Origin of the sequence: Streptomyces sp. NPDC059443 (assembly GCF_042750105.1) — a bacterium.
In the GTDB taxonomy this organism is placed as follows: Bacteria; Actinomycetota; Actinomycetes; order Streptomycetales; family Streptomycetaceae; genus Streptomyces.
In genome coordinates, this window is record NZ_JBHYVM010000001.1 from 259,842 (window position 1) to 316,163 (window position 56,322).

The 56,322-nt window shown below is 69.9% G+C and carries 51 protein-coding genes, 5 tRNA genes, 1 rRNA gene and 1 other RNA gene (1 of these 58 cut by a window edge); 24 read left to right on the forward strand and 34 right to left on the reverse strand.

Features of this window, described 5'->3' with window-relative positions; translation table 11 throughout:
- Positions 1-143: 143 nt before the first annotated feature.
- From ACFXDJ_RS01210 to ACFXDJ_RS01220, 3 genes are all read right to left on the reverse strand, one after another.
- Positions 144-794 carry a disulfide bond formation protein B gene (locus ACFXDJ_RS01210; protein WP_384650146.1) on the reverse strand — a complete coding sequence of 217 codons (651 nt, stop codon included), beginning with the start codon at positions 792-794 and terminating at the stop codon, positions 144-146.
- Positions 795-825: 31 nt separating this feature from the next.
- Positions 826-987, reverse strand: coding sequence for a hypothetical protein (locus ACFXDJ_RS01215; protein WP_384650148.1), 162 nt, complete (start codon positions 985-987; stop codon positions 826-828).
- Positions 988-1,112: 125 nt separating this feature from the next.
- Positions 1,113-2,030 (reverse strand): LysR family transcriptional regulator, encoded by a 918-nt coding sequence (locus ACFXDJ_RS01220; protein ID WP_384650150.1) that lies wholly within the window; start codon positions 2,028-2,030, stop codon positions 1,113-1,115.
- A 71-nt stretch (positions 2,031-2,101) separates the two neighbouring features.
- Here ACFXDJ_RS01220 and ACFXDJ_RS01225 point away from each other — a divergent pair, with 71 nt between their 5' ends.
- Together ACFXDJ_RS01225 and cydB are read left to right on the forward strand one after the other, a co-directional pair.
- Positions 2,102-3,619 (forward strand): cytochrome ubiquinol oxidase subunit I, encoded by a 1,518-nt coding sequence (locus ACFXDJ_RS01225; protein WP_384650152.1) that lies wholly within the window; start codon positions 2,102-2,104, stop codon positions 3,617-3,619.
- Positions 3,620-3,658: 39 nt separating this feature from the next.
- A complete protein-coding gene (gene cydB, locus ACFXDJ_RS01230; protein WP_384650154.1) occupies positions 3,659-4,690 on the forward strand; it encodes a cytochrome d ubiquinol oxidase subunit II in 1,032 nt (343 codons plus the stop codon).
- Here cydB and ACFXDJ_RS01235 read toward each other — a convergent pair.
- The 4 genes from ACFXDJ_RS01235 to ACFXDJ_RS01250 form a co-directional block, all read right to left on the reverse strand.
- On the reverse strand, positions 4,635-5,768 hold the full coding sequence (locus tag ACFXDJ_RS01235; RefSeq protein ID WP_384650156.1) for a TDT family transporter: 1,134 nt from the start codon (positions 5,766-5,768) through the stop codon (positions 4,635-4,637). The genes cydB and ACFXDJ_RS01235 overlap by 56 nt on opposite strands.
- 91 nt (positions 5,769-5,859) lie before the next feature.
- Positions 5,860-6,282: a PIN domain nuclease gene (locus ACFXDJ_RS01240; RefSeq protein ID WP_384650158.1), complete on the reverse strand. Its 423-nt coding sequence runs from the start codon at positions 6,280-6,282 to the stop codon at positions 5,860-5,862.
- Complete coding sequence (locus ACFXDJ_RS01245) at positions 6,279-6,494, reverse strand: type II toxin-antitoxin system VapB family antitoxin (protein ID WP_384650160.1); 216 nt, start codon at positions 6,492-6,494, stop codon at positions 6,279-6,281. Before ACFXDJ_RS01245 ends, ACFXDJ_RS01240 begins: the two co-directional genes overlap by 4 nt.
- 655 nt (positions 6,495-7,149) lie before the next feature.
- Positions 7,150-7,614 carry a hypothetical protein gene (locus ACFXDJ_RS01250; protein WP_384650162.1) on the reverse strand — a complete coding sequence of 155 codons (465 nt, stop codon included), beginning with the start codon at positions 7,612-7,614 and terminating at the stop codon, positions 7,150-7,152.
- A gap of 236 nt (positions 7,615-7,850) precedes the next feature.
- On the opposite strand from ACFXDJ_RS01250, the gene rrf reads away from it, so the two are divergent.
- Positions 7,851-7,967, forward strand: a 5S ribosomal RNA gene (gene rrf, locus ACFXDJ_RS01255).
- A 44-nt stretch (positions 7,968-8,011) separates the two neighbouring features.
- Here rrf and ACFXDJ_RS01260 read toward each other — a convergent pair.
- The 10 genes from ACFXDJ_RS01260 to ACFXDJ_RS01305 form a co-directional block, all read right to left on the reverse strand.
- Positions 8,012-9,010, reverse strand: coding sequence for a BsuBI/PstI family type II restriction endonuclease (locus ACFXDJ_RS01260; RefSeq protein WP_384650163.1), 999 nt, complete (start codon positions 9,008-9,010; stop codon positions 8,012-8,014).
- A gap of 164 nt (positions 9,011-9,174) precedes the next feature.
- Entirely contained in the window at positions 9,175-10,734 is a 1,560-nt protein-coding gene (locus ACFXDJ_RS01265; RefSeq protein WP_384650165.1) for an Eco57I restriction-modification methylase domain-containing protein, read from the reverse strand.
- A gap of 75 nt (positions 10,735-10,809) precedes the next feature.
- A complete protein-coding gene (locus ACFXDJ_RS01270; protein ID WP_384650167.1) occupies positions 10,810-11,538 on the reverse strand; it encodes a creatininase family protein in 729 nt (242 codons plus the stop codon).
- Between the two features lie 27 nt (positions 11,539-11,565).
- Positions 11,566-12,747, reverse strand: a complete 1,182-nt coding sequence (locus ACFXDJ_RS01275) for a serine hydrolase domain-containing protein (protein ID WP_384650169.1) — start codon at positions 12,745-12,747, stop codon at positions 11,566-11,568.
- A 54-nt stretch (positions 12,748-12,801) separates the two neighbouring features.
- Complete coding sequence (locus ACFXDJ_RS01280; protein ID WP_384650171.1) at positions 12,802-13,371, reverse strand: 2OG-Fe(II) oxygenase; 570 nt, start codon at positions 13,369-13,371, stop codon at positions 12,802-12,804.
- Positions 13,368-14,747, reverse strand: coding sequence for a cysteine--tRNA ligase (gene cysS / locus ACFXDJ_RS01285; protein ID WP_384650173.1), 1,380 nt, complete (start codon positions 14,745-14,747; stop codon positions 13,368-13,370). The genes ACFXDJ_RS01280 and cysS overlap by 4 nt, the downstream gene beginning before the upstream one ends.
- 51 nt (positions 14,748-14,798) lie before the next feature.
- Entirely contained in the window at positions 14,799-15,728 is a 930-nt protein-coding gene (locus tag ACFXDJ_RS01290; RefSeq protein ID WP_384650175.1) for a hypothetical protein, read from the reverse strand.
- Positions 15,729-15,740: 12 nt separating this feature from the next.
- A complete protein-coding gene (locus ACFXDJ_RS01295; RefSeq protein ID WP_384650177.1) occupies positions 15,741-16,862 on the reverse strand; it encodes a sugar-transfer associated ATP-grasp domain-containing protein in 1,122 nt (373 codons plus the stop codon).
- Between the two features lie 103 nt (positions 16,863-16,965).
- Positions 16,966-17,169, reverse strand: a complete 204-nt coding sequence (locus ACFXDJ_RS01300) for a hypothetical protein (protein WP_384650179.1) — start codon at positions 17,167-17,169, stop codon at positions 16,966-16,968.
- On the reverse strand, positions 17,166-17,330 hold the full coding sequence (locus ACFXDJ_RS01305; RefSeq protein WP_384650181.1) for a hypothetical protein: 165 nt from the start codon (positions 17,328-17,330) through the stop codon (positions 17,166-17,168). The genes ACFXDJ_RS01300 and ACFXDJ_RS01305 overlap by 4 nt, the downstream gene beginning before the upstream one ends.
- Positions 17,331-17,584: 254 nt before the next feature.
- Between ACFXDJ_RS01305 and ACFXDJ_RS01310 the strand changes: the two genes are divergently transcribed.
- Positions 17,585-18,925: a transcriptional regulator gene (locus ACFXDJ_RS01310; protein ID WP_384650183.1), complete on the forward strand. Its 1,341-nt coding sequence runs from the start codon at positions 17,585-17,587 to the stop codon at positions 18,923-18,925.
- A gap of 77 nt (positions 18,926-19,002) precedes the next feature.
- On the opposite strand, the gene ACFXDJ_RS01315 is transcribed toward ACFXDJ_RS01310, so the two are convergent.
- From ACFXDJ_RS01315 to ACFXDJ_RS01330, 4 genes are all read right to left on the reverse strand, one after another.
- On the reverse strand, positions 19,003-20,733 hold the full coding sequence (locus ACFXDJ_RS01315) for a relaxase/mobilization nuclease domain-containing protein (RefSeq protein WP_384650185.1): 1,731 nt from the start codon (positions 20,731-20,733) through the stop codon (positions 19,003-19,005).
- Positions 20,730-21,125 carry a plasmid mobilization protein gene (locus ACFXDJ_RS01320; protein WP_384650187.1) on the reverse strand — a complete coding sequence of 132 codons (396 nt, stop codon included), beginning with the start codon at positions 21,123-21,125 and terminating at the stop codon, positions 20,730-20,732. The genes ACFXDJ_RS01315 and ACFXDJ_RS01320 overlap by 4 nt, the downstream gene beginning before the upstream one ends.
- 372 nt (positions 21,126-21,497) lie before the next feature.
- Positions 21,498-22,463, reverse strand: a complete 966-nt coding sequence (locus ACFXDJ_RS01325) for a DUF2637 domain-containing protein (RefSeq protein WP_384847452.1) — start codon at positions 22,461-22,463, stop codon at positions 21,498-21,500.
- A 418-nt stretch (positions 22,464-22,881) separates the two neighbouring features.
- Complete coding sequence (locus tag ACFXDJ_RS01330; protein ID WP_384650191.1) at positions 22,882-24,402, reverse strand: DnaB-like helicase N-terminal domain-containing protein; 1,521 nt, start codon at positions 24,400-24,402, stop codon at positions 22,882-22,884.
- A gap of 279 nt (positions 24,403-24,681) precedes the next feature.
- Between ACFXDJ_RS01330 and ACFXDJ_RS01335 the strand changes: the two genes are divergently transcribed.
- From ACFXDJ_RS01335 to ACFXDJ_RS01360, 6 genes are all read left to right on the forward strand, one after another.
- A complete protein-coding gene (locus ACFXDJ_RS01335; RefSeq protein ID WP_384650193.1) occupies positions 24,682-25,176 on the forward strand; it encodes a helix-turn-helix transcriptional regulator in 495 nt (164 codons plus the stop codon).
- A 206-nt stretch (positions 25,177-25,382) separates the two neighbouring features.
- Positions 25,383-25,682, forward strand: a complete 300-nt coding sequence (locus ACFXDJ_RS01340; RefSeq protein ID WP_384650195.1) for a helix-turn-helix domain-containing protein — start codon at positions 25,383-25,385, stop codon at positions 25,680-25,682.
- A complete protein-coding gene (locus ACFXDJ_RS01345) occupies positions 25,679-27,445 on the forward strand; it encodes a tyrosine-type recombinase/integrase (protein ID WP_384650197.1) in 1,767 nt (588 codons plus the stop codon). Before ACFXDJ_RS01340 ends, ACFXDJ_RS01345 begins: the two co-directional genes overlap by 4 nt.
- Before the next feature lie 148 nt (positions 27,446-27,593).
- Complete coding sequence (locus ACFXDJ_RS01350; protein WP_384650199.1) at positions 27,594-28,214, forward strand: hypothetical protein; 621 nt, start codon at positions 27,594-27,596, stop codon at positions 28,212-28,214.
- Between the two features lie 89 nt (positions 28,215-28,303).
- Complete coding sequence (locus tag ACFXDJ_RS01355; RefSeq protein ID WP_384650201.1) at positions 28,304-28,489, forward strand: hypothetical protein; 186 nt, start codon at positions 28,304-28,306, stop codon at positions 28,487-28,489.
- 131 nt (positions 28,490-28,620) lie between these two features.
- Positions 28,621-29,715 carry a hypothetical protein gene (locus tag ACFXDJ_RS01360; RefSeq protein WP_384650203.1) on the forward strand — a complete coding sequence of 365 codons (1,095 nt, stop codon included), beginning with the start codon at positions 28,621-28,623 and terminating at the stop codon, positions 29,713-29,715.
- 272 nt (positions 29,716-29,987) lie between these two features.
- Here ACFXDJ_RS01360 and ACFXDJ_RS01365 read toward each other — a convergent pair.
- Positions 29,988-30,072, reverse strand: a tRNA-Ser gene (locus ACFXDJ_RS01365).
- A 140-nt stretch (positions 30,073-30,212) separates the two neighbouring features.
- Between ACFXDJ_RS01365 and ffs the strand changes: the two genes are divergently transcribed.
- From ffs to ACFXDJ_RS01395, 6 genes are all read left to right on the forward strand, one after another.
- Positions 30,213-30,311: signal recognition particle sRNA small type (ffs, locus tag ACFXDJ_RS01370), an RNA gene on the forward strand.
- Between the two features lie 122 nt (positions 30,312-30,433).
- Positions 30,434-32,647 carry a DNA polymerase III subunit gamma and tau gene (locus ACFXDJ_RS01375; RefSeq protein WP_384847455.1) on the forward strand — a complete coding sequence of 738 codons (2,214 nt, stop codon included), beginning with the start codon at positions 30,434-30,436 and terminating at the stop codon, positions 32,645-32,647.
- Between the two features lie 58 nt (positions 32,648-32,705).
- Positions 32,706-33,959 (forward strand): phosphoribosylamine--glycine ligase, encoded by a 1,254-nt coding sequence (gene purD, locus ACFXDJ_RS01380; RefSeq protein ID WP_384663005.1) that lies wholly within the window; start codon positions 32,706-32,708, stop codon positions 33,957-33,959.
- Positions 33,960-34,280: 321 nt separating this feature from the next.
- The gene (locus ACFXDJ_RS01385) at positions 34,281-35,897 is read left to right on the forward strand and encodes a hypothetical protein (RefSeq protein ID WP_384663003.1); all 1,617 of its coding nucleotides are present in this window, start codon (positions 34,281-34,283) and stop codon (positions 35,895-35,897) included.
- 158 nt (positions 35,898-36,055) lie between these two features.
- Positions 36,056-37,534 (forward strand): N,N-dimethylformamidase beta subunit family domain-containing protein, encoded by a 1,479-nt coding sequence (locus ACFXDJ_RS01390; protein ID WP_384663001.1) that lies wholly within the window; start codon positions 36,056-36,058, stop codon positions 37,532-37,534.
- Positions 37,535-37,611: 77 nt separating this feature from the next.
- Positions 37,612-38,514: a phosphoribosylaminoimidazolesuccinocarboxamide synthase gene (locus tag ACFXDJ_RS01395; RefSeq protein ID WP_384663000.1), complete on the forward strand. Its 903-nt coding sequence runs from the start codon at positions 37,612-37,614 to the stop codon at positions 38,512-38,514.
- A gap of 113 nt (positions 38,515-38,627) precedes the next feature.
- Here ACFXDJ_RS01395 and ACFXDJ_RS01400 read toward each other — a convergent pair.
- The 6 genes from ACFXDJ_RS01400 to ACFXDJ_RS01425 all read right to left on the reverse strand — a co-directional run bounded on the left by ACFXDJ_RS01400 (position 38,628) and on the right by ACFXDJ_RS01425 (position 41,339).
- Positions 38,628-38,700, reverse strand: a tRNA-Gly gene (locus tag ACFXDJ_RS01400).
- Between the two features lie 24 nt (positions 38,701-38,724).
- Positions 38,725-39,336: a response regulator gene (locus tag ACFXDJ_RS01405; RefSeq protein ID WP_384655659.1), complete on the reverse strand. Its 612-nt coding sequence runs from the start codon at positions 39,334-39,336 to the stop codon at positions 38,725-38,727.
- Entirely contained in the window at positions 39,333-40,577 is a 1,245-nt protein-coding gene (locus ACFXDJ_RS01410; protein WP_384655661.1) for a sensor histidine kinase, read from the reverse strand. The genes ACFXDJ_RS01405 and ACFXDJ_RS01410 overlap by 4 nt, the downstream gene beginning before the upstream one ends.
- A 134-nt stretch (positions 40,578-40,711) precedes the next feature.
- A tRNA-Gly gene (locus ACFXDJ_RS01415) sits at positions 40,712-40,784 on the reverse strand.
- Between the two features lie 79 nt (positions 40,785-40,863).
- Positions 40,864-40,935, reverse strand: a tRNA-Gly gene (locus tag ACFXDJ_RS01420).
- Positions 40,936-41,021: 86 nt separating this feature from the next.
- Positions 41,022-41,339 carry an Lsr2 family protein gene (locus ACFXDJ_RS01425; RefSeq protein WP_215025948.1) on the reverse strand — a complete coding sequence of 106 codons (318 nt, stop codon included), beginning with the start codon at positions 41,337-41,339 and terminating at the stop codon, positions 41,022-41,024.
- A 356-nt stretch (positions 41,340-41,695) separates the two neighbouring features.
- Between ACFXDJ_RS01425 and purS the strand changes: the two genes are divergently transcribed.
- The 4 genes from purS to ACFXDJ_RS01445 all read left to right on the forward strand — a co-directional run bounded on the left by purS (position 41,696) and on the right by ACFXDJ_RS01445 (position 45,778).
- Positions 41,696-41,947, forward strand: a complete 252-nt coding sequence (gene purS, locus ACFXDJ_RS01430) for a phosphoribosylformylglycinamidine synthase subunit PurS (RefSeq protein WP_008740952.1) — start codon at positions 41,696-41,698, stop codon at positions 41,945-41,947.
- A gap of 2 nt (positions 41,948-41,949) precedes the next feature.
- Positions 41,950-42,630, forward strand: coding sequence for a phosphoribosylformylglycinamidine synthase subunit PurQ (gene purQ, locus ACFXDJ_RS01435; RefSeq protein ID WP_384655664.1), 681 nt, complete (start codon positions 41,950-41,952; stop codon positions 42,628-42,630).
- On the forward strand, positions 42,627-44,876 hold the full coding sequence (gene purL / locus ACFXDJ_RS01440) for a phosphoribosylformylglycinamidine synthase subunit PurL (RefSeq protein ID WP_384655667.1): 2,250 nt from the start codon (positions 42,627-42,629) through the stop codon (positions 44,874-44,876). The genes purQ and purL overlap by 4 nt, the downstream gene beginning before the upstream one ends.
- Positions 44,877-44,986: 110 nt before the next feature.
- Entirely contained in the window at positions 44,987-45,778 is a 792-nt protein-coding gene (locus ACFXDJ_RS01445) for a sterol carrier family protein (protein ID WP_384655670.1), read from the forward strand.
- Between the two features lie 111 nt (positions 45,779-45,889).
- Here the strand turns inward: ACFXDJ_RS01445 and ACFXDJ_RS01450 are convergent, their stop codons facing one another.
- Both ACFXDJ_RS01450 and ACFXDJ_RS01455 read right to left on the reverse strand, forming a co-directional pair.
- The gene (locus ACFXDJ_RS01450) at positions 45,890-47,341 is read right to left on the reverse strand and encodes a sulfatase-like hydrolase/transferase (RefSeq protein WP_384655673.1); all 1,452 of its coding nucleotides are present in this window, start codon (positions 47,339-47,341) and stop codon (positions 45,890-45,892) included.
- A gap of 88 nt (positions 47,342-47,429) precedes the next feature.
- On the reverse strand, positions 47,430-47,525 hold the full coding sequence (locus ACFXDJ_RS01455; RefSeq protein ID WP_361590194.1) for a putative leader peptide: 96 nt from the start codon (positions 47,523-47,525) through the stop codon (positions 47,430-47,432).
- 147 nt (positions 47,526-47,672) lie between these two features.
- On the opposite strand from ACFXDJ_RS01455, the gene purF reads away from it, so the two are divergent.
- A complete protein-coding gene (purF, locus tag ACFXDJ_RS01460; protein ID WP_384655676.1) occupies positions 47,673-49,190 on the forward strand; it encodes an amidophosphoribosyltransferase in 1,518 nt (505 codons plus the stop codon).
- A 144-nt stretch (positions 49,191-49,334) separates the two neighbouring features.
- Positions 49,335-50,405 (forward strand): phosphoribosylformylglycinamidine cyclo-ligase, encoded by a 1,071-nt coding sequence (gene purM / locus ACFXDJ_RS01465; RefSeq protein WP_384655679.1) that lies wholly within the window; start codon positions 49,335-49,337, stop codon positions 50,403-50,405.
- A 122-nt stretch (positions 50,406-50,527) separates the two neighbouring features.
- Here the strand turns inward: purM and ACFXDJ_RS01470 are convergent, their stop codons facing one another.
- Both ACFXDJ_RS01470 and ACFXDJ_RS01475 read right to left on the reverse strand, forming a co-directional pair.
- Positions 50,528-50,800 carry a DUF3073 domain-containing protein gene (locus ACFXDJ_RS01470; protein ID WP_112449218.1) on the reverse strand — a complete coding sequence of 91 codons (273 nt, stop codon included), beginning with the start codon at positions 50,798-50,800 and terminating at the stop codon, positions 50,528-50,530.
- Positions 50,801-51,099: 299 nt separating this feature from the next.
- Complete coding sequence (locus ACFXDJ_RS01475) at positions 51,100-52,209, reverse strand: Leu/Phe/Val dehydrogenase (RefSeq protein WP_384655681.1); 1,110 nt, start codon at positions 52,207-52,209, stop codon at positions 51,100-51,102.
- A gap of 173 nt (positions 52,210-52,382) precedes the next feature.
- On the opposite strand from ACFXDJ_RS01475, the gene ACFXDJ_RS01480 reads away from it, so the two are divergent.
- Together ACFXDJ_RS01480 and bldC are read left to right on the forward strand one after the other, a co-directional pair.
- The gene (locus ACFXDJ_RS01480; RefSeq protein ID WP_384655684.1) at positions 52,383-53,237 is read left to right on the forward strand and encodes a hypothetical protein; all 855 of its coding nucleotides are present in this window, start codon (positions 52,383-52,385) and stop codon (positions 53,235-53,237) included.
- A 619-nt stretch (positions 53,238-53,856) separates the two neighbouring features.
- Positions 53,857-54,063 carry a developmental transcriptional regulator BldC gene (gene bldC, locus ACFXDJ_RS01485; protein WP_003949541.1) on the forward strand — a complete coding sequence of 69 codons (207 nt, stop codon included), beginning with the start codon at positions 53,857-53,859 and terminating at the stop codon, positions 54,061-54,063.
- A 657-nt stretch (positions 54,064-54,720) separates the two neighbouring features.
- Here the strand turns inward: bldC and ACFXDJ_RS01490 are convergent.
- Positions 54,721-54,794, reverse strand: a tRNA-Asp gene (locus ACFXDJ_RS01490).
- A 69-nt stretch (positions 54,795-54,863) separates the two neighbouring features.
- Positions 54,864-56,322, reverse strand: partial view of an ATP-dependent RNA helicase HrpA gene (hrpA, locus tag ACFXDJ_RS01495; protein ID WP_384847458.1) — the end only. Its footprint extends 2,492 nt past the window's final position; 1,459 of the gene's 3,951 nt are visible here — the last part of the coding sequence; the start codon falls outside the window, past its right edge; its stop codon occupies positions 54,864-54,866.

Here is a 56,322-nt window from a genome sequence, read left to right on the forward strand (position 1 = left end):
CCGTTGGTGGGGGGGGGCAATCACCACGACCCACATAACCCGGGGACCCCAGCCAAACACCCAAGGGCACCCCCGGGGGGGGCCCGCGACCCCCCCCCCCCGGGGGGGGGGGGGCCCTTCGACGTGAGAGCGGCGTACGGGGCTCAGAGGCCGAGATCGGTGAAGAACTGGTAGCTGGTGGGGTCGCCGGGCATCTGCCAGTTGAAGCCCTGGAGGAAGAAGCAGGCGATCAGGTTGCTGGCGGCGAAGACGAGGAGCACGGCCACGGTGACGGCCCCCGCACGGCGCAGGGCGGGCGAGGCGGGACCGGCGTCCAGGGGTTCGGACCAGGGGGTCAGGAACAGGGCTGCGGCGGCGGCCAGTGCGGCGGCGAGGAAGGTGATCAGGGCCCAGGTGTAGAGGTGCAGGCCGAACAGGGCGCCGGCGTAGCCGGGGTCGGGGGGCACGATGTGCATCAGGACCTGCGAGGCGGAGACGGTGCTGCCGATCAGGGCGGCCCCGATGGCCCAGCCCCAGCCCGAGGTCCACTCCCGGGTGGTCACCGCACCCTTGCGGGACCGGGCGATGATCCAGGCGGGGCCCACCGCGCTGAGCAGGAAGAACATTCGCTGGAGCAGGCACATGGGGCAGGGGTACTCCCGCAGCCCGAACTGGAAGAAGTAGGCGCCGGCCAGGGTGCCGCAGAGGCCGATGACGTAGGCGTGGGCGAACCACAGCCCGAGGCGGTTAGAGAGCCGGGCCGAGCCTGTGGTGGTGGTTGTGGAGCTGGGGGCGCTGGTGCTGGTGGTGCTCATGGTGAGGTCTCCTCCTCCGGAACGCGGTGGCTCAGAGGGCGATGTGGAAGGTGTGGGTGATGACGTGGGGGAGGAAGGCGATCGTGGTGACGATCAGGGTTCCCGCCCACAGCAGCATTCGGGACCTGTCCGGCCGGCCGCGGAGCACTGTCATGACGCACAAGAAGATGAGGAGGAAGAGGAGGGTGTACATGATGTCCCAGCTTCATCGGGGGGATCTTTCCTTGACTCCACCTTCCGTCCGGGAGTTCCGCGCCGGTAGCGGCAACGGATCGATGGATCCATAGAACCGCCCTATGGCCCTACGCCCCTACGCCCCTACGCCCCTTCGGCCGGGCGGCGGGCGATCGCGTACAGGTCCCGGGCCGGTCCGGCGGGCCGCTGCCCCGTGGGCCACACCGCGCGCAGGGACCGCGTCGTGTCGAGCCCGGTCACCGTGGCGGACCTCAGGCTGCCCGAGGCGAGTTCGGCGGAGACGGCGAGCGAGCTGAGGACGGCCGGACCGACACCGGCGGCCGCGGCGTTCTTGATGGCCGTGGTGGAGGAGAGCTCCATCAGCGGTGCGGGCTGCCAGCCGGGGAGGGCTGCGGCGACGGCCCGTTCGAAGGACGTACGGGTACCCGAGCCGGACTCGCGCTGGATCAGCGGGGTGGCGGCCAGCTCCGCCAGGCTGATCTCGGTGCGCCGCGCCCAGGGATGGCGGGGTGCGAAGACCACGACGAGGCGGTCCCTGGCCACGAGCCGGCTCTCCAGCCCCTTGGGCGCCCGCGGGCTCTCGATGAAGCCGATCCCGGCCCGCCCTTCCAGCACGGCCCGGGCCACAGTGGCCGAGTTCCCCGGCTCCAGGGTGACCGTGGTCCCGGGGGCGGAAGTGCGCAGCGCCACCAGCCACTTGGGGAACAGGTACTCCGCGATGGTCTGGCTGGCGGCCACCCGCAGTCGGGAGTCGCGCTGTTCGCGCAGGGTGTCGATGCCCGCGCCCAGCCGCTGGGCCGCCTCGACCAGGGGGCCGGCCCACTCGGCGATCAGCGCACCGGCCGGAGTAGGCCTGGAGCCGAGGGTGGAACGCTCCAGGACCGGCAGGCCGACCAGCTTCTCCAGGTAGCGGATGCGGGAGCTGGCCGACGGCTGGCTGATGCCGTGCGCCTCGGCGGCCCTGCCCAGGCTGCCCAGTTCGATGACGCTGAGCAGCAGGTCCAAGGCGGAGAGATCGGGGACGCGAGGGGGGAGGGGCATAGAGCCATTCTATGGATCCATTGATCCGTCACCGCTACCGCGCGGGCGTGGCGCGGCCGGAGTGTGGACGCATGAACTTGGCACTCGCGCCGGAGACCGTGGCCCGCTGGCAGTTCGGCATCACCACCGTCTACCACTTCCTCTTCGTGCCCCTGACGATCTCCCTCGCCGCGATCACGGCCGGCCTGGAGACGGCCTGGGTCCGGACCGGCAAGGAGAAGTACCTCCACGCGACGAAGTTTTGGGGAAAGCTCTTCCTGATCAACATCGCGCTGGGCGTGGTCACCGGCATCGTGCAGGAGTTCCAGTTCGGCATGAACTGGTCGGACTACTCGCGCTTCGTCGGCGACGTCTTCGGGGCGCCGCTGGCCTTCGAGGCGCTGATCGCCTTCTTCCTGGAGTCCACCTTCATCGGGCTGTGGATCTTCGGCTGGGACAAGCTGCCGAAGAAGGTCCACTGCGCCTGCATCTGGCTGGTGTCCCTCGGGACGGTGCTGTCCTCGTACTTCATCCTGGCGGCCAACTCCTGGATGCAGCACCCGGTCGGGTACGCCGTCGACGCGGCGACCGGGAAGGGCCCGGGGAAGGCGCGGCTCACCGACATCTGGGCCGTGCTGACCCAGCACACCACCCTCGTCCAGGCCGGGCACACCCTCTCCGCCTCCTTCCTGACCGGCGGGGCGTTCGTCGTCGGCATCGCCTCCTTCCACCTGTGGCGCCGCCGCCGCGAACCGGGCCGGCGGACGGCCGTGATGCGCGCCTCGCTGCGCGTCGGCCTCGCCGTCGCGGCGGTCGCCGGGCTCGCCACCGCCGTCAGCGGCGACAGCCTCGGCCAGGTCATGTTCGAGCAGCAGCCGATGAAGATGGCCGCCGCGGAGGCGCTCTGGGACACCAGCGCGCCCGCGCCGTTCTCGGTCTTCGCGGTCGGTGACGTGAGCGAGGGCCGCAACGACGTCGCCATCGAGGTCCCCGGGGTGCTCTCCTTCCTGGCGCACCACGACTTCACCGGCTCGGTACCGGGCATCAACGACACGGCCCGCCAGGAGGCGGCGCTCCACGGAGGCCGGCCCGAGGACTACATCCCGAGCATCTTCATGACCTTCTGGGCCTTCCGGCTCATGATCGGCTTCGGGATGGTCTCCTTCGCCGGAGCGGTCGCCGGGCTGTGGCTGACCCGGCGGAGGCGATGGCTCGACCCGCGCTTCCGTACCGGGGACGAGGAGACGCCCCGGCTGATGGTGACCGCCCGGGGCGAGCTCGGCCCCTTCCTCACCCGGTGGTTCTGGCGGGCCGGCATCCTCACCCTGGGCTTCCCGCTGGTCGCGAACTCCTTCGGCTGGATCTTCACCGAGATGGGCCGCCAGCCCTGGGCGGTCTACGGCCTGCTGAAGACCGCCGACGCGGTCTCGCCCGGGGTCTCCACGGCCTCGGCCACCGTCTCCCTCACCGTCTTCACCCTGCTCTACGCGGCCCTCGCGGTCGTGGAGGTCCGGCTGCTGATCCGCTACGCCGGCGCCGGACCACAGCTCGAAGACGGCGCGCCGGCCTCCCCGGAGCAGGCCGACCGCCCCGTGACCTTCGCCTACTGACGCCGCGCGCACCCGCCTACGTACGAGGAACGACTCCCCATGCAACTCCACGACGTCTGGTTCGTGCTGATCGCCTTCCTGTGGACCGGCTACTTCTTCCTCGAAGGCTTCGACTTCGGCATCGGCGTCCTCACCCGGATCCTCGCCCGCGACGCCGAGGAGCGCGGGGTGCTGCTCGCCACCATCGGCCCGGTCTGGGACGGCAACGAGGTCTGGATGCTCACCGCCGTCGGCGCGACCTTCGCCGCCTTCCCCGACTGGTACGCCATCCTGTGCAGCGGCTTCTACCTGCCGCTCCTCGCGCTCCTGGTCTGCCTGATCGTGCGCGGGGTGGCCCTCGAATACCGGGCCAAGCGGGACGACGGTCCCTGGCGCCGCACCTGCGACCGCTGCGTCTTGTGGACCTCGGTGGGATGCGCGTACCTGTGGGGCCTCGTCTTCGCGAACATGGTGCGGGGGGTGCCGATCGGCCCCGACGGGAACTACACGGGCACCGTGCTGGACCTCCTGAACCCGTACGCGCTGCTGGGCGGCTGCGTCACGCTGTGCCTGTTCACCCTCCACGGCGCGCTCTTCGCCGCGCTCAAGACCACCGGCTCCATCCGGCGCCGCGCCCGCGAGCTGGCCTGCCGGCTGACCACCCCCACCGCGGTGGCCATGCTGGCCTTCGTCCTCTGGACCCAGATCCACCGGCCGGAAATCCCCGCGTTCATCGTGCTGACGGTGGGCGTCGGGGCCCTGTTCCTCGTGGTGGAGATGACCGAAAAGGCCAAGGAGGGCCGGGCGTTCGCGCTGTCGGGGCTGGTCGTGGCGGCCCTGGTCGCGGGGCTCTTCCTCGACCTGTTCCCCGACGTCATGCCCTCCTCCTCCGAGCCCGGCTGGAGCCTGACCGTCGAGAGCGCAGCCTCCTCCCCGTACACGCTCACGATCCTGACCTGGGTCGCGGCCTTCGGGGCCCCCGTGGTCATCGCCTACCAGGCGTGGACGTACTGGGTGTTCCGCCGGCGGATCGGCGTCACCCGGGGGCCGGGGCGGGCGGAACGGGCGGAGCGGGCCGGAACGCACCGGTGAACAGGCCGCGCAGGGTCAGGGTGCCCGCCACCAGCCAGGCAGCCAGTAGGAACGCGTACAGGGCGACCGCTAGCCAGCGGTAGAGGTTCAGGCCCGTGTGCTGGGCCAGGCCCTCCGCCCCGGTGACGCAGGTGCCCACCGGGAAGGTCAGGGCCCACCAGGTCATCGAGAAGCGCATGCCCCGCCGCCGGGCGTGGACGAGCACCGCGCCCGCGAAGGCGAACCAGAGCAGCGCGAACCCCATCACCGGGACCCCGTAGATCACCGCGAGCATCCGGAAGCCGTCGGTGTACGGGGCCTGGACCACCCCGGGCGCCGCGTCGGCGAACTTGTTCACCGCGGTCGTGGACTGGCCCAGCGGGCCCAGTACGAGGAACAGCGTCGGCGTCAGCGCGAGCGGCAGCGGGGGGCCGCTGACCAGCCGTGAGAAGACGACGGGAAGAAGCACGAACGTCGCCAGCAGGCTCAGCCCGAACATCCCGTAGCAGCCGAGCAGCAGCGCCCGCCGCCACTGGCCGGCGGGCAGGTGGGGAATCAGGAGGGGGCCGAGGGCCGCCGAGACCATCGGCGCGACGATCGGCAGCAGCCATACGGGTGACGCGCTGCCGGGTTTGATCTGGTGCCGCTCCACCATCAGGTACGGGACGGCGACGGCGGCGAGCAGCCCGATGACCGTCCCCGAGAGGAACAGCACCGTGTCCAGGACGACGGCCGGCCCGGCGCCGATCCAGTCCTTCCCCACCAGCATCGCGCCCCCGCCGACCGCTAGCAGCGCCATCGAGAGGCAGCCGTAGAACGGAGCCACGGCCGGGTCGAGCAGGTGGGCCCTGGCCTGGTCGCGGTGGAACGTCCAGTGCACGGCGCGGGCGCAGAGCAGCACGGCCAGCATGACCGCGGACAGGACCCACACCACCAGACACCCGGTGCGCAGCCCGGGCACGTCCACCGGCAGCGCGACCCCGGCGTTGGCGACGATGGCCGTCCCCATCACGGCGGCGTACCAGTTGGGCCCCAGATGCCGGACGAAGGACTCCCGGCCCGCCGAGGTACCGACGGGGGCGGACATGAGGGCTGCCATGCCCACACCGTCACCCGCCACCGCAACCGCCGCCACCCGAGCCGGGAACGCGAAGAGCCCCACCGCAAGCGGTGGGGCTCCTCACGCACGTTCATTTATCGGCCTCTGGGCCGTACCACTGCATCGCTTGGCCCGTGACAGCAGCGATGCACTCGAAGTCGTGGTCGCGGTGCAGGAGGGTCAGCCCCTGCAGTTCCGCGGTGGCGGCGACGACGAGGTCCACCGCGCCGGCACTGCGATGGTGTCCACGCTGGGTCAGCAGCTCCTGAACCTGCCAGGCACGGTCGTACGCCCGGTCGTCGACAGGCACCCAGCCGAACAGCAACCGCATGTCCTCGATGCCTCGCTCGCGGTCTGCGGCAGAGCGGGCACTGTAGAAGAACTCCAGCTCAGTGATGGGGCAGGTCGCGATGAGGCCGGCTGCGGCTGCTTGGTCCCAGCCGTACTGTTCGGCGTCGCCGCGCAGGAACCGTGCGAGCGCGCTGGTATCGATCAGGAACTGTGCCGCGCTCACCGCCGGTAGTTCCTCTTGTCCTCGAAGAGGTCCAGGTCGAAGGAGCCCTCTGCGGCGGAAGCACGCAGCCGAGTGAGCGCGAGGGCCCGCCGCCGGTTCTCCAGCACCTCCCGCAGGGCGGTGTTGACCGTCTCCTTCTTCGTGCTTGTCCCGAGTGCCTGAGCCACGTCTGCCAGCAGCTCGTCATCAAGGTCGATCACGGTTCGACTCATCCAGGTACCTCCGGTGATATCAACTCGTGTGTCAAGTATATCTCGCCCGACATCTGTCGTGGCGCTCACTCAGAGATCACAAAATGCCCCACGCCAGGGGCTGACTTCGATCTTCGTGGTGGCGAGCATGTTGATGAGCGGAGGTGAGGAGGTGCCAAGTGCGCTGGATCGCCATCGCGGCAGGGGGCCTCGCGGTCGTGGGGTTTGCCAGGTGCCTGTTGGTGCAAGTCCGGAAGCTTCTCGCGGGACTTGTCGAGGTGATTCGAACTTGGCGCGAGCTCAGACAGTTGCTGGGGCGCTACCGAAGAAGCGGGCCCCGACACTGCAGAGGGAGCCGAAGGCGGCAAGTGAGGCGGAAGCTGAGCCGGGAACGCGAAGAGCCCCACCGCAAGCGGTGGGGCTCTTCAACGTATTGCCCGGTGAGAGCAATGGCGGAGGATACGAGATTCGAACTCGTGAGGGGTTGCCCCCAACACGCTTTCCAAATGTTCGTACCCCCGTCCGGCGGGGGCCGTACGCGTCCTGACCTGCTGCGGAGCATTCTGCTGGCCTCCGTGCGGACAGCCACGGACGGCGGCGAATGCAACCAGAACTGCAACCATGGACACGTCCTTGGACACGGGCCGGACGGCCTGATGGCTGCGGTGGGGGCTGCTCAGTACGTCGGGCAGAGGTGCGTGTGCACCGCGTCCAGGATCTTGGCGGCCTTGGCCGGCCCGAAGCCGTCGGGGTGGGTGGGCGAGGTGAACCGCTGGTTGGTGAGGTCGGTCTGCTTCGACTTGTCGTTGGGGAAGCTGGCGATCGTCTCGCACTGGTTGCGGCCTCGATCGACGGCCTTGTCGGGCTTGGTGTTGACGATGTCCGGGTCGATGGCAGTCAGGGCCGCGATGTACTTGGCCTGTGTCGCCGCATCTGGCTTGGGCGGAATCCCCTTGCCCTTGGGCGTCTCGGCGGCGGCCGACGGGCTGCTCGTTCCCCCAGGCGCAGCGGGGGTACTCGGTGCGGCGGCGGGAGGGGTCTTCGCCGACGGCTTGTTGGTGCCCTGGCCGCTGCCACAGGCGGTGAGCCCCGCAGCGGCAATGAGGACGGACAGTACGGCGGTGGTGGTGCGGTGGTTCACGGCTCTCCCCTGCGCAGTGACTGTGTGCACAGAGGTCGATCGCTAAGTGTGGGCAAAGGTTGTACGCCCAGTCCCTCTTCCGCGCTGGCAGACATCCGTACGCTCAGCCGCCTGGACGGCGGCCCAGCGGGGTGCCGGGGCGTCTCATCCCCCCAGGGCTGGCCAGGAGGCGACCCTGCACGCCTGTATACTCATCGAACGAAAGCGCTTGACCCTTTACGGGTTGCGCAATGCATTTCGGTGACCATAGCGGCAGGGAAACGCCCGGCAACATTCCGAACCCGGAAGCTAAGCCTGCCAGCGCCGATGGTACTGCGAGGGGGACCTCGTGGGAGAGTAGGTCGTCGCCGATATCTTCTTTGAGGGCCGCCCCGCCTTGCGGGGCGGCCCTCGTTGCTTATTCGGCCTTATCGTATGGCCCGAGGAACCGCTCGCCGTTGAAGTGCACCATGTGTGTTTCTTCTTCCGCGATCCAGACTTCAGTCTCCCAGGCGATATCAGCCATGAACTGACGGAATTTCCCTCTTGTCAGGAACGCTGTGACGAACACCAGGCCAGGACTGGCGCCCGCGAAGAGCTCCTTGAGCTGGGAGATCCGCTGGTTGTCGACCGGTCCGGTGGAGGTAACTGCCTCTACCAGGACCAGCCAGTCCTTCTCGGTGAAGTGGATGACTACGTCAGGCATCTTGCCGTGGGGGTCCACCACGACTCCCAGGTCAGCCAGGTACTCCGGCTCGTTCACGATCCACTTGGAGCCGGTGTCCCCCAGGTAGACCACAGTGCCCTTGGGCGTGAACTGTGATCCGAAACGCTCGACGACCGCTTTGATGAGTTCGCTGTGCGCCCCAGGGCTCAGGTCGGCCGTGTCGACTTTGCTCCCGTCAGGCAATGTGACGGGCACTCTGTGAACCTGCCTCTCAGCAGCATTCACTTCGATCAGCTTCGGCTGCTCGGCGTGAAACTCCTTGAGGCGCTCATCCCACGTCGCAGTGCCAAAAGCCGCAATGGCCTTTAGGGCGATATCGCTTGGATGGTATCGGTTGTTTTGGTCATTCGTGGCGCGGTTCGGGGCATCGGAGTTCTTGACGAGGATTCCGGCACGCACCAGAGGGTGTACGGATTCCTTGCGTACGGACTCCCGACTGTTCGGGGCGTACCTAACCTCGCCATTCCTCCCCTTGGGGATGTCCGGATAATTTTCGGCCATCCAATCCATGCACGGGGTCACCCCGAGGGTGTTGGAAGTGACCTCCTCCCATCCCTGTGTCGGGCGGAGATCAAGCATCGAAAGCAGTACGAGCGCGGTCCGCTTTCCCTGCTGCTTTTTCGGCATCCCTATTGAGGCGAGAATCTTCCTCGCCTCGTCGAGCTTCTTCTCCTGCTGTTCTTTCGTCACCCGTCAGCCCTCCCCCAACCGTCTCGGTACAGTGAGTGATGGTTAGGCTACATGGCGTCTGGGCGGGTGCTGGGGGCCGTTGCGGGGGCGCGTGCTTCAAGCCCACGGCATGCTGTCGCCAGGGCGTCCGCAATCAGCCATCCGGCAGCCAGGCGTGCTGACTGCTACGCCTCGCTCAGCGTGGCGGGCTCGGTCGACTCCAGGTGGCGCTCGACTAGGTCGTCGAGCTTCTCCTGGTCGGGCCATCCACCCTCTATCCACTCGCCGCCAATGGCTTGAAGCTGGGCCTTGCTGGGGTAGCGCATGTTCCGCAGGTCAGTCGCGTTGACCTGGGTGTGGCCGCTGAACCGTCGGATGAGTCGGTCCAGCAACGTGGAGTTGAGCCAGAGGCAGAGGCCGCGGGCGAGTTCTTTGGGGAGGCCGGCGCCTGCGCTGTGGAACACATTCACGTGGTTCTCGAAGCCAATTCGCGCGCAGGGCGTCACGTCTGGGTCGAATACTGTGGCGACCACACGACGCTTTTCCTCCTTGGAGGACAAGCGTTTCACGACGACGTAGTACCCAGAGGGGAAGGTCATCTTTTCGGTGTCTGGGTTAAGCGCGATTGCGTTGTTCTTCTTGGCGCCAGGCACGGGCCAGCGGATTCCGCCATCGCGCATGTGCAACGGGTAGATGAGCGGAACCGCACCGGCCTCCGGATCGGGCCGCAGGTGCTCCTTGGAGCGGAAGTCCACAACTCGGCCGGTCGAAACCTGGCAGTCGATCGTGGCGAGGGTGGCCGGAAGACTTGCGTGAGTCGCCGCGAGCTGGGCGTCTTCCTCGTCTGCGCTGATGTGGATGAAATGCTCGCCATCTTCCGGCTGCACCATCTGCCGATACTCCACCACACGGCTGCGGGCTTCGCCGCCGTAGCTGTGGCTGGAGGAAACGACGATTGGCCCTCGGTCCGGAGCGTCGGTGCGTGTCGCCGAGAAGATCACATTTTCCTGGAGCACGTCCGTGTCCGCGAACACCTTGTTTCGTGCCTCAAACAGGTGCACTCGGTCGATGTGCATCCGGTCAAGGAGGTACTTGCGAAATGGCCGGAAGTAAGGTCCGTTCGCGAAGCTCCGCGGGGTGATTGCGACGAGCTGGCCGCCGGGGGCGAGAAGGTGGATCCCAAGCGCCATGAACGCGGAGTACAGGTTGGAAGTTTCTGTGCATGCCGTTGTGACGGCCATGCGCTCGCGGGAGCCAGCGGAGAGCTTCTTGTACGGGGGGTTCATGATCACAATGTCGAACGGCCCACGTGCTTCGCCGAACAGTCCTTCCGCCTGGGTTGCCCAGGCGATGAAGTCGTCCTTCACCAGCGTGGTCTCCACCCGTCCGCCGGCCGCTTCGGCCGTGCGCGCGCAGTCCTTCAGGGTCGCCGACAGGGTTTCGTGTAGCTGTGGGTCGTTCTCGCAGGCCGTCACGCTGAGGTGCGCTTCGGGCTGGCCTTGGAGGATGCGCGACACGAGAGAGGCGGTCAGAGAGCCGGCCCCAGCGCCGGGGTCCAGGATCCGGATCGGGCCTGTGCTGGCCAGTCTCGCCAAGGAGGCGATGAAGTCAGCGGCAGGGGCGGGCGTGAAGTACTGGCCGCGCTTCGCGCGCTCCTTGGGGTCAAGGGCCGAAGACGACTCCTGACGCCGCACTTCCGTGCGAGCCACAAGGTCCGATACCGCTGCTGCTACCTCTGCTGCCATGGGCACAGCGTAGCCAGATTGCACCCGAGCTGATGAGCCTGTGGAAAACGCCGTCGGTGAACTCTTCCAATGGGATCACCGGCTCCCATCGAGAGCTGCGACGTGCAGCGCGAAGCTTTCCGTCAAACTGGCGAGCACAGCCTTCCCCTTCTCTGCTGTGCCGAGGGCTGGAAAGCCGATCACCCCGGATTTGGTGTACGCCGCCATTCCCTGGACCAAGAGAAACGGCCGTGGACCACCGTCGTGGTCTGCCTCCCTGTATCCCTCGCGGACAAGCTCGGGGGCCGCGTGGAGAAGGATGGAGGTCTCGATTTCGCCAGCGTGCATGTCGGCGTGACGGTCGGAGACGAGGCCAGCGTGGTCGCGGGCTTGGTCCCAGTCGGCTCCGAGGGGGAACAGAGTGACCGCCGGCCCGTCGACGTTGGCTTCCTGGACGACGTTGGACAGGACGTAGTTTCCGCCGTGCCCGTTGACGATCACCAGCTTGTGGATGCCGGAGCGGGCGAGGGACGCGCGGATGTCGTCGATCACGGCGTAGAGGGTCTTGGCGCTGATGCTGACGGTGCCGGGGAAACCGGCGTGCTCGTGGCTGCACGACATCGTGATCGGCGGCAGCAGGTGAACGCGGTAGGCATCGGCTATCTCCTGGCTGATGATGCACGCGATGGCCGTGTCGGTGATCAGTGGGAGATGGCGGCCGTGCTGCTCGAAAGAGCCGACGGGTAGGACCGCCACGCGGGGTTGCAGTTCCTGGACGTCGGTGCTCGTGGCGGTCGGCAGCAGACTCACGACACTCCCTCTCATCGGGTTACAGGGCGGCGCTCATCATGATCACCCTGATCTGGTCAGCGACTTCCGGACTGCTTCGGTCAGCAAAGCCGCGCGCGTATCGTCCGAGCCGCTGACGATGTGGTTCATGACGTAGCCGAAGGCGATGCCGTGGGCGGGGTCGGCGAAGCCGAGCGAGCCGCCGCGGCCGGTGTGACCGAAGGCGTTCGGGCCGGTCATGAGGTTGCCCTCCGTGGGCAGCATGAATCCGGTGCTGAATCGGCTCGGGATCACCATGACCTGGTCCTTCCCGCTTGCCTGCTCCTGGATCGCCGAGGACAGGGTCTCCTGGGCGAGCAGGCGTACTCCGTCGACCTCGCCGATCAGCGCGGCGTACATGCGGGCGAGTGCCCGTGCGGTGCCGATGCCGTTGGAGGACGGGAGTTCCGCGGCCTGCACTTCCGGGGAGTCGAAGTCGATCGCGGCCGGGTCGGTGACCGCGAACGCCCGGTTGCTGAAGGAGTTCGGGTCCCGCCATGCGGCGACCTGTTCGCGGAGGTCCTCGGGGATCGACTCGGCCGGCAGCGTCGTAAGGTCTACGGCCGGTCGCCGGTAGACCATGCGGCTGACTCGGTCGCGCTCGCTCGGCGGCAAGCCGATGAAGAAGTCCAGTCCGAGAGGGCGCGCGATCTCGTCGGCGAAGAAGCGGCCTGGTGAGCGGCCGGAGGCCCGGCGGATTACTTCGCCGACCAGCCAGCCCCAGGTTCGGCCGTGGTACCCGTGTGCGGTGCCCGGAGTCCACAAGGGACGCTGCGCCCCCAGCGCCACTGCCATGGGCTCCCAGGACAGTGCCTCTGCCAGCGGCAGCGGTTGGTCCAGGGCGACCAAGCCGGCCTGGTGGGACAGGAGCCAGCGGACGGGGATGTCCGCCTTGCCGTTCGCCGCGAACTCCGGCCAGTACTTCGCCACCGGCGCGTCAAGGTCCAGCAGTCCGCGCTCGACCAGCATGTGCGCCGCGGTCGCGGTGACTCCCTTGGTCGCCGAGTAGACCAGTTGCAGGGTGTCCCGTGTCCACGGACGGCCGGTCTCGAGGTCTGCGACGCCACCCCACAGGTCGACCACCGGCCGGCCGTGCCAATAGACGCACACGGCCGCGCCGATGTCCCCGTGCTGGGTGAAGTTCTCCATGAACGCCTCGCGGACCGGCTCGAACCCGGGCGCTACCTCACCGTCGATCGTCGTCATGCCGCTCATCCTGGCATCTTGGCTGCCCGCTCTGGCAGGGCAAGTGGGCCGTACTCAAAGGCATTCGGCATCGATGCGTACGACGAGGGTGACGCGTTCGCCGCTCGTGATCGGCCGTACGCCGTGGATGTGGTCGCGGGTGGCCGGGAAGGCGACCAGGGTGCCGCACGGCGGCTTGATCTCCTGGGCGGGGTTCTCGAAGAACAGCTCGCCGCCGCCGTAGGAGTCAGGGGTGTTGAGCCAGATCACGAGGGTGAGGTCGCCGCCTACGACGGGCTGTCCGTTGGTACGGGCCCGCTCGCGTTCGATGTCGGTGACCTCGTCGTGGTGGGCTACGAAGCCGACGCCGGGGCCGTAGCGGTAGACGACCGCCGGCTGGGTGGGTATCCGTTGCGGGGCGATCTCGAAGTGGCCACGCAATTGGGCGGCGCAGTGCGAGATGACCGCCTCTTCCAGGTGCGTCGGGATCTCGACGTACTCGCTCTTGCGCAGCGATTCGTCGATGACGCCCTGGTAGGTACGCGGGCGGGCGGTGTGGTTCTTCACGTGGTCCATCAGCGCTCCGCAGAGGCTGAGGGGTATCGCGCTCTCTACGACGAGCGGTAAGCGGCTCTTCCAGGTCATGCGGTGGGCTCCTTCCACCAACGGGTGCCTTCGGGCGAGTCCTCGAGGATCACGCCCTGCTGGGTGAGCTGGTCTCGGATCGCGTCGGCCTCGGCGAACTTCTTCGCCGCACGGAGCCGGTCGCGCTCCTTCACGAGTTCGTCGACGGCGGCGTCGCTCTGGGCGGAGCCGGTGATGTCGAAGGTTCCGAAGAGGTTGTTCACGTCCTCGATCAGCCGCAGAGCGGCCGGGCCGGCCGGCTCCTCCATGCGGTTCTGCTCGCGGATGTACTGGAACAGGACGGCGAGGGCGCCGGGGGTGTCGAAGTCGTCGTCCAGGCGCTCACGCATCTCCTTCCAGGCGTCCGTCGCGCGTGCGGCGTTCGCCTGGCTGTCCGTGTGCGCGGGGTGGATGGTTCGGGCGAAGTTCTCGATCCGGCGGCGTGCCCCTCGGGCCTGCTCCAGCGTGGAGTCGTTCAGCTCCATGGAGGATCGGTAGTGCTGGGAGAGGAACGCGTGGCGCAGGGTGCGGAAATCCGTCCGGGCGAGAGCGTCGCGGATCGTGAGGAAGTTGCCCGTGCTCTTCGACATCTTCTCGCCGTCGACGCGCAGCAGACCGGTGTGCATCCAGTAGCGGGCCAGTGGCTCGATCCCGGAGGCGGCTTCCATCTGGGCCACCTCGGCCTCGTGGTGCGGGAAGATGAGGTCGACGGCGCCGCCGTGCAGGTCGTAGGAGGGTCCGAAGAACGTCTCCGTGATCGCGGTGTCCTCGATGTGCCATCCCGGCCGGCCAGGGCCCAGCTCGGTCTCCCAGAACGGCTCGCCGTCCTTGCGGCCCTTCCACAAGGCGAAGTCGCCCGGGTTGTGCTTCTTCGAGTTGTCGTCGATCCGCGACACCGAGTCCTCGGGCCGCAGGTCGGTGCGGCCGGAGAGCTTGCCGTAGGCGGGGAACGAGGCCAGGTCGAAGTACCAGCCGTCGTCGAGCTGGTAGGCGTGGCCCCGCTCGATGAGCCGCTTGATCTGGTCCACGATGCCGTCGATGTGGTCGTGGGCCCGCGCGTGGACGTCGACGCGGGTGTTGCCCAGCGCGGCCATGTCCTCCAGGTACTGCTTCTCGAAGAGGGCTGCGATCTCCTCCGGCGGGACGCCTTCCTCCGCTGACCGCCGGATGATCTTGTCATCGACGTCGGTGATGTTCTGGAGGTAGGTGACCTTGTACCCGCTCGCTTCCAGGTACCGGGCGATGAAGTCGAACTGCGTGTACGTCTTCGCGTGCCCGACGTGGCTGGGGCCGTACACGGTGGGTCCGCACACGAACATCCGCACCTCGGCCTCCCGCTCGGGGCGGAACTCCTCGGTCTGGCTGGTGAGCGTGTTGTGGACCTTGATCGACATCATGCCTCCTGTGTAAGCGGATCACGCAGCGTACTGACGCCCGGACATAAGCGTCTAACTGGAACCGCCGGGCCCGCCGAAGGGGACGAAACGCGGGGACGGCAGGGTGGCGAAGACCGCTGCCTCATCCCCGAGCAGGTGGTGGTTGGCCTGCTGGTACGCCTTCCGCACGGCCTCGATCGCGCCGGGGCTCAGGTCCATCCCGGCGGACTGGCAGAACTCCCCCAGCGCCTCGCATCGCCGCTCCAGGTCGACCATCGACAGCGGGTCGCACTGCTGGGCCTCGATCAGCAGGTTCTCCTGCTTGCCGCTGATCAGACCGAGCGCACCGAGGGAGTGCAGCTTCCACTTCATGTTCGGCAGCAGCCGACCCGAGCGGGCGTACATCCAGTCCACGACCTCGTCCAGCGCCCCCGACAGGACGAAGTGGCCTGTGGGCACGCCGACCCGCCGCGCCATGCGCAGCGGGATCTCGCGCACGTCCCAGGTGATCCGGTTGTACAGCCGGTGGGTCTCGCCCTCCAGCCGTTCAAGCTGCTCCCGTGTCTTGTGGGAGATCAGCGCATCGAAGGCGCTCTCGCGGTCGAACAGCGGCTCGCCCTTGTTCCCGTAGGCGTCGCACTTGTCGCTGTTCCACGTCGTACGCGGGTCGGCCTCGTACTGGAAGAGGAGCTGGTGGACGTTGACCTCCATGCGCCCCCAGGGGACCGGCAGGTAGAAGCTGAACTCCGGGACCCAGGCGGGGAGCCGGTCACGGACCAGGGCGTACGTGTCCGCCGGCCGGGGCCTCCACTCGTCCTCCTTGATCGGGACGTCGAGGACGACGGCCAAGTCGAAGTCGGAGTCAGTGCTGAACCGCGTAACGTTGCGCGGCGCGACGGCCGAGGAGGATAGGACGTAGAGCGCCTGGACCTCGGGCATCGTTTTGAGCGTGTTGAGCAGACCCCCGGCCGCGGCACGGGCCTGCACTTTCAGGTTTTCCACGAGAACTCCTGGTCAGATGATCGGGCGATCCATCACGGAGCGGAGCGCGGGGACGAGCTCCAGCGCGACGCCGCCGTGGGTGCGCTGGATGTGTGCGAGAGAAGGGCTGCTGTTGCCCTCGATGACCATGGGTCCCTCGGGCGTGAGAGCGATGTCCCAGCCGATGAAGGGAACCTGCGGGAACAGGCGGGCGCAGCGGGCGGCCAGCTCCCGGACCTCCGTCATGCGGGAGATCCGGTGGTCGGCAAACGGCACCGAACTGACCCCGTGGCGGGTGTGGGCGGTTAGGTACCGGTCGTAGCCGTGGCGGTCGAGTCTTCCGTCGGGGTGGACTCGGATCTGCATGCCGCCGGAGGCCGAGTTGTCTGTGGTGCTCTCGGTGCCACCGAGTTTCAACATCACGTACAGGACCTCGGCGGCGCCTTCACGCAGCAGGGTGATCACGCGGAACGTGTTGAGGACGTACGGGTTCAGCACGTCCAGGTCGGCATGCTGCGGCACATGCTGCTCCACCAGCCACGTGCCCCACTGCTGCGCGTAGGCCGCCAGGTCGAAGTCGTCCTCGCCGGGGCGCACGATCACGACGCCGGTTCCACCGCTGGAGTAGCGGGAGGGCTTGACCACCACGCGCCCGAAGCCGGAGACGCGATCGAGGACGTCCGCCAACGACACCGCCTCGCCGTCGGACGTCACACCCGCACGGTGGTCGCCGCTCGCGATCAGTGCGGGCTGCGGGATGCCGGCCGAGGCGAGGATCTTCTTGCAGGACGTCTTGTCGTCCAGCTCGATCGTGTCGCGGTTCACGCGGGGAAGGAGCTGGTGGAACAGGGCTGACTCCGGCAGGTACGAGCAGGCCCGCTCGGCGGACACCTCGCGCCGGTAGCCGCCGTAGCGGAAGTAGTGGAAGGGCAGGCAGCGCCACCTCGTGGTGACCCTCATCAGGTCCACCGCGATTCGGGCCGTGCTCTTCCGGTCCTCGTCGCGCAGCAGCGCGGGGACGTGTTCGCTCCGCAGCTGCCGCACCTGGTAGGGGAGGAACCGCGCGCCGGAAACGCGGGGAAGAACCCGGGTGCGGAACCACTCCTCGGTCACGGCCTGGCGGTGGTTGAACCCGCGGTTCGCGGTACGTCTCATGGTGCTCCTCCCATTTCTTAGTGGCCCGGGGTGCCGGCGATGGCCAACGTGACGACGAGCGCGGTAACGGCGATTACGTAGGCCAAGACAGCGAGGCGCTGCCTCATCGGGCGGGCCCGATGTTGTCGGCGGCGGTCGACCAGCCGATGCCGTTCGCGGGCTGGATGTAGGCGATGCGGATGAGCCGGCCGCCGTGCCTCTCGTGGACGACTTCCGTCAGCTCCCCTTCGCCCCGGCTCGCGATGTCGCGGACCCGGCGGTGAAGGAGGGGGTGGTCCTCCCGGCCTTCGGAGTCGACCGGATTCACCGCTCGGACTCCTCGCCGTCGCTCCCTCCGCGACGGAGGAATCTCGCCCAGCTGGATTCGGCGCGGGCACGGAGGGCCGGGCTCGGACCGGCCGGCTGCTCGGGAACGGTGTGCTGGCGTTCGTTGGCGCCGGACGCGCGTACGGGCAGAGGCTGGTTCATCACGACCTCCTCGGGGGTGGTGCAGCCCGTCACCCACGGGAGGGGCGCCGATGACGGGCTGCGGTTCTGGGAGCCGTCCGGAGCGGGGCGGGGGAGCCGGTTGCCCGGGTGCTGAGCTCCGAACGGCGTGGGCCCAGTGAACGGCTGTGGACCATGGGCCCGGAACGTTTCCCGGGGGTTTCTCCGGCGAGAGAAACCCCCGTTTCTCACACGGGGAGTAGCCTCCTGACTACCGACCTGAGGGGAGAGGTGGGATGTCTGACCCGATGGCTCTGCACCCGCTGACCTACGTGCGCGAAGGCAAGGGCTGGGGCAAGGCCGAGTTAGCCCGGCTCATGTGCGAACGCGGGGGCGAGCTGGGCGTACCGCTGGCCACCAACCGGACGACGGTCTGGAAGTGGGAGCAAGGGCAGGAACCCGACGCGGACGCTCAACTGGTGCTCGCTCACCTGCTGGGCGTTCCTGAAGAGCACGTCCGCTCGACGGCCTGGCCCCGATGGCTGCCGGCCTGGGAGTCGACAGCACTGGCCGCCCCGTGGACTCCGGCCGGTACCGTGAGGGTGTTCGCTGATCTAGTCAGGAGCGGCCACATGGATCGTCGGGGGTTCCTGTCCATCACCGGCGCCGCGCTGACGGGTGTCGCGGCCAACTGGGCAGCCGCGCCAGAGGCGTTCGCCTCGGCATTCGACGGGGATCGCGTCACCGACGCGATGGTGACCACCATCGAAGCGCGCGTGGACACCCTCCGCACGCTAGACGACCAGATGGGCGGCGCCCGGCTCCTGGACCAGGCCACCAGCGACCTCGCCCTGATCACCGGCCTCCTCGACCACGGGCGCTACACCGACGCCGTCGAACACCGCCTGTACGCCACGGCGGCCCGAGTGTCGTACCTCGCCGGATGGATGGCCTACGACAAGGGCCTTCGCTCCCTCGGCCAGCGCTACTACGTCGGCGCCCTCCGCAGCGCACACAGCGCGAAGGACGATGGCTTCGGCGCCTTCATCCTGGCCGAGATGGGCATCCACATCTCCGACTCAGGCGACACGGCCGCCCGCGTGAAGCTCATCGACACCGCCATCGACAACGCCCCGACGGCGCTCCCGTCGGCGGCGGCCTCCTACCTCTACCTCCATCAAGCCGAAGCCCTGTCCCGAGACACCCAGCACGAGGCGGCCGGCAAGTCGCTCAACCGGGCCTACGACCTGTGGGGCGGCCACCGCGAAGGCGACCGCCCCGACTGGCTGGGCTGGTACGGGGAAGCTCAGCTCAAGTCCACCGAGGGCAAGATCATGCTCCGATCCGGCTTTCCCGAGCGCGCCACCAGCGCCCTCGCCTTCGCGGTGGACCAAGCGGTCCCCCGCGACCGTGCCGTACGGTCTGGCCGCCTCGCCACGGCCCGCCTGGCTGCCCGGGACCTGGACGGCGCCTTGGACGCCGCCAACCTCGGCCTGGAGCTGCTGGAGAACCGCGTCCGCTCCGACCGGGCACATGTCCGGCTGACGAAGTTCAGCGACTACCTGGAGCCGTACGCCGGGGTGCCGTCGGTCCTTGAGTTCCGCGACCGGCTTCACGCTCTTCCGGCTGTCGCCTGACAGCGCTCCCGTGGCGCCCCCGTCCTCGGCGCAACCCTCCAGCGTCACGACGAGCCCACAAGCCCGCCTAACTGAGGTCAGCGCCGTCGGGTTGAGTCGCTGGCTGCCTTGACTGGCGGCTGTGCGGCGGGTGCCGCAGGCGGTGTGCGCCTGTTGCCGCGGGCAGGCGGCTTGTGCAGAGCCTCGGGTGCGGCGGGCAGGTGGGCGCTGCGACGTAGGCGCCAGACGAGGACATCGCTGATCGAGGAGGCGGTGTCGAGCTCGCGCCGTTGGGTGGCTTCGGCGAGCAGGGCGGCCGGGTCGTGTCCGGCCTTCTGTGCGTCGGTGAGGGTGGCGGCCAGGGCGGGCCAGCCGGGCTCGGCCAGGATCCGTTCGGCCAGCTCCGGCAGCGCCTGGCGGACGAACGCAGCCTGTCGTTGCTGAACATGCAGGGCCATGCGCTGGCCTCGCTGCCGGAGGGCGCCCATGGGCTGGGTGGCGGCTGCCTGGTAGGCGGAGCGGAGGTGTTCGGCGGCTTGCTGGGCGGCTGCGGCCTGCTGGGCGTGGTTTTTCCGCGCGTGCCAGTTCGCCGCGGTGATGGCGAGGAAGAACGCCATGTCGATGAGCATGGCAGTGGTGGCGCCGTCCTCGCCGCTACCGAGGGCGGGTCCGCTGTGGACGAGGTCGCGGGCGGCCTGCCGAAGAGCATGGTCGTGCCCTCGGACTGCCTTCACATGGGAGCGGCTGGCGCGTTCGAACGAGAAGGCCGCGTCGCGGAGTTCCTTGCGGGTGTGGGCGGCGGAGGTCTTGGCCAGCGCGTCGAGGACTTCTGCGGCGGCGGCGATCTGGGCTGCTGCCGTGCCGTCGTCGCCTTGGTCGATGATCAGCAGTGCCTGCCAGGTGGCGGCGGTGGCCCTGCGCCGCGCGAACGCGGGACCGGTCACCGGCGGCAGGACGGGCTGCCCGGGACCGTTGTCGCCTTCCGAGGCTTCTGCAGGCGTGGTGAAGCGTTCGCGGATGCGGGGCAGGGAGAGGTCCGGGGCGAGCTTCGATCCGGAGTAGAAGACGGGTTCGCCGTGCCTGTTGCGGTCGTCGGGGAGGGCGACGGTGTAGCCGAGGAGGTCCCCGGACGGTGCTTTCCGCTGGTGTACGAGGAGGCCGGCGGAGGCGAGGCGGTCGAAGAACTCTTCCTCGCCCTGGGCGCCGGCCACGGCGCGGCGGACGGTCTCGCGTAGCTCTTCCCGTGGGGTGCGTTCTCTGTTGTGGCGGTTGGCTTTGTGGCGTTCGGCGCTGGTGGGGCGTTGGGCGGCGGTTCCGTCGCCGGTGTTGAGGCGGCGCAGGCCGTAGTCGGCTTCGATGTGGCGGGCTTCGGCCTGGGCGCGCTTGGCTTCGTTGTGGCGGCGCGGGCGGCGGCCGTCTTCGCGGACGGTGGTGGCGATGATGTGGATGTGGTCGTCGGCGTGGCGGACGGCAGCCCAGCGGCAGCCCGCGCCGTCACCGGGGTCGATGCCGGTGGCGGAGACCATGCGGCGGGCGATGTCGCCCCACTGCTCATCCGACAGGGTCGGGTCCTCGGGTGCGGCGCGTACGGACAGGTGCCACACGTGCTCGGCAGGGCGACGGGATGCGGTCAGGGCCTGGACGGGCTGGTCGAGAAGCCGCTGCAGGTCCGCGTAGGTGGCGTCGGGGTCGCGGCCGGGGTCGGGGGCGAAGGGGTCCCAGGCGGCGACGAGGTGGGGGTCGGTGTGTTCCTCGTGGGTGCCGGGGCCGTAGAGGTAGTGGATCAGGCCGATGGTGCGCCTGCCCATCTTGTGGAGGCGGGGGATCATCCGGTGGCGGTCTCGGTTTCCACGTAGGTCTGGGTGAAGGCGTCCACGCGCTCCGCGGCCCGGTGGACGGCGGCCAGGACCGTCTGGGCGTGGGGTGCGTCAGCGCCGGAGTTCAGGGCCTTGGCGACCTGGTTGACGTTGTTGCCGATCTGCCCGAGGTGCCGGCGCAGCGCGAACAGTTCCCCGACGATCTCGCGGCGGGTGGCGATCTCGGCCTCGGTGCGGTCGAGGTCGAGGGCGGCGTTGAGCGCAGCGTGTGCAAGGAAGCCGGCGACGCTCATGCGGCAGGCGGACGCGGCACGGGTGAGGAGCTGGTACTCGTCGTCGTTCAGGCGGCAGCTGGGCTGGTGCATGCGCTTGTTCTCGGCGCGCAGGCGCTCACGCTGGCGCACGTGAGGCTGCGAGGGCGCGGCATGGGTGCAGCGGATGGTGTGGCAGGCGTGCTGCCCTTCCCTTTCGGGATGCGGTCCGACCTCGGCCGCATCCCGGTGGACCGGCGCCCCCTGGTGCCGGTCCTCCCCTGCCACCCCTGGGGCGGGGGAGCCCAGAGCATTGCTCCCGACGGGAGCAATGCTCTGGGTACAACTTGCTGCGCTGTTAAGGCCGGTGGTCATGTGCTGCTGGGGGGTGGGGAGTTCGTGGTCCGGGTTGTGCATGGATCGGGTCTCCGTGGGGTGCTGGGTGCTTGGTTGTGTGCTGCCCTGTGCTCGGCTGCATGGGGGCACGGGATGCGCCGGAAGGGCGGGGCGGTGTCGTTGTGGGGGTCAGACGTTGCCGGCGGGGGCCGCGGCTTCGTCGAGTGGCCCGACCTTGAAGCCGCCGTCCGCGACGGGAGGGGTCTGGCCGGTGCGCTCGGCCTGCAGTTGGTTGCGCAGGAGGCGGGCGGGTTTCTGGCCGATCCGTAGGGTGGTGCGCAGCCGCTCGGCGGTCAGCTGGTCGTCGCTCCAGTCGGCGGTCAGGAGTCGGGCTTCGTGGAGGACTTCGGCATCGGTGCGGTTGCGGTGGGCGGTCGGCTTGGCGGCGGCGGGGACCCGACCGGTCGCCCGACGCGGGGCCGACCCCGTCGACTCCGCCACGGCGGCCGACCGGGGCGGTCGGGCAGCGAAAGCGGGGGACGGTGTGTCTGGCTCGGTCGGCCTCGTCATGGGTGGCTCGGTGACCTTCATGGGGGTCGACTCGGCTGGCTGCTCGGGGTCCGGTTTGGCCTGGTCAGACCTCGACTGTGGGGCCTCCTCGCTTGCCGACTGGTCGGCTTGCCGGTCGCCCGACTGGGAGGAGGCCGCTTCTGCGGGGTCGGCCGACTCGGGGTTGTGGTGCAGCACCTTGGCCACGAGGTCCGACCCGAAGTAGATCGACCCGACCGGGAGCGAGGTCGCCAGCAGTACGAGGGCCCAGTTCGCGGGGTCCCAGTCCGTCAGTCGGCCCCACTGGACCGACGTGGTGTGCAGGGCGGGAACGAGGCCGTGTACGTAGTTCAGCAGGAGGCTGGCGACGGTGTAGGCGGCCAAGACCCGCAGCGCGAACGTGCGGTCGGTGCCGGTCAGGACTAGCGCGGAGACCAGCGCGAGGGCCATCAGCCCGTCGACCACGATCGGGTAGAGCAGGGCGGCGGTGGAGTCTGCGCCGATGGCGCGGGCCACGTCGGACAGCGCGTTCCACGAGACCCGGAAGGCCATAAGGACGACGGCCACCAAGCCGAGGACGAGGGCGATGCGTCCGCTGCGGTTCACGTGACGGCCCCCGGCGGGTGCGGCTGCTCGGCGGGCGCCGGCAGCATCGTCAATTTGGTGAGGGTCTCGTCCTTGGCCGCCGGGGTGGGCAGGAAGCGGGGTGATCCTGCGGTTGCCGCGTGTGGCTGCCGGGGTGCTCAGGGCAGAGGAGAGCAAGGCGGGGGGCTCCAGGGTGGGGAAGCGGGTCTTGTGTCGGGGCCGTTCACGGCGTTCACGAGGGGGGCGTTCACGCGAGCCCCCTTCTAAAGGGGGGCTCGCGCGTGTACGCCTGGGTGCGTGTACGGCGTGTACGCCTCCGTGAACGTGTGACCTGCGGTTTTGTGGTGAGCGTGCACGCCTGAGGCGGGTTGTGGGCCTGTGCGTGCGGGAGGGGCGCGTGTACGCCTGCGTGAACGCTCCGCAGGGGCCAGCGCGGGGGTTAGCCGACGGCGGTGAGGTGGCGGGCAGAGGGGTAGTAGCGGGCCTGCTGGCCGCCTCCGGTCCCTCCGGCGATGCCGTCGGCCTTCGTTGCCAGGCCACTGTCGACGAGCCGACTGAGGTGGCGTCGTGCCTTTTCGATGTCGGCGCGGTCGGGGTCGCCGCCGCCGATGAGGATGGTTGCCAGGTCGCGTGCGGACAGTCCGCCCGGGGCGTTGCGCAACAGGACGGCGGGGTCCTTGGTGGGGTCGACGATCGTGGTGCCGCGCACGTGGTCGTGGGTGACGTCCAAGGGGCCGATCTCGCCGGTGGGGGTCTTGAGGTGGTGCAGGGTGACGGCGGGGTCGCCGGCCTTTCCGGTGACGAACAGGACACTGCCAGCGCCGGAGACGTACCAGGTGGAGCCGTAGACCTGGTCCAGGCTGGGGCGCTGGCCGCGCGGCGCGTCGGCGCTGGCCTTGCGCTGGTGGTGCAGCTCCATGATTTCCACCCCGCCGCGCAGGGCCCGGTTTCGGGCGTTGTGGAAGGCGACCGCGAGGCTGTCGTCGACCATCGTGCTGACCGCGTCCTTGAGGCTGTCGATCACGATGGTGTCGGCCTGGTGGGCGGCAGCGAGGTCGGCGAGGAGGTCGGGCTCCTTGTCGAGGGTGGCGGGTAGCGGGCCCTCCCAGACAACGAGCCGCTCGCGCAGGATCTTCTCGTCGGTCTGGAAGACGCGGCGAGCCATTGCCTTGGCGATCTGCTTGGGACGGTCCATCGCCAGGTACAGCACCCGCCGACTGGGCGCGACGGGCATCTCCAGGACGGTCTCCTGCAACCCGAGGCGGGCGAAGATCACCTGATGGGCCAGCGTGGTCTTGCCGACACCCGGAGCACCAACGATCATCAGGCTCTCGCCGGAGGCCCAGACGGTCTTCTCGCGTGTGCCCCACAAGGGCTCCGTGTCGGCGCCGGTCTCTTTGACGAACGACCATCCGTCTTTGGCGAAGCGGGACAGCCGCCCCTGCCCCGAGGCGAGTGCGCGCTCGCGTTCGGCGCTTACTTCCGCTTCGATCTCGGCGCGTATCGCCTCGGGATCCGCGCCGGGCTCCTGGGCCCGCTGGAGGGTGCGCACGGCGGAGGTCACCAGGCGGCGCAGGTTGGCCTTCTGGCGGATGATCTCCGCGTGATGCTCGGCGCTGCCGGTGCCGTAGGGCGCGTTGGCGAGCTCGAACACGTAGGCGGGACCGCCGACCCGCTGTAGATCGCCTTGCTGCTGGAGCAACTCGGTGAGGACGATCGGGTCGGTGGGATTGTCCTCGCGGCGCTGGGCGAGGAGCGCGCGCCAGATCGTCTCGTGGGCGGGCCGGTAGAAGGCGTCATCGCCCAGGATGGGCCGGACCGCGTCGATGACGTCGGCTTTGTGCATGCAGGCGCCGAGGACCGCGCGCTCGGCGTCGACGTTGAAAGGCGGCTCCAGCGGCGAGGCGCCCTCGCTGAAGTGGGATGGCGTCTGGGGAGGCAGGGTCGTACCCTGGGGCATAGAGCTCCTCACCCGGCAGGCCATATGGGGCGGCAACCCCGGCCGGACCGGTTCGATCGTTCAGGGATGGGCGGTTTCGAGGGTTCATGCTTTGCCCCCGGTGCTACGTGCACCGGGGGCTTTTCCATGTCCATCTGCGTTCCCCGGCGTTCGGGGGTGGACGAACATCATACCCAAGAGTTTCGGATACGCAATGGGTTGCGTTCGACTCCGCAATGTTGTTCACTTTGACCCTGGCCGCAGTGGCCCCTGGGGTCACCCTGAAGGGAGGAGGTGGATATGAGCAGCAAAGACGGCGCGGCACGCGCAGCGGGTCCGGCCCGGCCTGTGCCCGAGGACTACGTCGCCGATCGCATCAAGCAGGAACGTGAGGCGCGCGGCTGGAGTACGGTCGCCCTGGCCGAGAAAATGGCCGAGGCTGGTCACCCGGTCAACCAGGCCGCGATCTGGCGAATCGAGAGCGGCAAGCCGCGACGCCGGGTCAATCTCGACGAGGCGCTCGGCTTCTGCCAGGTATTCGGCCTCACCATGGACGAGCTGACCGCGCCGCCCATGAAGCATGCCGACGCGGTGGTCCGCGGTCTTGTCCGCGAGCGCATTGCCAAGCGGGCTGCGCTCGCCCGTGTGCAGCGCGACGCGCAGATCCTGGAACGCGAGCTCGACCACATTGAGTTCGAGCTGAAGCACTTCGCCAGCTACGGCGACGAGCAGAAGGCCGAACTCGAACAGCTGATGCATCGCGAAGAAGACGCGTGGAAGCGTCAGCACCCCTGAATGAGTGGGGGCCACGAGGCCGATCGCGCGGGTGGGCCCGTGCCATCCCCGGCTTTCGGCAGGACACGCCTCGGGGCTGCTAGCGCCGAGAGACGTGCCCTCACGCCCAACTGCATCAGCACTGCCCATCCCTGAACATCGCCACCGGCCTGGTCCACGAGGGTTGCCGCCCTTGTGACCGCGTGCGCCGGAGGAGGAGCACACCCTTGCCCCAGCACTCCCTGCCCCTTACGCAGATCGCCCAGCTCCTCGACGTCCCCGAGGACTCGCTCCGCGCGCTCATAGCCGCACGCGGCAGCGACCAGGGCGACACCACCCTCGTCGGCCTCACCGTCGCCGAAGCTGCACGTCGCCTCGGCATCGGCCGGACCAAGCTGTACGAGTACGTCTCGTCAGGGGCAATCCACTCCGTCAAGATCGGCAGCTTGCGCCGCATCCCAGCAGAGGCGGTGAACGACTTCCTGGCCCGCCGTCTGTCGGCGAGCGATTTCGGGGCTGCCGCGTGACGCGAGCCTCCACACCGAAGTCCCGCCAGCCCAACGGCGCCTCGTCGATCTTCCAGGGCAAGGATGGCCGATGGCACGGCTACGTCACCGTCGGGACCAAGGACAACGGCAATCCCGACCGGCGCCACGTCAGCCGCAAGACCCGCCCCGAGGTCACCAAGCTCGTACGCGAGCTGGAACGGCAGCGTGACAAGGGCGCCGTCCGCAAGGTCGGCCAGAGCTGGACGCTGGAGACGTGGCTGACGCACTGGGTGGAGAACATCGCCGCCACGCACGTCTCGGAGAACACCATCGACGGCTACCGCGTGGCGGTGAACCACCACCTCATTCCTGGCCTCGGCGCCCACCGGCTGGAGAAGCTCGAGCCCGAGCACCTGGAGCGCTTCTACAAGAAGATGCAGGACTCCGGCAGCGCCGCAGGCACCGCCCACCAGGTCCACCGCACCGTCCGCACCGCTCTCAACGAAGCGGTCCGCCGCGCCCACCTCACGGTCAACCCGGCCACGATCGCCAAGGCCCCGCGCCTGGAAGAGGAGGAGGTCGAGCCCTACACAGTCGAGGAGGTCCAGCGCCTGCTCGCTGAGGCTGCCAAGCACCGCAACACTGCCCGCTGGGTGATCGCCCTTGCCCTGGGCCTGCGGCAGGGCGAGGTCCTCGGCATGCATTGGGATGACGTCGACTTCGACCTCGGCGTCATCCGCGTACGCCGTGGCCGGCTGCGGCCCCGCTACAAGCACGGCTGCGGCGACCGCTGCGGGCGTAAGCCCGGCTTCTGCCCCCAGAAGATCAACACCCGCCGGGAAACGAAGAGCGCGAAGTCCCGTGCCGGCCAGCGCCCCATCGGCGCCCCCGACGAGCTGATCCAGCTTCTGCGCCAGCACAAGGAGGAACAGGCCCGCGAGCGCACCCTTGCCCGCGACCTGTGGACCGAGAAGGGGTACGTCTTCACGTCGCCCACCGGCGAGCCCCTGAACCCGAACACCGACTACCACAAGTGGAAGGAGCTGTTGAAGGCCGCAGGCGTTCGCGACGCTCGCCTCCACGACGCCCGCCACACCGCGGCGACCGTCTTGCTCATCCTCGGCGTCCCCGACGCGGTCGTTGACGCCATCATGGGGTGGGAGCCCGGCAAGTCCGCGCGGATGCGCCGCCGCTACCAGCACCTCACCAGCCGCGTCCTGAAGGACACCGCTGACAAGGTCGGCGGCCTCCTGTGGGGTACGGATCAAGGGGCAGAAGAGGGTGTTGCTGGCGCGGGTCGGAGCCCTGTCCCCGCCGAGCTGATGATTCACGTGGCCCGCCTCGGCGAGCGACGGATTGCCTTTCTCCACCGCGAGCACGCCGACGAGGTCGTCGCACGGTGGAGCGAGGACTGGCCTGATCACGCCGCCGAGGTGGAAATGTGGGACCGCTGGCGCTGGGAGCACCAGGGCCCCGGTGGCGCGAGCGTCCTTCGCGATCAGATGCCGGAGCGCTCCGTGGTCTTCCACGGCCGAGCTCTGTTCCTGCCCGGTGGGGAACGCGTGGTGATCGCACTTCCTGAACTGTGGTCGGTGCCGGCCTGGGACTTCGAGACCGACGTCTACACCGACCGCGCCTCGGCCTGGCGCACGGCGCGACGCCCCGGTTCGGGCCAGGAGGTCGAGGCACAGGTGCGAGGCACGGACAAGGCGGCCGTGGAGGCGGCATTCGTAGAGGCGTGTGCTCAGGCCGTGGACCGAGCCCGAAACCCGGGAAGATACGGCGACACCGACGAGTGGTAGCTGGTGCGTATGGAGAGGGCCCCGACCTGTCTGGTCGGGGCTCTCTGCGTTCTCGTTCGATCACGCGCCGGACTGCGCCGGAAAACGGCGCCGAAGTGCGCCGGATGTGTTTTACTGAGAGTGCAGCGGACGAAGGGGGTGAGGCTGCATGACGGAGTCTCAACTGCCGGACTGGACCGACCAGAAGATGGCGACCAAGGTGCGCACCGCTTTGTGGCTCGCCGCCGAGGTGGGGGAGGGGAACGTCTACACCAAGGAGCAACTGCGGGCGGCATTCCCTGACGTTACGCAGATCGACCGCCGGGTTCGAGAGCTGCGGGACTATGGCTGGGTCATCGCGACCAACCGTGATGACCCGCGCCTCACCTCGCACGAGGCCCGCTTCGTCCAGGCCGGGGATCCCGTATGGGAGCCGGGTGCCCGCGCTCGCACTTTGCGTGAACGCCGCCCGTCGGCCCGTCTCCATTCGGCCTCGGTCGAACGGGTCCAGGAGATCCGGTTCACGGACGCAGTCAGGGTCCATCGCCCCCAGGACCCGGAGGCGGTCTGGGAGCGCCTTAAGGATCTTTCCCAAGGGGAGAGGTCGCTCGTCCTGGCCTGGATCGCCATGGGCCGCCGACCCAGCTCCCCCGCCGAACTCGCCTGGCGGGCCTTCCGCAGCCTATCCGAGCGGCAGCGCCTTGAAATGGCGGCGAGGCTCGGCGAGCTGGTGAGCTCCGAGCTGTACGAGGAGTTGCCGGTGGCTGAGGAGCGCGGCGACGACAGCTAGCCCACATGCTTCCGCCGGATCCCGTGTCACCTTCCACAGATCTCCGGGGTCCGGCGGATGGTCCAACCCATCTGATGAGGAGAAGAACCATGTCCAGTATGCGTGTCCCCCTGGTCGGAAGCGAGGGGCCGCCCAGGTTCGAGATGTTCGTGGCCGCGGTCGCGGTCGGCTACGCGGCGGGCTACACCGCCGGCATCGGCAACGAGGCGCAGCGGGTGCTCGGCTTCGTGACGGTCACGGCCATCGGGTGGCTCTGGGACCGGTGGCGCCGCTGATCACCTTGGGCGGTCAGTGATCGTCTAGCCCATTCTCGATTGCCGGTCCTCCAGAACTTGGGGGCCGGCTTTCGGAGTTCAGGCCCTCGCGCGCTCTGTTGTCTGTCGGTGGCCGTTCCTATCGTGGAGGGATGGCCAATGGCGTGTGGCATACCGAGTACGGCATTGAGATCAACCTGACGCAGCCAGACTTGGGGGTCCGCGGGTACCCCGGTCTGCTCGAAGAGATCATGACCAGCGTCTCGGAGCGGAACCCTCAGCTGCTGGAATGCCTCGCGCACAGAGCGGGGAAGCCGTGCGCGTCCGAGGCGGGCGGGAAGTCCCCGTGGATGTTCATTCGGCGGGCTCGCGTGGGTGGCCGCTCACCGCTGGTTGCCGCTCACCTGCCGATCACGCACAAGCCGACGCCGGCGGAGAGCGACCAGCACAAGGCCACCAAGGAGCGGATCGTCGAGACCGCCGAGGGGTACGGGCTGGCCGCAGATGCCGAGGTGGGTATGCCCAACCGGCGCGGCGTCACCGATGCTGTGGTTACTGGGCCTTCCGGTATCCAGATCGGCTGGGAGATCCAGTACTCCCCGCTCAGCCCCAGCAGCGTCCACCGGCGGTCGGTCAACGCCATGGAGCACGACATCACACCGCTGTGGGTCGCCAAGGACGACACGGCGGCCCTGATCGACCGAGCACCCTGGGCCCGGGTCGACGACATGTCCTGGCGGGAGATCGCCGACGGCAGCGAGATGGTCATCCGCGGCGGGTACCGGCACCTACAGGTCTGGCGCTGTCTGGCGAGCAGCGCGCTCCACTGTCCCGATAACGGCGGTACGGGCCATTGCGGCGCGATCCACGCCGAGTGGTTTCTCCCAGCGCTCTGCGACCCGCCCAAGCCTCCCGTCCGGATCGAGGACCTGATCCTGACCAGCGCCACCGGCGACAGCGTGCCGGTCTTCGTGCCGAGCCGTGGCGGCGGTCGGGCTGGCCGCCACATGTGGGTCCCCCGTACCGAGTGTCGGACCTGGCGGGAGCTCACCGGTCAGTGGGATCCCCTGCCCAAGGTGCGGGAGCCGGAGGCTGACGATGAGATCACCTTCTCCGAGCAGGAGATCGATCGCTCCTGTCGAGCGGGAGAGGAGGGGTGGTTTCGGAGCGATGCCAGGCCGGTCAGGGATCTTGGGCAGCCCACGGGCGGTTTCACCCTCGCCCGCATGCCGGCCCAGCGGAAGTGACGTGCGACGTGGATCACACAGGTGGAGCGGGCCGCGGCAGCGGCCACCCTGGGATGTCCTCCGTGGGAGGTCGGTCCGTGCATCGGGTGCGGGCAGTTGATGCGCCGGTACGGGCGCAACGCGGCGTTGGCCTGTGACGCCTGCCGTGCCTCGGCCATCCCGAGGCAGCGAGGGGCGTAGATCGGGAACTGCAACCAAAACTGCAACCACGGAACGACGAAGGACCCGGCCGCTGAGCGGTCGGGTCCTTCGTTTGCCCTGGTGGGCGAGTGCGGAGGATACGAGATTCGAACTCGTGAGGGGTTGCCCCCAACACGCTTTCCAAGCGTGCGCCCTAGGCCACTAGGCGAATCCTCCGCTGCAAACAATACAAGACGTTGAGGGGTGCTCGCGCACGTGATCGTTCGGGAGGGGAGCGGGAGGGGAACCGGAGGGGGTGCGGAAGAGGTGTGGAAGGGGTCGGCTCGATTCCGGGGGCGTCCATCCGCTAGGGTGGGGTCAGCCCCTCACGTGGCGCTATCTCACCCAACTCCCCCAGGGCCGGAAGGCAGCAAGGGTAAGTGGGCTCTGGCGGGTGCGTGGGGGGCGCTTTGCGTTCCGGGGCGGGTGCGGAAACCCCCGTGCGGAGCCGGTGGGGAGTCCGTGGGAAGCCCGTGGTGACAGGCCGGGCTGGGACGGCGGGCCGCTGTTGTCGGCGGGCCCGGATAACCTCGTAGACGTGTCGTCCCTTGCGCTGTACCGCCGCTATCGCCCCGAGTCGTTCGCCGAGGTCATCGGGCAGGAGCATGTCACTGCCCCGCTGATGCAGGCCCTGCGGAACAACCGGGTCAATCACGCGTACCTGTTCAGTGGTCCGCGAGGCTGTGGCAAGACCACCAGCGCCCGCATCCTGGCCCGGTGCCTCAACTGTGAGCAAGGCCCCACGCCGACCCCCTGCGGGGAGTGCCAGTCCTGCAAGGACCTCGCCAGGAACGGGCCGGGGTCCATCGACGTCATCGAGATCGACGCGGCCTCGCACGGTGGTGTGGACGACGCCCGTGACCTGCGCGAGAAGGCCTTCTTCGGGCCCGCCTCCAGCCGGTACAAGATCTACATCATCGATGAGGCGCACATGGTCACCTCGGCGGGCTTCAACGCCCTGCTGAAGGTGGTCGAGGAGCCGCCGGAGCACCTCAAGTTCATCTTCGCGACCACCGAGCCCGAGAAGGTCATCGGGACCATCCGGTCCAGGACGCACCACTATCCGTTCCGGCTCGTGCCGCCCGGCACCCTGCGGGACTACCTCGGCGAGGTCTGCGGCCGCGAGGGCGCCCACGTCGAGGACGGGGTGCTGCCGCTCGTCGTGCGGGCCGGCGCCGGCTCCGTCCGTGACTCCATGTCCGTCATGGACCAGCTGCTGGCCGGCGCCGCCGACCAGGGTGTGACGTACGCCATGGCCACCTCGCTCCTCGGGTACACGGACGCGTCCCTCCTGGACTCCGTCGTGGACGCCTTCGCCGCCGGGGACGGGGCCGCGGCCTTCGAGATCGTCGACCGGGTGGTGGAGGGCGGCAACGACCCGCGCCGCTTCGTCGCCGACCTGCTGGAGCGGCTGCGCGACCTGGTGATCCTGGCCGCCGTGCCCGACGCCGGGGAGAAGGGGCTCATCGACGCCCCGGCCGACGTCGTCGAGCGGATGACGGCCCAGGCCTCCGTGTTCGGGGCCGCCGAGCTGTCCCGCGCCGCCGATCTGGTCAACACCGGGCTCACGGAGATGCGCGGAGCCACCTCGCCGCGGCTCCAGCTGGAGCTGATCTGCGCCCGCGTGCTGCTGCCCGCCGCCTTCGACGACGAGCGGTCCTTCCAGGCCCGGCTCGACCGGTTGGAGCGCAGCGGGGTGGCCGCGGCCGCCGCCGCCTTCGCCCCCGCGCCCGCCATGGGCTACGTACCCGGGCCGGAGGCGCATGCCATGGCTCCGGCCGTTCCCGCGCCGGTACGGGCTCCAGCGGCGGCCGCCCCCGCCCAGGCGGCCCCGGCGCAGGCCCCCGCCCAGGCCCCCGCTCCGGTCCAGGAGCAGGCCCCGGTGGCTCCCCCGGCTCCCGCGGCCACCGCTCCGGCGCCCGGTGCGTGGCCCGGGGCCGCGCAGCCCGGCGGCGGAGCACCCGGCGCCTGGCCGGGAGCCGCCGCCCCGGCGGCGGCTCCGGCAGCACCGGCCGCCGCACCGGCGGCCGCGCCCGTCGCCGGTGCCTGGCCCGGGGCCTCCGCTCCGGCCGCCGCGGCGCCGACGCCCGCTCCGGTCGCCGCCCAGGCCGCCGCGCCCGTACCGGCCGCCGCCCAGGCGTCGCCCGGCATGGCCGCCGGCGCCGGGCAGATCCACGCGATGTGGCCGGCCGTCCTGGAAGCCGTCAAGAACCGCCGCCGCTTCACCTGGATCCTGCTCAGCCAGAACGCCCAGGTCGCCGGCTTCGACGGCGCCACCCTCCAGCTCGGCTTCCCCAACGCCGGAGCCCGCGACAACTTCGCGAGCAGCGGCAGCGAGGACGTGCTCAAGGCGGTCCTCGCCGAGCAGTTCCAGGTCAACTGGAAGATCGAGGCCGTGCTCGGCGGGGGCAACCAGCCCATCGCACCCGTCTCCGCGTCCTCCTACGGGGCTCCGCCCGCGCCCGCCTACAACCCGCCGGCCCCGGCCCAGCAGGCTCCGGCCCCGCAGCAGCACCAGCAGTCACCTCAGCAGCAGCCGCAACAGTCCCAGCAGTCCCAGCCGCAGCAGTCGTACCAGCAGCAGCCCCCGCAACAGCAGGCACCCGCGTACCAGGGGCCCCCGCCGGTCGCCCCCGAGGACGACGTACCGGAGGACGACGATCCGGACCTCGTCGACTCCGCGCTGACCGGGCACGAACTGATCGTGCGCGAGCTCGGAGCCACCGTTGTAGAGGAATATACGAACGAGTAGCCGTCTCATTGGGTGGCCGCACGAAAGGGAATCCGGAGCGCGGGCTACCCTTCATGCCGTGAAGGTCCTCGTCATCGGCGGCGGCGCCCGCGAACATGCCCTGTGCCGCTCTCTGTCCCTCGATCCCGACGTCAACGCGCTGTACTGCGCTCCAGGAAACGCCGGCATCGCCGAGGTGGCCGAGCTCCGCCCCGTCGATGCCCTCGACGGCGAAGCCGTCGCCCGCCTCGCCACCGAGCTCCGCGCCGACCTGGTCGTCGTCGGCCCGGAGGCCCCGCTCGTCGCCGGGGTCGCCGACGCCGTCCGCGCGGCCGGGATCCCCGTCTTCGGCCCGTCCGGCGAAGCCGCCCGGCTGGAGGGCTCCAAGGCCTTCGCCAAGGACGTGATGGCCGGGGCCGGCGTCCCGACGGCACGCAGCTACGTATGCACCACCCCGGAAGAGGTGGACGCGGCCCTCGACGCCTTCGGCGCCCCGTACGTGGTCAAGGACGACGGGCTCGCCGCCGGCAAGGGCGTCGTCGTCACCGACGACCGGGCCGCCGCCCGCGCCCACGCGCTCGGCTGCGACCGCGTGGTCATCGAGGAGTTCCTCGACGGCCCCGAGGTCTCCCTCTTCGCCATCACCGACGGCGTCACCGTGCTGCCGCTCCAGCCCGCGCAGGACTTCAAGCGCGCGCTCGACGGCGACGAGGGCCCCAACACCGGTGGCATGGGCGCGTACTCCCCGCTCCCCTGGGCCGACCCGAAGCTCGTCGACGAGGTCATGGCCTCCGTCCTCCAGCCCACCGTGGACGAGCTGCGCCACCGCGGAACCCCCTTCTCCGGGCTGCTCTACGCGGGCCTGGCGATCACCTCGCGCGGTGTGCGGGTCATCGAGTTCAACGCCCGCTTCGGCGACCCCGAGACCCAGGTGGTCCTGGCCCGGCTGAAGACCCCGCTCGCGAGCGTGCTGCTGAACTCCGCCAACGGCACCCTGGACGCCCTGCCCCCGCTCAGCTGGAGCGAGGACGCGGCCGTCACCGTGGTCATCGCCTCCCACAACTACCCGGAGACCCCGCGCACCGGGGACCCCATCGAGGGTCTGGCCGAGGTGGCCGAGCAGGACGCCCCGGACGCCTACGTGCTGCACGCCGGGACCCGGCGCGAGGGCGACGCGGTCGTCAGCGCGGGCGGTCGCGTCCTGTCGGTGACGGCGACGGGTGCCGATCTGGCGCAGGCACGGACCAGGGCGTATAAGGCCGTGGAGCGGATCAAGCTCGACGGCTCGCAGTACCGCACGGACATCGCGGCCAAGGCCGCCGAAGGCCGCTGAACGCGGGCTGAACGCCGCTGACCAGCGGGATTTCACGGGCGCGGGCCCGGTACGCACTCGGTGCGGCCGGGCCCGCGCGCGTGTTCGCGTGCGAGTGCATCGAGTCGCGTTCGAACGCACCCATCTTTACCCAAAGCCATTCCATCGGGTGATCGTCCGCCGGTCTGCCTGACGACCGCCCTCGCCCCAACTATGGTGCGGCGCAAGCATTGCGGCTGTCGTTCCGGCACTTGGCCCACCGGCATTGCGATGTCAGTGGCGGGTGTCACAGTGGGGGAGTGAGCAAAGCCGCCGCAGCGCAGAGGGGGGTGAGGTCCGGCCGTGTCCGGGACAGGTTCGATCGCTGAAGTGGGCACGCCGTCCGCGCGTTCCCGAGCCCTGGCAGTGCTGCGCGTGCGCAGCAGGGCCCTGGCCGTCGGGATGCTGCCCGCCGCCCTCGCCGTCGTGCTGGTGGCCGCCCGGATGACGGGCCGTCTCCTCGGTGACCCCTGGCCGGCGGTGACCCTCGTCGTGTGCGCGGTCGCCGCGCTCGTGCTCCTCGTCGGCGGGACCTTCGCCGCCGTCGTCCTGCGGGCGAGCCCCGCCGTGACCCCGACGGTGCCGCTGTCGGAGGCCTCCGCCCCCGATCTCTACCGGCTCGTGCGGGACCTGGCGGACCGGATGGACGTCCCGGCGCCCTCCGCGATAGCCCTGACGCCCGACTGCGACAGCTGGCTGGAGGACCGGACCCACCCGGCCCACCGCCGTGCCCACACGCGCATACCGGGCGCGGCCGGCTCCCCCGGATCCCCCGGTTTCCCCACATCCTGTCCCCCGGAATCCGAGCCGGGCGCGGCCCCCGTGCTGGTGATCGGCTCGCCGTTCCTGTGGTGGATGCGCGTGGCGGAGCTGCGGGCCGTGCTCGCGCCCGTCGTCGCCGGTACGGGCCCCTCCGCGCACCCGGACATAGCCGACGCGCGCGGTTTCGTACGGGGCCTCGACGCCGCCGTGGACGTGGGCGGCCGGCGCTTCCTCGGCTGGATCGCCGCCCCCGCCCGGCTGCTGCTGCGGCTGTGCCGGGTCGATGCCGCCGAGATGGAGCGCGGGGTCGCCGCCGCCGCCTCCGAGCGTGCACAGGGTGTGGATTACGGGCTCCGGATCGTCGCCCAAGAACAGGTCGGCCTCGCCTACGCGGGCTGGGACCGGCTGCTGACCCGCGTCGCGCTGCCCGCCTGGCGGATGGGCCGCTGGCCCGCCCACCTCGACGCGGGGGTCGTCTCCGCGCTGACCGAGCTGTCCCGGCGCGACCGGCTGGCCGACGGATTCACCTCCCGGCTGGGCGAGCGCCCGGCGTGCGATCTGCTGGAGCAGCCGGGGACGGTGGACGAGGCCGCCTCGCTGCTGGCCGCGCGGCTCTTCCACGGCGGTCCGGCCGAGGCCGGACCGGACTGGTCGCCGGTGGACTGGGCGGCGTATCCGGAGGAGGTCGTCGACCGCAAGTGGCGTACGGAGGCGGGGCGGCTGCTGGCCGCGCTGGACGCGCTGTCCGCGCCCGCCGCCTCGACGGTGGAGCGGGTGCTGTCGTTCCTCTCGGACACCGCCGAAGGAGAGGCGCTGGCCGGGCGGCTCAGCGGGGACCTGGCGCGGGAGGCCGTGCCAGTGGCCGCCGCGCGGGGCGCGGACGCCGTGCCGCTGTTCCCGCTGGAGGCCCCGCGCAGCGGGCGGGACCTGCTGACCGACCACGTGGTGGCGCTGGTGTGCTGCGCCGCGGTGGACTCCGCGGGGGCCGCGCCCGGACTGGACTGGCTGGACGGCCCGGTGCTCCTGGTCGGGGGCGTGCGGCGGGCCGATCTCGCGCCGCGGGTGCTGTCGCTGGTGGAGGACGGGGACCCCGAGCCCCTGCGGGACTGGCTCGCGGAGGTGGGCGTACGCCCCGACAAGCCGGTCCGGCTCGTCTAGGCCGTCTCTTTCGGGCCTAGCCGGACCAGGGGTACCGCCGGCCGATGTGCCGCTGACCAACGGCTGAACTTTTCGCGACGAACGGTGACGGACCGAGTGCGTTATGTGATGTGCTGGGACCGGTCCAGGCGTTCGGGGGAGCGAGGGAGGGGAGCGGTATGGGTGCGGAGCAGATCCGGCGTTGGGAGTCAGGTGCGCTCGCGCACGCGGTGACCGATCCCTTCGGGCAGGGGCCGCTGCCGTGGTTCCGGGGGAGCGAGCTGTACTACGACGACAACGGGCAGGTCGTGCCCTGGTACGTGGACCCGGCCGTGGCCGCCGGACAGATCCCCCGGGCCCGGAGCAACGGCGGCCCCCGCACCGCCGACGACGTGCACCGGCAGATCAAAGGTTTCACCTCCACCGGAGCCGTCGCCCCCGGCGAGGCGATCGACTTCCACATCACCGTGGACCCGCCCCAGCAGTTCTCCGTGGACGTCTACCGCATCGGCCACTACGGCGGCGACGGTGCCTCCAAGATCACCACCAGCCCCCGGCTCTCCGGCATCGTCCAGCCCGCGCCCCTCACCGCCGACCGCACCGTTTCCTGTCACCACTGGTGGCTCTCCTGGCGGCTCCAGGTCCCCGCCTACTGGAGCGTCGGCGCGTATGTGGCCGTGCTGACGACCGCCGACGGGTACCGGTCCCACATCCCGTTCACCGTGCGCGACGACCACCCGGCCGATCTCCTGCTCCTGCTCCCCGACATCACCTGGCAGGCCTACAACCTCTACCCCGAGGACGGGCGGACCGGGGCGAGCCTCTACCACGCCTGGGACGAGGACGGCCGGCTGCTCGGTGAGGGCGACGCCGCCATCACCGTCTCCTTCGACCGTCCCTACGCCGGCGCCGGCCTGCCCCTCCACGTCGGCCACGCCTACGACTTCATCCGCTGGGCCGAGCGCTACGGCTACGACCTCGCCTACGCCGACGCCCGCGATCTGCACGCCGGCCGCGTCGACCCCACCCGCTACCGCGGCCTGGTCTTCCCGGGCCACGACGAGTACTGGTCCGCCCCCATGCGCCGCACCGTCGAGCGCGCCCGCGACCACGGCACCTCGCTCGTCTTCCTCTCCGCCAACACCATGTACTGGCAGGTGGAGCTCTCCCCCTCGCCCTCGGGCGTCGACGACCGGCTCCTCACCTGCCGAAAACGCCGCGGCCCCGGCCGCCCCAGCCTCTGGCGCGAAGTCGACCGCCCGGAACAGCAGCTGCTCGGCATCCAGTACGCGGGACGGGTCCCCGAACCCGCGCCCCTGGTCGTGCGCAATGCCACGCACTGGCTCTGGGACTCCACCGGCGCCGCCGAGAACGACGAACTGCCCGGCCTGGTCGCCGGCGAGGCCGACCGCTACTTCCCGCGCACGCAGCTCCCCGAGCACCAGAGCCGGATCCTGCTCGCGCACTCCCCGTACGAGGACGGCGAAGGCCACCGCCGCCACCAGGAGACCTCGCTCTACCGGGCTCCCAGCGGCGCGCTCGTCTTCGCCTCCGGCACCTTCGCCTGGTCGCCGGCGCTCGACCGCCCCGGGCACGTGGACGAGCGGGTCCAGCGGGCCACCGCCAACCTCCTCGACCGGATCTGCAAGCGGGACTGACCGGCCCCGTTGTCTCCCCGCGCGGACCGGTGCGGGAGAATGGGCCGCGCGCTCGTACAGAACCACAGGGAGACTCCGTGCCCGGATTCGTCGAAAAGCCCGAGCCGGTGCAGGTGCCCGGCCTCGTCCACCTCCACACCGGCAAGGTCCGCGACCTCTACCGCGATGAGGACGACAACCTCGTCATGGTCGCCAGCGACCGCATCTCCGCCGCCGACTGGGTGCTGCCCACCGAGATCCCGGACAAGGGCCGGATCCTGACCCAGCTCTCCCTGTGGTGGTTCGACCAGCTCGCGGACCTCGTCCCGAACCACGTCCTCAGCACCGAGCTGCCCGCCGGGGCCCCCGCCGACTGGGCCGGCCGCGCGCTGGTCTGCCGCAACCTCGACATGGTCCCCGTCGAGTGCGTGGCCCGCGGCTACCTCACCGGCTCGGGCCTCGCCGAGTACGAGAAGACCCGTACGGTCTGCGGACTCGCCCTGCCCGAGGGGCTCGTCGACGGCTCCGAGCTGCCCGGCCCGATCTTCACCCCGGCCGCCAAGGCCGAGGTCGGCGAGCACGACGAGAACGTCTCCTACGAGGAGGTCGCGCGCACCCAGGGCGCCGAGACCGCGGCCCTGCTGCGCCAGACCACCCTCGCCGTCTACGGCCGGGCCCGGGACATCGCCCGCGAGCGCGGGATCATCCTGGCGGACACCAAGTTCGAGTTCGGTTTCGACAAGGACGGCGCCCTGGTCGCCGCCGACGAGGTGCTCACCCCGGACTCCTCGCGCTTCTGGCCGGCCGACCTGTGGGAGCCGGGCCGCAGCCAGCCCTCCTTCGACAAGCAGTACGTCCGCGACTGGCTGGCCTCCCCGGCCTCCGGCTGGGACTCCAAGGGCGAACTCCCGCCGCCCGTCCTCCCGCAGGAGGTCGTGGAGCGGACCCGCGCCAAGTACGTCGAGGCCTACGAGCGGCTCACCGGCCAGACCTGGGCCTGAGGCGAAGAGCGGCGAAGGGGCCCCGGAAACGGGGCCCCGGGACTCCGGGGCACGGCGAGGCCCCGGAACGAGAGAAGCCCCCGGTCCGAGGACCAGGGGCTTCTTCACTACAGAGCGGACAACGCGACTCGAACGCGCGACATCCACCTTGGCAAGGTGGTGCTCTACCAACTGAGCTATGTCCGCAGGTGCGCCGTAGCGCGAGAACTACTATACCCAACCCCGGGCCCGTGCGAGACGCACCGCCGTGTGCCGGTTCTCGGCGCCCAGCTTCGAGGCCGCCGAGGACAGGTAGTTCCGTACGGTCCCCGGAGACAGCGAGGCCCGCTCCGCGATCTCCGCGATCGGCGCCCCGTCCCCGGCCAGTTCCAGGACCTCCGCCTCGCGCGCGGTCAGCGGGGAATCCCCCGCGCTGATCGCGTCGGCCGCCAACTCCGGGTCCACGTACCGTCCTCCGGCGTGCACGGTGCGGATCAGCTCGGCCAGCCGCTGGGCCGAAACCGTCTTCGGCGCGAAGGCCCGTACCCCCGCGGCGAGGGCCCGCTTCAGGTGGCCGGGGCGGCCGTGACTGGTCACGATCATGGTTTTGCAGTCGGGGAGTTCGGCCCGCAGCGATGTGGCCACGCTCACACCGTCGGCCCCCGGCATCTGGAGGTCCAGCACCGCCACGTCCGGGCGGTGGGCCCGCGCCATCGCGAGGGCCTCCGGCCCCGAGGCCGCCTCCGCGACGACCAGCAGATCGTCCTCCAGTCCCAGCAGCGCGGCCAGCGCGCCCCGGATCAGGTGCTCGTCGTCGGCCAGCAGTACGCGTACGGGGCTCATGTCCGTGTCTCCAGTTCCAGGACCTGTCCGGCCGCCGGGCCGGGTATCTCGGCGCGCAGCCTGAACCGGCCGCCTTCCACCGGACCGGCCTCCAGCGTGCCGTCCAGCACCGCGAGCCGCTCCCGCAGGCCCGCCAGCCCCGAGCCCGGCGGCCCGGCCGGGACCTTGGGGGCCCCGTCGTTCTCCACCACCAGCGTCAGCGCGCCCGAAGGCGCCGCCGTCAGCCGGATCACGCAGCTGCGGGCGTCGCCGTGCCGCAGCACGTTGGTCGTCGCCTCGCGCACCACCCAGCCGAGCGCCGACTGGGCCTCGGCGGGAAGGTCGCGGCCCGCCGCGATCTCCACCCGGCAGTCCATCCCGGCCGCGTGCAGCACCCCGCGCGCACCCTCCAGCTCCACCGCGAGATCCGCCTCCCGGTAGCCGCGGACCACGTCGCGGACCTCCTTCTGGGACTCCCGGGCGATCCGCTGCACCTCGATCATCTGGTCCACCGCCTCCGGGCGTTCGCGCCGGGCCAGCTGTACCGCCAGCTCGCTCTTGAGGGCGATCACCGCGAGGTTGCGGCCCATCACGTCGTGCAGGTCGCGGCCGAAGCGCAGCCGCTCCTCGGCCACCGCGAGCTGCGCCTGGAGCTCGCGGGCGCGGTCGAGCTCGTACACGGTGTCGAGCAGCCACCCGGAGAACCCGCAGGCCGCCGAGAGGAAGGCGGCGGTCACCAGGACCCCGACCGCGTAGGTGGTGGATTCGCCGGGTGAAATGCCGAAGGCGAGCGCCGCCACCCAGACGAAGGCGGCGGTGGCCGGGGGCGCGTAGCGCATCTGCCGGACCTTGCGCAGGCACAGGACGAACGTGCCGTTGGCGAAGCAGGTCATGCCGATGAGGAGGGTCGCGATCAGCGCCGGTTCCGCGGAGCGCACGGTCGCCCGTACGGCGAGTACGGCGAGACTCGCGGCGACGGTGACGGCGGCGGTGACCGCCGCGAGCCGTACGGGGCGCTCGCGCCGGTCCACGATCCAGTCCAGGGCCCGGGAGGAGAGGACCCCGACGATCACGGAGTGCACGCACACGGTCAGGAAGAGCGGGACCCCCAGCGCCAGGGAGGTGCTCTGGACCGCGGCCCCCAGGGCCGGCAGTCCGATCGAGAAGATCTCGATCAGCACGAAGAAGTGGAACGACCAGCGCGTGTACAGCTCGACCTTCCCCGCGCTGCTGCGGTTCTTCCACCACCCCGTGAGTTTCATGGCCCCAGTCTCGCGGCGGGACGGCGGACCCGGCCATGACGGATGTCATCGGGATTAGGGAATCCCAGCGGTATCCGGCGGTATCCGGGCATACGAAGAAGGCCCCGATCGATGATCGGGGCCTTCATACGCTGAGCGGACGACGCGACTCGAACGCGCGACATCCACCTTGGCAAGGTGGTGCTCTACCAACTGAGCTACGTCCGCATGCTTCCCACGACAAAGCTGCCGTGCGATGCGTGCATCACTCTACCTGATCCACAACCGTGGTCGATAAAGCCTGCAGAGCGGGTGACAGGGATCGCACACTGCGCCTTCCCCCTGGAAGGAGGATGTTCTGCTACTGAACTACACCCGCACGACTTCGGGGTCTGACCTGCGGCCTCGCCCCTCGGCGTGATCCACACACTAGCGGACCGGTGGGGGTGGATGGCAAATCGGCCCTCAGTGAGCGGCGTTGTACTCCTCGTAGACCTTCTTGGGGATCCGGCCGCGCGGCGGCACGTCGAGCTGGTTGGACCGGGCCCAGGCCCGGACGACCGCCGGGTCGGGGGCGATGGCCGTGTGCTTGAACGCCTTCCCGGAACGGGCCTGGCGGCGGCCGGCCGCCACGAACGGGGCGAGGCTCTTCCGCAGTTTCTTTGCGTTGGCCACATTGAGGTCGATCTCGTACGACTTACCGTCCAGCCCGAAGACGACCGTTTCCGATGCTTCTCCGCCATCGATGTCGTCGGAGATCGTGACTACTACGCGCTGCGCCACGGATATCGGTCCCTTCGCGCGACCCCGCTCCCCCGCTGACGAGCTGGGACGGAGCGTGGTGTCGCCTGTGTGGATGTTTCGGAGCAATGCAACTTTCCGCCCCCGTCACGCGGCGGAAAATGCCGACGCATCGGAGGATTCCTTTGTACCCCGATTCTCATTGCATTGCGAAGCCCAGTTAATTGTCTCCGCGTGTCCCGCCGCAATGCCGGACGCGTGGTTTTCCGGCGGATTTTGCGAAGCGTTGGTGAAGCCGAAACGACGTGGAGGATCGCACAAGGGAGATATCTACCCGCGTAGAAATTTCCTACAGGTACGCTGATGGAACCGCCTTCGCACCAACCACCTCATCGGGAGTGCCAGTGGCACGCGTCGTAGTCGACGTCATGCTCAAGCCGGAGATCCTCGACCCCCAGGGCCAGGCGGTGCAGCGTGCACTGCCGCGCCTGGGCTTCGAAGGGATCGCCGACGTTCGCCAGGGGAAGCGCTTCGAACTGGAGGTGGAGGGACCGGTCGACCAGGCCGCCCTCGACCGCATCCACAAGATGGCCGAAACCTTCCTCGCCAACACCGTCATCGAAGACTTCACCGTGAAGGTCGAGGCCTGACGGTGACCACTCGCATCGGAGTCGTCACGTTCCCCGGAACGCTCGACGACCGTGACTCGCTGCGCGCCATCCGCCTCGCGGGGGCCGAGCCGGTCTCGCTCTGGCACCGCGACAAGGACCTGCACCAGGTCGACGCGGTCGTCCTCGCGGGCGGCTTCTCCTATGGGGACTACCTGCGCGCCGGGGCCATCTCCCGGTTCTCGCCGGTCATGGAGACCATCATCGAGCAGGCCAAGGGCGGCATGCCCGTCCTCGGCATCTGCAACGGCTTCCAGATCCTCACCGAGGCCCACCTGCTGCCGGGGGCGATGCTCCGGAACAACCACCTGCACTTCATCTGCCGCGACCAGAAGCTGCGGGTGGAGAACGCGGAGACCGCGTGGACCGGCGACTACACCGCCGGCCAGGAGATCTCCGTACCGCTCAAGAACATGGACGGCCGCTACGTGGCCGAAGAGCGCGTGCTCGACGAACTGGAGGCCGAAGGCCGAGTGGCCTTCCGGTACCTCGACGTGAACCCCAACGGCTCGCTGCGCGACATCGCCGGCATCACCAACGCCGCGGGCAACGTCGTCGGCCTCATGCCGCACCCCGAGCACGCGGTCGAGCCGCTGATCGGGACGGGCCGCACCGACGGCCTCCCGTTCTTCACCTCGGTCCTGAAGAAGCTGGTCAACGCATGAGCCTCGACACGGTCAAGAACGCCACGGAGACCCCGGACTCGGCGCAGCCCTGGAAGGAGCTCGGCCTCAAGGAGGACGAGTACGCCCGCATCCGGGAGATCCTCGGCCGCCGCCCCACCGGCGCCGAGCTCGCCATGTACTCGGTCATGTGGTCCGAGCACTGCTCGTACAAGAGCAGCAAGGTCCACCTGAAGCAGTTCGGCGAGAAGGTCCCCCAGAACGACGCCATGCTCGTCGGCATCGGCGAGAACGCCGGCGTCGTCGACGTGGGCCAGGGCTACGCGGTCACCTTCAAGGTCGAGTCGCACAACCACCCCTCGTACATCGAGCCCTACCAGGGCGCGGCCACGGGCATCGGCGGCATCGTCCGCGACATCCTGGCCATGGGCGCCCGCCCGGTCGCGGTCGTGGACCCGCTGCGCTTCGGCGCGGCCGACCACCCCGACACCAAGCGCGTCCTGCCGGGCGTGGTCGCGGGCATCGGCGGCTACGGCAACTGCCTGGGCCTGCCGAACATCGGCGGCGAGGTCGTCTTCGACGCCTGCTACCAGGGCAACCCGCTCGTCAACGCCGGCTGCATCGGCGTGATGAAGCACGAGGACATCCACCTCGCCAAGGCCTCCGGCCCCGGCAACAAGGTCATCCTCTACGGCGCCCGCACCGGCGGCGACGGCATCGGCGGAGTCTCAGTCCTCGCGTCCGAGACCTTCGACGACACTAAGCCCACCAAGCGCCCCGCGGTGCAGGTCGGCGACCCCTTCCAGGAGAAGCTCCTCATCGAGTGCACCCTGGAGATCTTCAAGGAGAAGCTGGTCGCGGGCATCCAGGACCTCGGCGGCGCCGGGCTCTCCTGCGCCACCTCCGAGCTGGCTTCCGCCGGTTCCGGCGGCATGCGCGTGGACCTGGACACCGTCCCGCTGCGCGACGCGACGCTCTCGCCCGAGGAAATCCTCATGAGCGAGTCGCAGGAGCGCATGTGCGCGATCGTCGAGCCGCAGCACGTCGAGCGGTTCATGGAGATCTGCGAGAAGTGGGACGTGATCGCCACCGTCATCGGTGAGGTCACCGAAGGCGAGCAGCTGGAGATCTACTGGCACGGCGAGCTCATCGTGGACGTGCCCCCGGGCACCGTCGCCCACGAGGGCCCGACCTACCACCGCCCCTACGCGCGCCCCTCCTGGCAGGACGCGCTCCAGGCCGACGACGCGGGCAAGCTGCCGCGGCCGCAGACCTCCGAGGAGCTGCGCGCGCAGGTCCTGGCCCTGGTCTCCTCGCCGAACCAGGCGTCGAAGTCCTGGATCACCGACCAGTACGACCGCTTCGTCCAGGGCAACACGGTGCTCTCGCAGCCCGAGGACGCCGGCATGGTCCGCATCGACGAGGAGACCAACCTCGGCGTCGCGATGGCCACCGACGGCAACGGCCGCTTCGCGAAGCTCGACCCGTACACGGGCGCGCAGCTCGCGCTGGCCGAGGCGTACCGCAACGTCGCCGCGACCGGCGCCAAGCCGCTCGCGATCTCCGACTGCCTGAACTTCGGCTCGCCGGAGGACCCGGACGTCATGTGGCAGTTCGCCGAGGCCACCCGCGGTCTCGCCGACGGCTGCTTCGAGCTGGGCACCCCGGTGACCGGCGGCAACGTATCGCTCTACAACCAGACCGGTGACATCGCGATCCACCCGACCCCGGTCGTGGCGGTCCTCGGTGTGATCGACGACGTCAACCGCCGTACGCCGATGGCGTTCGCGGAGGCCGGCCAGCTCCTGTACCTGCTCGGCGACACCGCCGAGGAGTTCGGCGGCTCGGCCTGGTCCGAGGTCGTCCACCAGCACCTGGGCGGCATGCCGCCCAAGGTGGACCTGGGCCGCGAGAAGCTGCTCGGCGAGATCCTGATCTCGGCCTCGCGCGACGGCATGATCGACGCCGCGCACGACCTGTCCGACGGCGGCGTGATCCAGGCGCTCACCGAGTCCTGCCTGCGCGGCGGCAACGGTGCGCGGATCGTGGTGCCCGAGGCGCTCGACGCCTTCACCTTCCTGTTCTCCGAGTCCGCGGGCCGGGCCATCGTGGCCGTCCCGCGCAGCGAGGAACTCCGCTTCACCGACATGTGCGGTGCGCGGGGCCTGCCGGCGATCCGGATCGGTGTGGTGGACGGCGAGGAGATCGAGGTCCAGGGCGAGTTCACGCTCCCGCTGGCCGAGCTCCGCACCGCTCACGAGGCGACGATCCCGGCGCTGCTCGCCTGAGCCGCCGCCCGTCGTGGCCCGAGCCCCCGTCCGGTTCCTTCCGGACGGGGGCTCGCGCGTTCCCCGGTCGCACCGGCACCAAGGCGTCCGGCCGGGGATAGGGTCGGCCCATGCCGCCCGCCAAGAAGAAGCCGCGCACCTACGACCACGCCAGGACCCGTGCGGCCGTCATCGCACAGTTCGGGCATGTCCGCGAAGCCGTACGGGGGTTGGACCCCGGGCAGCTCGCCGCCCCGAGCGGGGTCGGGGACTGGTCCGTGGCCGAACTCGCCGCGCACATCGCGTGGATCGCCGACTCGCTGGCCTCCGGCCTGGCCAAGCCGCCCGCCGCCGTCGCCGAACTGCACGCCGCCGAGTGGCCCTTCGCGACCGCCTCCCTCGCCGGGAAGATCGCCGAGGCGGCCAAGGAGACCCTCGGAGGCGCCCCGCTGCCGGAGCTCTTCGACCGGGCCGGCGCCCGCCTGGCCGAGGCGCTCGACTCGCACCCCGGCAGCCGGGTGCTGGACCTGTGGATCGGGGCCATGACCCTGGCCGATTTCCTGGTCACCCGTACCGTCGAGCTCGTCGTCCACACCGACGACCTGCGCCGCGCCACCGGGTTGGACATCCCGGTCGACCGGCAGGCCCTGGCCGCCTGTACCCGGCTGCTCGCCGACGCCCTCGCGCTCAAGGCCCCCGGCGGCTCGGTGGAGGTGCGCGTACCGCCCTTCGCGGTGGTCCAGTGCATCGAGGGCCCCCGGCACACCCGCGGCACCCCGCCGAACGTGGTGGAGACCGACCCGCTGACCTGGATCCGCCTCGCCACGGGCCGTACGAGCTGGGTCGAGGCGCTGGACGGGGCCCGGGTCCGGGCCAGCGGGGAGCGCGCCGACCTCACGGGGCTGCTCCCCCTGATGAGCTGAGCCGACCTCGGTCCCGGGCCCCGTCCACAGGCTGTGGACCACGGCGCGGGATCGGGATCGGCATCGGCATCGGCATCGGCATCGCCACCAGCACCGGCACCGGCACCGGCGTCAGCCCGGGTAGGGCAGCAGCCCCGCGTCCGTCTTCTCCCATGCCGCCCGGAGCTCGGCCAGCCGGGCCGGTTCCAGCGCCGCCTTGTCGGCCTGTTCGCGGATGTCCCCGGCCAGGTTGAAGAGCTGGTCGCGGCCCGCCTTGCCGCGGTAGTACTTCCAGTCCCCGCGGCGCAGTGCCCGCTCCCCGCGGACCCGCCAGAACAGGCTGCGCTCGGCGATCTTCTCGCCGCGCAGCAGGTATCCGGCCAGGCTCACCCCGTCCAGCGGGTACGCCGGGTTCGCGCGGGCCCCGGCCAGCTCCAGCAGGGTCGCCGTCCAGTCCGGGGTGAAGACCGGGACGTGGCTGACCTGGCCGCCGTCGATCCGGGCCGGCCAGCGCACGATGTTCGGGACGCGGATCCCGCCCTCCTGGAGGGAGGCCTTGTTGCCCGAGAGCGGCCAGTTGTGGGAGAAGCGCTCGCCGCCGTTGTCGCTGGAGAAGAAGACCAGGGTGTCCTCCTCCTGGCCGGAGCGCTGGAGGGCCTTCAGCACCTCGCCGACCGAGCGGTCGAGGTCCTCCACCATCTCCTTGTACTTCTCGATCGAGCCGCCGTCCTGGTGCCACAGGGCCCGCCCGTCGCCGGCCTTGATCCGCCGCTCGATCTCCGCGGACTCCGCGGTGTCCCCGTCGGCGATCCACGGCCAGTGCGGGGTGGTGAAGTTGAGGTTCAGCAGCCACGGCTTGCCGTGGTGGTCGCGGGAGACGTACTCGCTCGCCCGCTCGGTCAGGATGCGGGTGTAGTAGCGCAGGTCCTTGTACTCGGCGTCGCCCTCGTAGAGGTCGTACTCCCCGCCCAGACCGAGCTTGGAGTAGTACTCCAGCGCTCCGCCGAAGTTGCCGAAGAACTCCTCCCAGCCCGACTTGGTCGGGCTGTAGTCGGGCAGGTAGCCGCAGTGCCACTTGCCGATCAGCGCGGTCGCGTAGCCGGAGCCGCGCAGCAGCGAGGCCAGCGTCGGGTGGGTGGGCTCCAGGCCGGCCGTCTTGTCGGCTATCGGCTCGGCGAGCCCGCCCTTGGCGCGGCCCGGGTAGCGCCCGGTGTACAGGCTGAAGCGGGTCGGGGAGCAGGTCGCGGAGCCGGAGTAGGCGTCGGTGAAGCGGACGCCCTGGCGGGCGAGCCGGTCCAGGTTCGGGGTCTTGATGTTCGGGGACCCGTACGAGGACAGGTCGGCCCAGCCGAGGTCGTCCCCGAGGATGAACAGGATGTTCGGGCGGCGGGACCGGCGGCCCCGCGCGGCCCGGAACTCCCGCTCCTCGGGGCCCGCCGACCGGGCCTCGGAGGCCTGGGCGGGGGCGGCTCCCAGCCCCACGGCGGCGGCCGCCGCGGTCACTCCGACGGCGCCCCCGAAGGCACGACGGGACAGCTTGCTGTTGTACGAAGACACAGGTACTCCAAGGCGCGGCCCACCCACCCGGCCCCGGGCGGCGCGGGACGGCGCACGGCACGGCGGGGCAGGGCTGGGCGGAGCGGAAAAGGTCAAGAAGGAGGAAGAGTTGTGGCTACGCGAAACAGCGACAGATGGCGCTCGCGACACGGACCAGGTCCACGTGCCGGCGCTCGACGAGGGTGACGGTACGGTCACCGAGAGGCTGCATGGCCGAGAGCCTGTCCGAATGCCCTTGTAGCTGTCAACAAGGTGATCCGAATACCGAGACGCGAGCGCCCGGTCACCCTGCGTGCTGTGACATTTCCCGGGCGTCCCCAATTCGGACCAGTGGTCGATCTCGCCTACACTCGGGGGCGTGCCTCGTGGTGATGGACGACTCAACCACGACCTGCTCCCCGGCGAAAAAGGCCCCCAGGACGCTTGCGGCGTCTTCGGTGTCTGGGCTCCGGGTGAAGAGGTCGCCAAGCTCACCTACTTCGGACTGTATGCGCTGCAGCACCGTGGACAAGAGTCCGCGGGAATCGCTGTGAGCAACGGTTCCCAGATCCTCGTCTTCAAGGACATGGGCCTCGTTTCCCAAGTCTTCGACGAAACCTCTCTCGGCTCGCTCCAGGGTCATATCGCGGTCGGTCACGCCCGCTACTCGACCACCGGAGCCTCCGTCTGGGAGAACGCTCAGCCGACCTTCCGTGCGACCGCCCACGGCTCCATTGCCCTGGGTCACAACGGCAACTTGGTGAACACCGCCGAGCTCGCCGAAATGGTCGCCGACCTCCCTCGTCAGGACGGCCGCGCCACCCAGGTGGCGGCCACCAACGACACGGACCTGGTCACCGCCCTGCTGGCCGGCCAGACGGATGACGACGGCAAGCCCCTGACCATCGAGGAGTCGGCCACCAAGGTCCTCCCGAAGGTGAAGGGCGCCTTCTCGCTCGTCTTCATGGACGAGGGAACGCTCTACACCGCCCGTGACCCGCAGGGCATCCGCCCGCTGGTCCTCGGCCGCCTCGACCGCGGCTGGGTGGTCGCGAGCGAGACCGCCGCCCTCGACATCTGCGGCGCCAGCTTCGTCCGCGAGGTCGAGCCGGGTGAGCTCATCGCGATCGACGAGAACGGTCTGCGGACCTCTCGTTTCGCGGAAGCAAAGCCCAAGGGCTGTGTCTTCGAGTACGTCTACCTGGCGCGCCCGGACACCGACATCGCCGGCCGCAACGTCTACCTCTCGCGCGTCGAGATGGGCCGGCGCCTCGCCCAGGAAGCCCCGGTCGACGCCGACCTGGTGATATCGACGCCGGAATCGGGCACGCCCGCCGCCGTCGGATACGCCGAGGCCAGCGGGATTCCGTACGGCGTCGGCCTGGTCAAGAACGCCTACGTGGGCCGGACCTTCATCCAGCCCTCGCAGACGATCCGCCAGCTCGGCATCCGCCTCAAGCTCAACCCCCTCAAGGAAGTCATCCGGGGCAAGCGCCTGGTGGTCGTCGACGACTCGATCGTCCGCGGCAACACCCAGCGCGCCCTCGTGAAGATGCTCCGCGAGGCCGGCGCGGCGGAGATCCACATCCGGATCTCCTCGCCGCCGGTGAAGTGGCCGTGCTTCTTCGGCATCGACTTCGCCACCCGGGCCGAGCTGATCGCCAACGGCATGTCGGTCGACGAGATCGCCAAGTCGCTGGGCGCGGACTCGCTCTCGTACATCTCGCTCGACGCGATGGTCGAGGCGACCACCATCCAGAAGCCCAACCTCTGCCGTGCCTGCTTCGACGGCGAGTACCCCATGGAGCTGCCCGACCCGCAGCTCCTGGGCAAGCAGCTTCTGGAGACGGAGCTGGCCGGCGGCACGGACGCCGCCGACGCGCTCCGGCGCCCGTAGGGCCCGCAGCCCCGTAGAGCACCCGGTCCCCTGGGGCCGGTGTGCCCTGCCCATCCTGCTCAACCTGCGCGGGGCCCTGCCTTTTGAAGCTTCTCCCGGGGCCCCGCACCACACGCAGCAACGACACGAAAGCTCTCTCCTGTCATGACAGAGAAGACCACCGGTGCCAGCTACGCAGCCGCGGGCGTCGACATCGATGCGGGAGACCGCGCCGTAGAGCTGATGAAGGAGTGGGTGAAGAAGACGCAGCGCCCCGAGGTCCTCGGCGGCCTCGGCGGCTTCGCCGGCCTCTTCGACGCCTCCGCCCTCAAGCGCTACGAGCGCCCCCTGCTCGCCTCCGCCACCGACGGGGTCGGCACCAAGGTGGACATCGCCCGCCGCATGGGCGTGTACGACACCATCGGCCACGACCTGGTCGCCATGGTCATGGACGACATCGTCGTCTGCGGCGCCGAGCCGCTCTTCATGACCGACTACATCTGCGTCGGCAAGGTTCACCCCGAGCGGGTCGCGGCCATCGTCAAGGGCATCGCCGAGGGCTGTGTCCTGGCCGGCTGCGCCCTGGTCGGCGGCGAGACCGCCGAGCACCCGGGTCTGCTGGGCCCGGAGGACTTCGACGTGGCGGGCGCCGGCACCGGAGTCGTCGAGTACGACGCCCTGCTGGGCGCGGACCGCATCCGTACGGGCGACGCCGTCATCGCGATGGCTTCCTCCGGTCTTCACTCGAACGGGTACTCGCTGGTCCGCCACGTCCTCTTCGACCGCGCCGGGATGTCGCTGGAGCAGCACGTGGAGGAGCTCGGCCGGACCCTCGGCGAGGAGCTCCTGGAGCCCACCAAGATCTACTCGCTGGACTGCATGGCGCTCACCCGGACCGCCGAGGTGCACGCCTACTCCCACATCACGGGCGGCGGCCTCGCGGCCAACCTCGCCCGGGTGATCCCGGACCACCTGCACGCCACGGTCGACCGCTCGACCTGGGCCCCGGGCGCGATCTTCGACCTGGTCGGCAAGGCCGGGCAGGTGGAGCGCCTGGAGCTGGAGAAGACCCTGAACATGGGCGTCGGCATGATGGCCGTGGTCCCGCAGGGATCGGTGGACGTGGCCCTGACCGCGCTGGCCGACCGGGGTGTCGACGCCTGGGTCGCGGGCGAGATCGTGGACCGCGGCGACCACGCCGAGGGCGCGACCATGACCGGCGACTACGCGGGCTAGTACGGCCGCCACCGCGAGCGGACAGCACAGAAACCCGGTCCGGGGCTATGCCCTGGACCGGGTTTCGGTGTTTCAGACCTGGTGTGCAGACACCGCGAAAGCGTCACGCACCGGCGAAAGCGTCAAGCACCGCGACGATGCGCCGAGGGACCGGACTCTTCGTCCTCGTCCTCTTCGTCATCGTCGTTGTAGAGCGCCGCGTACTTGGCGTACGGGTCGTCCTCATCTTGATCGTCATCGTCATCGACTTCGACCGGCACGCTGACAGGCAGCGGCGGATCAGTCGGCGATGCGCCCAGCTCATTGGCCAGACGCGACAAGTCAGTCCCGCCGCTGCTGTACTTCAGCTGGCGGGCGACCTTCGTCTGCTTGGCCTTTGCCCGGCCGCGCCCCATGGCTCGACCCCCTCGGTGACGGGGCTCGACGGCCCCAGAGTCTGACACGCGTTCATGGTTCGGAGCGGGCTCTCCGTGGAGAGACCGTCCGTAGGGGTTTAACGGTACCTGCTTCCGCGGCCATACGGTACGTCGCCCGCATGACGCGCCCCGGTGCAGTACCAACAAGGCGCCCCGTCCTCGCTGGTCAGCTGCGATTTTAGCCCTTTCCTGACGGGCGACCCGCCGAAGCGCAGTGAGTTCCGTCTCGCCGCGCCCCGGCGGGTGCACCCAGAAGCCCCATAAGGGCCTCGTGAGGATCAGGCCTTGCGCGCGGCGCGGGCCTCAGCCATGCGCTGCTCGGCGATCCGGTCGGCGGCGGCGGCCGGCGGGATCCCGTCCGACTTCGCACGTGCGAAGATCGCCAGCGTGGTGTCGAAGATCTTCGCCGCCTTCGCCTTGCAGCGGTCGAAGTCGAAGCCGTGGAGCTCGTCGGCCACCTGGATGACCCCGCCCGCGTTGACCACGTAGTCCGGCGCGTAGAGGATCCCGCGGTCCGCGAGGTCCTTCTCCACACCCGGGTGCGCGAGCTGGTTGTTCGCCGCGCCGCACACCACCTTCGCGGTCAGGACCGGCACGGACCCGTCGTTCAGGGCCCCGCCCAGCGCGCAGGGGGCGTAGATGTCCAGGCCCTCGACGCGGATCAGCGCCTCGGTGTCGGCGACGGCGGTGACCCGGCCCGCGTACTTGCCGGTGGCGTGCTTGTCCAGGATCCGCGACACGGACTCCTCGCGCACGTCTGTGATCACGACCTCCGCGCCGTCCTCCAGCAGGTGCTCGACCAGGTGGTGGCCCACCTTGCCGACGCCCGCCACCGCGACCTTGCGGCCGCGCAGGGTCGGGTCGCCCCACAGGTGCTGGGCGCTGGCGCGCATGCCCTGGAAGACGCCGAAGGCGGTGAGGACCGAGGAGTCGCCGGCGCCGCCGTTCTCGGGGGAGCGGCCGGTGGCCCAGCGGGTCTCGCGGGCCACGACGTCCATGTCGGCCACGTAGGTGCCGACGTCGCAGGCGGTCACGTAGCGGCCGCCGAGGGACTCCACGAACCGGCCGTAGGCCAGCAGCAGTTCCTCGGACTTCAGGACGTCCGGGTCGCCGATGATGACGGCCTTGCCGCCGCCGAGGTCGAGCCCGGCGAGCGCGTTCTTGTACGACATGCCGCGCGAGAGGTTCAGCGCGTCCATGACGGCCTCCTCGTCGGAGGCGTACGCGTGGAAGCGGGTGCCGCCGAGGGCGGGGCCCAGGGCGGTGGAGTGGATCGCGATGACGGCCTTGAGGCCGGAGGCTCGGTCCTGGCACAGCACGACTTGCTCGTGGCCGCCCTGTTCGCTGCGGAACAGGGTGTGCAGGACGCCGTCGGTCATTTCGGTCACGGTGGTGACTCCCATGGAAGAGATTCGGCGGGAAAGACGCCCGCCCTGCGGGTGGGGGAGGGCGTGCTGGGAGCAGCGTAAGACCTGCGGGGCCCGGTGATCCTCCCTGTCCGGGGATCGGAACACTCACGGGGTACGGAGTACCGGTGCGCGCCGCGGGGGAGGACGAGAGCGTGAGCGAATCCCCCGATCCCCGGCTGCCCTCCGCACGTTCGGCGCCGACCGTCCCGTACGCCTCGTACCTGCGCGTCTACGAGCCCCTGGCCGCCTTCCCGGAGCCCGAGCGCACCCACTGGGCCGACTACGCCCGGCGCGGGACCACCGCGACCGCCCAGGACGAACTGCGCCGGTCGCTGGTGAACTTGGTGCGGGTCCCCGTGGTCGGGGTCCCGGCGCACGAGAGCGCGGACGCCTTCACCACCGAGGTGGACGGGGTGCTGCTGGTCTGCCCGTGGCGGACGAGGCTGCGCGGCTGGCTGGCGCTCGAAGAGCTGTCGGCCGAGTTCCCGCCCTCCGTGCTCGACGCCGTCCTGCCCGCGGTGACCAGGCGCCGGACCGCCGAGGAGTACGAGGCCTGGCGCGGCCGGAACCCCGACGCGCGCCCGTGGATCCGTACCGGGGTGTGGCAGGTGCCGCTGCGCTGGTTCGTGCTGGTGGCCGACGAGGAGCGGGAGTACGTGCCCGGCGAGCGGCTGCGCTACCGGACGCCGATGGTGCAGGCGCGGCGCCGGCTCGCGCGGGCGCTGCGGACCCTGCGCGAGGCGGAGGGGTACGGGATGCTCGCCGAGGGGCTGGTGGAGGTCGGGAGCTGGCTGGAGGAGTTCCACCCGCGCTCGATGGTGGAGCTGGACTACGGCGGGCTGCCGCACGCGCTGCCGGCGGACCGGCTGGCGGCCGACCACTCGGCGCGGGACCTGGCGGCGGGCATCGCGGCGCTGCGGGCCGGGGACCGGGACGGGGCGGCGGAGACGTACGGGGTCCTGGCGGAGCGGTGGCGGGCGGTCCGGGAGAGACTCTTCGCGAATTAGTGCCCGACGCGGCACTCGTGCGGGACTGATGCGGGCATTGGTGCGACCGGGTGACGAGCGGAGTTTTGCACCGGGTAGCGGGTCCGGGGGTCCGTGTCCATCGGCCGATCGGCCGAGCACGGAAGAGAACCGGCTGCTCAGGACCGTGATGCCCTCTTTTGGGTCTTTGTTCCGGGACCTACGTCCCGATACGGGCCATTGGCCCAAGCGTGACGGACCGCACTTTCTACACCCTTGCGCCCTTCCCCTACCCTCGTGCCAAAATAGGACAAGGAGTCCGGGGAGGGTTCCTTCCGTCCAACTAAGGGCGGAATGCTCGGCATTTGCACTCTACGGGGGGTCTGACGACTCCTGATCGCTCTGTGACTGATCGTCACAGTGGGGTGACTGTCCGTTATGGGGCGGTCCATCGGCTTCCGTCGCTGATGAACACCTCGGAGGGCAATTCCGTCGGTTTGGCCGTCGAGGCTGGACGGATGGTGTAGTTGTAGTGCCGAGGACAAGCCGTTCGTCCTATAACCGACTCGGCCCGCGTATGTCCATTTCGGGCAACGCGGGCCAAGGTGCAGAATTTAGAGGAAAGAACCGAGATGGTTCGGTTCTCCCGAGGAGGCCGCTCATGACCGCTCGCACCCCTGATGCCGAGCCGCTGCTGACCCCGGCTGAGGTTGCCACGATGTTCCGCGTGGACCCGAAGACGGTCACTCGCTGGGCCAAGGCTGGCAAGCTCACGTCCATCCGCACCCTGGGTGGACACCGCCGTTACCGCGAGGCTGAGGTCCGCGCACTGCTTGCGGGAATTCCGCAGCAGCGCAGCGAGGCCTGAGGTTCCGCAGCACGACTTATTGACGGGTCTATATCGGGTCCCCCAATCCGATGAGCCCCACATAGCTTCATACGGCCGGGCCTGCCCCAACAGGTTCCTCAGTCGTTCGATCGCGCTGGACTCCGCCGGGTCCAGCGCGATCTTTTTTATGCCCTGGTCAGGGTCCTGTCGGACGCGCGTGCGAGGCCGGCCAAGGTGGGTGCAATTACACATATTAAATCGAGCTGGCGTATGGGTGCGATAAAAGCGTGCGTCTCAAAAACTCATGTGGTGACTCCCGTCACAGCTGATCACTCTTGTACATCCGGCAATGCACCCCGTAAGGGGACGTCCGGCGCAGAGCGCATCATGCGGACGGGGGATATTTCCGCCGGAGCACGGCCCGCCGGGGCGGCCGTGCGCGGGGTCCGGTCGTCGCCCCGCCCCCGGTGATCCAGAAAGGGCCTCGCGGAGGCCTCTGGGGGGCTCTCAGGGGCCCTTGGGGGCGCCGTTGAAGGTTCTGGTGGCTCCGAGGGCCTTGATCGCCGCAGGCGGGGCCGGACCCAGGGGTCGGACCCCAGGGTCGGATCCCGGGGCCAGATCCCGGGCCCGGATCTACGTACCCCGGAAACGCATCAGGGCCCGCATCCCTGAAGGATGCGGGCCCTGATGTTGCTGCGAACCTGACGGGACTTGAACCCGCGACCTCCACCTTGACAGGGTGGCGAGCTAACCAACTGCTCCACAGGTCCTCGATTTGCAGCCGCTGGGCGGCTACGAATCAGACTGTACCGCAGCTCAGGGGGTGCAGTCGAACCCGATCAGCGAGCAGGTCCCGGGGCGGCCGCGTCGACCGCCTTCACGATGCGTTTGTCGGAGATCGGATACGCCGTTCCGAGGGCGTGCGCGAAGTAGCTGACCCGCAGTTCCTCGATCATCCAGCGGATGTCCGTCACCGCCTCCGGGACCGGGCGGCCCTTGGGCAACTGCTCCAGCAGCCACAGGTACTCGTCCCGCATCTCGTGGACCTTCTCCATGCGCGTGGTGTCGCGCTGGACCCCCGTGGGCATCTGCTGGAGCCGCCGGTCGGCCGCCACCAGGTAGCGCATCAGGTCCGGCAGTCGGCGCAGCCCGGTCAGGGTCACGAAGCCCGCGGGCATCAGGGCCGCCAGCTGCGTCTTGACGTCCTGGACGTTGGCCATGAGCGCCAGGCTGCTCGTGGACTTCAGCCGGCGCTCGCACGCCTGCCAGGCCGCCAGCACCTGCTGCACCTGCGTGATCGTCCGCACCGTGGTGTCCACCAGGTCCGCGCGGACGGCCTCGTAGAGCTTGCGGAAGCCCGCCTCGTCCCAGGCCGGGCCGCCGTGCGCCGCGATCAGCCTGTCGGTCGCCGCGGTCGCGCAGTCGTCGAACAGCCCCTGGATGGAGCCGTGCGGATTGCGCGACAGGGCCAGCTTCTGCTGGTTGGAGAGGTGGTCCGAGGCGAACTTCGCCGGGTTCACCGGGATGTTGAGCAGGATGAGCCGGCGGGTGCCGAGCCACATGGCCTGCTGCTGCTCGGCCTCGGTGTCGAAGAGGCGTACGGAGACGCTCGCGCCTTCGTCCACCAGTGCCGGGTAGGCCTTCACGGGCTGACCGGCCCGCCGGGTTTCGAAGACCTTGGCCAGCGTGCCGATCGTCCAGTCCGTCAGCCCGGTCTTCTCCACCGACTCCCCGCCCGCCCGCTCGGCGGTGGCCGCGGCGGCTTGGGAGAGGGCCTGGCGGGCCTTCGGCCTGAGTTGGAGCCGCAGGGCCTCCAGGTCCTTGGCCTCGGCGAGGTTCTTGCGGCGCTCGTCGACGATCCGGAAGGTGATCTTCAGGTGGTCCGGGATCCGGGTGAGGTCGAAGTCCTCGGCGGTGACCGGGACCCCGACCATCCGGTGCAGCTCACGGGCCAGTGTGACGTGCAGGGGCTCTTGGAGGGGGTGGGAGGTGGCCAGGAACCGGGTCGCGAAGTTCGGCGCGGGCACGTAGTGCCGGCGGATCGGCTTCGGGAGGGAGCGGATCAGCTCGGTGACGACCTCTTCCCGCAGACCCGGGATCTGCCAGTCGAAGCCCTCGTCCGTGACCTGGTTCAGCACCTGGAGCGGGATGTGGACGGTCACGCCGTCCGCGTCCGCGCCCGGCTCGAACTGGTACGTCACCCGGAACTTCAGCCGGCCCTGGTGCCAGGAGTCCGGGTAGTCGGCCTTGGTGACCCCGGCCGCCTTCTCCGTCAGCAGCATCTCGCGTTCGAAGTCG

Coding starts and splice junctions, on each gene's coding strand:
- ACFXDJ_RS01210 (WP_384650146.1), bottom strand. CDS start 794: ATGAGCACCACCAGCACCAGCGCCCCCAGCTCCACAACCACCACCACA.
- ACFXDJ_RS01215 (WP_384650148.1), bottom strand. CDS start 987: ATGTACACCCTCCTCTTCCTCCTCATCTTCTTGTGCGTCATGACAGTG.
- ACFXDJ_RS01220 (WP_384650150.1), bottom strand. CDS start 2,030: ATGCCCCTCCCCCCTCGCGTCCCCGATCTCTCCGCCTTGGACCTGCTG.
- ACFXDJ_RS01225 (WP_384650152.1), top strand. CDS start 2,102: ATGAACTTGGCACTCGCGCCGGAGACCGTGGCCCGCTGGCAGTTCGGC.
- cydB (WP_384650154.1), top strand. CDS start 3,659: ATGCAACTCCACGACGTCTGGTTCGTGCTGATCGCCTTCCTGTGGACC.
- ACFXDJ_RS01235 (WP_384650156.1), bottom strand. CDS start 5,768: ATGGCAGCCCTCATGTCCGCCCCCGTCGGTACCTCGGCGGGCCGGGAG.
- ACFXDJ_RS01245 (WP_384650160.1), bottom strand. CDS start 6,494: ATGAGTCGAACCGTGATCGACCTTGATGACGAGCTGCTGGCAGACGTG.
- ACFXDJ_RS01265 (WP_384650165.1), bottom strand. CDS start 10,734: ATGGCAGCAGAGGTAGCAGCAGCGGTATCGGACCTTGTGGCTCGCACG.
- ACFXDJ_RS01270 (WP_384650167.1), bottom strand. CDS start 11,538: ATGAGAGGGAGTGTCGTGAGTCTGCTGCCGACCGCCACGAGCACCGAC.
- ACFXDJ_RS01275 (WP_384650169.1), bottom strand. CDS start 12,747: ATGACGACGATCGACGGTGAGGTAGCGCCCGGGTTCGAGCCGGTCCGC.
- ACFXDJ_RS01280 (WP_384650171.1), bottom strand. CDS start 13,371: ATGACCTGGAAGAGCCGCTTACCGCTCGTCGTAGAGAGCGCGATACCC.
- cysS (WP_384650173.1), bottom strand. CDS start 14,747: ATGATGTCGATCAAGGTCCACAACACGCTCACCAGCCAGACCGAGGAG.
- ACFXDJ_RS01295 (WP_384650177.1), bottom strand. CDS start 16,862: ATGAGACGTACCGCGAACCGCGGGTTCAACCACCGCCAGGCCGTGACC.
- ACFXDJ_RS01305 (WP_384650181.1), bottom strand. CDS start 17,330: ATGAACCAGCCTCTGCCCGTACGCGCGTCCGGCGCCAACGAACGCCAG.
- ACFXDJ_RS01310 (WP_384650183.1), top strand. CDS start 17,585: ATGTCTGACCCGATGGCTCTGCACCCGCTGACCTACGTGCGCGAAGGC.
- ACFXDJ_RS01315 (WP_384650185.1), bottom strand. CDS start 20,733: ATGATCCCCCGCCTCCACAAGATGGGCAGGCGCACCATCGGCCTGATC.
- ACFXDJ_RS01330 (WP_384650191.1), bottom strand. CDS start 24,402: ATGCCCCAGGGTACGACCCTGCCTCCCCAGACGCCATCCCACTTCAGC.
- ACFXDJ_RS01335 (WP_384650193.1), top strand. CDS start 24,682: ATGAGCAGCAAAGACGGCGCGGCACGCGCAGCGGGTCCGGCCCGGCCT.
- ACFXDJ_RS01350 (WP_384650199.1), top strand. CDS start 27,594: ATGACGGAGTCTCAACTGCCGGACTGGACCGACCAGAAGATGGCGACC.
- ACFXDJ_RS01355 (WP_384650201.1), top strand. CDS start 28,304: ATGTCCAGTATGCGTGTCCCCCTGGTCGGAAGCGAGGGGCCGCCCAGG.
- ACFXDJ_RS01360 (WP_384650203.1), top strand. CDS start 28,621: ATGGCCAATGGCGTGTGGCATACCGAGTACGGCATTGAGATCAACCTG.
- ACFXDJ_RS01390 (WP_384663001.1), top strand. CDS start 36,056: ATGGGTGCGGAGCAGATCCGGCGTTGGGAGTCAGGTGCGCTCGCGCAC.
- ACFXDJ_RS01405 (WP_384655659.1), bottom strand. CDS start 39,336: ATGAGCCCCGTACGCGTACTGCTGGCCGACGACGAGCACCTGATCCGG.
- ACFXDJ_RS01410 (WP_384655661.1), bottom strand. CDS start 40,577: ATGAAACTCACGGGGTGGTGGAAGAACCGCAGCAGCGCGGGGAAGGTC.
- purL (WP_384655667.1), top strand. CDS start 42,627: ATGAGCCTCGACACGGTCAAGAACGCCACGGAGACCCCGGACTCGGCG.
- ACFXDJ_RS01445 (WP_384655670.1), top strand. CDS start 44,987: ATGCCGCCCGCCAAGAAGAAGCCGCGCACCTACGACCACGCCAGGACC.
- ACFXDJ_RS01455 (WP_361590194.1), bottom strand. CDS start 47,525: ATGCAGCCTCTCGGTGACCGTACCGTCACCCTCGTCGAGCGCCGGCAC.
- purM (WP_384655679.1), top strand. CDS start 49,335: ATGACAGAGAAGACCACCGGTGCCAGCTACGCAGCCGCGGGCGTCGAC.
- ACFXDJ_RS01470 (WP_112449218.1), bottom strand. CDS start 50,800: ATGGGGCGCGGCCGGGCAAAGGCCAAGCAGACGAAGGTCGCCCGCCAG.
- bldC (WP_003949541.1), top strand. CDS start 53,857: ATGACCGCTCGCACCCCTGATGCCGAGCCGCTGCTGACCCCGGCTGAG.